Origin of the sequence: Pedobacter immunditicola, from assembly GCF_037482985.1 — a bacterium.
In the GTDB taxonomy this organism is placed as follows: domain Bacteria; phylum Bacteroidota; class Bacteroidia; order Sphingobacteriales; family Sphingobacteriaceae; genus Pedobacter; species Pedobacter immunditicola.
The window spans coordinates 114,446-172,116 of the sequence record NZ_JBBHKC010000005.1 but is presented as its reverse complement, the minus strand read 5'-3'; the positions used below and the strand labels follow the sequence as shown (position 1 = coordinate 172,116).

The following is a 57,671-nucleotide window of genomic DNA, read 5'->3' as shown; positions in this document are numbered from 1 at the left end:
AAGGTGCTTGTTGAGTGTTTTTCATTAAGTAACCAAAAAAATATAAGTGCCGGTGGAAAAAATGCTATAAAAAACACAAGTACAACTGCTATTAAACTAGGGAAAGAAATTAATATAGTTAGAACAATTTTCCATGCCAATAATCTTTTCGATTTCATAAATAGCAATGGAATACTTAAGACAACTGAGATTGCCAGTAATCCTACATAAAATATAAAGCCTATAAATAGAGGGAAGGTTGGTGGCATCTGTTTAAATGAAAAAGGTGTTTTTTGGCTGGTTAACCAAATATATAATTTTCAATTATATAACCACTTAATGAATTTCACAGCTATAAATTAGCACTTTAAGCAAGGAGAATAAGTAGTCTATAGGCGATATTTAAAGCAAAAGTGCATTATCCATCCTGGATCGCTCACCTACACCTGGTGGCCGCCAAATCCCCTTTTAACCAAAAAAAGCTCCAGATTTCTCTGAAGCTTTTTGAAGTGGTGTGGGTCGGGATCGAACCGACGACACAAGGATTTTCAGTCCTTTGCTCTACCGACTGAGCTACCGCACCAACATTTAAACAGTCATTTTGTTAACCATTTCCCCGTTGTTGGGAGTGCAAATGTAGTTTCTTTTTTTAATCTTCCAAACTTTATTTAAAAATAAATCAAAATAATTTTAAAACACCCTAAAAAACCCCCTTTATGCATGCATAGTAAATTGTTTACAGGAATAAGTTTTATCTTAGCACCACCATACAGATATTTTTGAAAAATGATAGCACAAATTCTTTTTATAGCGCTTACCCTTGCCGCTGTAGCTTTATTTAGCTTTAACGCGAAAAAAGTAATTCGCAATATTCGCCTGGGAAGAAAAGAAGATCGCTTCGACAGGCCTAAGGAAAGATTCATGACGATGATGAAAGTGGCATTCGGACAAACAAAGATGTTTTTCCGCCCTATCCCCGCCCTGCTGCACTTGTTTGTTTATGCAGGTTTTGTAATCATCAACCTGGAAGTTCTCGAAATCATGATCGATGGGGTTTTTGGCACACACCGCATTTTCGGCGGACTAGGTGCACTTTACAACGGACTCATCGGTGCATTTGAAATCCTGGCCTTAACCGTCTGGGTGGCATGTGTCATCTTTTTGATCCGCAGAAATATATTAAAATTGAAAAGGTTCAGTGGTGTCGAGATGACCAGCTGGCCGAGATCTGATGCCAATTATATCCTCATCGCAGAGATTCTGCTCATGTCTGCATTTTTATTAATGAATGCGGCTGATGCTAAATTGCAAGCCTTGGGCGTGGACCATTATACGCTTGCCGGTGCGTTTCCAGTGAGTCAGTTCCTGCAAAACATATTGCCTGATAGTGCTTCGGCGCTCATCGCAGTAGAAAGAGGCTCCTGGTGGTTCCATATCATCGGTATATTTGTTTTTTTAAACTACCTGCCTTATTCTAAACACTTCCACATCATGCTGGCCTTCCCTAATACCTGGTTTTCAAAGCTGAAACCTTTGGGAGAGTTTGATAATATGCAAAGCGTAACCAATGAGGTTAAAGCGATGATGGACCCTTCTTTTACTCCTGAACCTGCCGAAGCCAGCAGCTTTGGCGCAAAAGATGTCAATGATTTAACCTGGGTTAATTTGATGAATGCTTATACTTGCACAGAATGCGGAAGATGTACTTCAGTTTGTCCGGCCAATATCACCGGTAAATTATTGTCGCCACGCAAGATCATGATGGATACCCGCGACAGGGTAACCGAAGTGGGTATTAACATTGATAAAACGGGTAAAGGATTTGACGATGGAAAAACACTGTTGGATGATTATATCACAAGAGAAGAAATATGGGCCTGTACAAGTTGTAATGCATGTACACAGGCTTGCCCGGTTAACATTGATCCCTTAGCGATTATTATGGACCTGAGGCGTTATGTGGTGATGGAAGAGTCTCAAGCTCCTGCCAGCCTGAATGCCATGATGGGGAACGTGGAAAACAATGGCGCCCCATGGAAATATTCACCGTCCGACCGTTTGAATTGGGCTAACGAAAACTAACACAAAAATTTGAGCTGAAAGATGAGCGAGCAATTAAATTTTGAAGTGCCTACAATGGCACAAATGGTAGCTAAAGGCGAAGTTCCGGAAATTCTTTTCTGGGTAGGCTGTGCCGGGAGCTATGATGAGCGTGCCCAAAAAATTACCCGCGATATATGTAAGATCCTGCATCATGTTGGTTTAAAATATGCTGTATTGGGTACTGAAGAAAGTTGCACTGGTGATCCTGCAAAACGCGCAGGGAATGAATTCCTGTTCCAGATGCAGGCCATGACCAATATTGAGATATTAAATGGTTATGACATCAAGAAAATCGTAACTGGCTGCCCTCATTGCTTCAACACCATCAAAAATGAATATCCCGGACTGGGTGGTAATTACGAGGTGATCCACCATAGTCAATTGATCCAGCAACTGATTGATGAGGGTAAATTGAAAACTGAAGGTGGTGAGAGTTTTAAAGGTAAAAAAATAACGTTCCATGACCCTTGTTACCTGGGCCGTGCAAATGGTGTATACGAGGCTCCCCGCCGCGCTTTGGAAGTTTTAGATGCAGAGTTGGTGGAAATGAAACGCTGCAAGTCAAATGGCTTATGCTGTGGTGCCGGTGGTGCACAAATGTTTAAGGAACCTGAAAAAGGAGCTAAAGACATCAATATCGAAAGAATTGAGGAAGCCCTACAAATTAACCCACAGATTGTTGCTGCTGCCTGTCCTTTTTGCATGACCATGCTAAGTGATGGCGTTAAAATGAGCGACAAGTCTGACGAGGTAAAGGTATTGGATATTGCGGAAATTACTGCCAGAGCAAATGGATTGTAATACACTATTTATCACCTCTTTGAATTCCGGAAGCAACGGAAATTGCTACTATGTCGGCAACAACGAAGAAGCGATTCTCATTGATGCCGGAATTTCCTGTAAAGAGACGGAGATCAGGATGAAAAGGCTTGGCCTTTCGATGTCTAAAGTGAAAGCATTGTTCATTTCTCATGAGCATTCTGATCACATCAGGGGTGTTTGCGTGATGGCAAGAAAATACAATATTCCCGTTTACGTTACGCCGGGGACATTGTTAAACTGCAAGTTCAGCAAAATAAAAACAGAGCAGATCCATCACCTCCGCAGCTTTGAAACCATCACCATTGGAAGTTTAAACATCACAGGTTTCCCTAAAGTACATGATGCCGCCGAACCACATAGTTTTATCATTGCCTGCGGTGACACCAAAGTTGGTGTCTTTACAGACCTTGGCATTGTATGTGAAGAACTGATCAAGCACTTTAAACAATGTGATGCCGCTTTCCTCGAAGCAAATTATGATGAAGACATGCTGCACAACGGTCGTTATCCTTATTATTTAAAGAGACGTATCAGCGGCGGACAAGGGCACCTTTCCAATAAACAGGCCCTGGATTTGTTTATGGAGCATAAGCCAGCTCATATGACGCACCTGCTGCTGTCACACCTTTCTAAAGACAACAATTCTCCAGAACTGGTGCAAAACCTGTTTGAAACGCATGCTGGCGACATTAAAATTATTGTGGCTTCCCGGTATATTGAAACTCCGGTGTTTTCTATTGGGCCGACTGCAATTTCAAATGTAATTGCCGAAACTTCTCAGTTAAATCTGCTAGATCAGCTGATCTTATATCCTTCAGCGGGATAGATAAATAGGTGGCCATACTGTCGATATCACCTTTATTGTCGTTAAAGGTTTGTACGATCACATCATCTTTTATGGTGTACAAAAATAACCGCCCTCTTTTGTTTGTTCCACTGTAATCCATCCTTTTAAACTTAACGGTATTGAAGGAAAAATAGTCAGTTTTTCCATCGGCATAATGACGTTTATACCTACAGAAACCACTGTTGGTAACCTGAAGTTCGTAACTTAAAATACCAGGTCCCTCCTGGCTGATATCGTAATGTTCCGTCAGCTTTTTCTCCAGATATAAGGCTTCATCAGCTAATATGTTAAAAGTACAGAAGGAGCATAAAACCAGTCCAAAAGCACCTATGGCACAATACTTTAAGCTTTTTGTAAACTTTTCCATTGCTTTACCATTTACCTACTATAATTTAAATAAAATGTTAAATTTGTAACATGAGTTTTTCTCCACATTCCAGAGTTTGGGTATACCAAAGCGACCGTGAATTCACGGAAAAAGAGGTTGAAGCAATTCAACAGCGACTAAATGTTTTTACGGAACAATGGAAAGCCCATGGGCATCAGTTGGACGCTAAAGCAGAAGTTATATACAATTTTTTCATTGTTATTACTGTTGATGAAGGGGCTGCAAATGTGACCGGATGTTCAATTGATTCTTCTATCCGGATCATTAGGGAAATTGAACAAGCCTTTCATGTGGATCTGTTGAACAGGTTCAATATGGGCTACAAAATAGATGATAAAGTGGTGGTTACGAACAAGGAAGACTTTGAAACCTTAATTAACATCAAAAAGATTGGCCCTAAAACCATCGTCTTCAACAACATGGTTCAAACCTTGGAAGAGTTTGAAAATAAGTGGGAAGTACCTTTCGAAAAAAGCTGGCATAATTCGGTATTCGCGCACTTGTTATAATTCAATCAACATATTTTGAAATGACCAGCCGGGAAATGTATTTCCCGGCTGGTCTTCTTCAGGATAGCTTATTTATAGATCAATACCTCGATTTTTCCATTTTCAGTTACAGTTCCTCTGTACATACCTTCCGTGTTGAAAGGCATGGTCACATTGCCCTTTTTATCCAAAGCGATTAGTCCTCCATTACCACCCATATCACCCACCTTTTCTATAGCAGCTTTGGCAGCCGCCGCCACAGTCATGTTTTTATATTCCATCATGGCCGAAATATCATAAGCCACTACGTTCCTGATGTAATATTCTCCCCAGCCAGTGCATGATATCCCTGCAGTTGCATTGTTGGCATAAGTACCCGCACCGATGATGGGCGCATCACCTACCCTGCCATACTTTTTATTCGTCATACCACCCGTGGATGTTCCTGCAGCAAGGTTACCCGATTGATCCAGCGCCACCGCGCCCACAGTGCCAAATTTATCATCATGATTCGCTGATCCTGCCTTCACCCCTTTACTCGCTCGATCGATGACTGCCTTAATGGAATCTTGCTTAATAGCTTGTTTTAATCCTTCCCAGCGCTCTTTGGTGTAAAAATAGGAGGGATCAACGATCTTTAGCCCTACTCTTCTGGCAAACATCTCTGCACCACGGCTCACCATCATCACATGCTCAGATTTTTCCATCACCGCCCGGGCGGCAGATATAGGGTTTTTTATCGTATATACCCCGGCAACTGACCCCGCCATTTTTGTTCTGCCATCCATAATAGCAGCATCCATTTCGTTTTTCCCTTCGTGGGTAAAAACAGACCCTTTTCCAGCATTAAATAACGGAGAATCTTCCAGGATATGAATGGTAGCTTCTACGGCATCTATACTTGTCTTGCCTGATTTCAAAGCCTTATACCCGGTTTGTAAGGCCATGGTAAGCACCTCTATATAGGCTTTCTCCATCTCCGGGGACATATTCTTCTTTAAGATCGTCCCAGCCCCACCATGAACGACCATCACATATTTCTCCTGCGCCTGTAGGCTCAGGGAAACCGATAACAACAGTAAAATCAAACAGTGGTTCAATAAGCGTTTCATGTTTATGTGGTTAAAAGACAGGTATGATAATTAGTATAAGATAGTGAAAAATTAGAAATCTAATGGCCCCAATCGTCTCATATTCTTCATAATTAAAGATTGCTTGTGTCTGATATATTTAGTCGGCTTTTCAGGGCTCCAGCGCAATGGATTAGGGAAACAGGCAGCAATGAGTGCGGCCTGGGCTCTGGTCAGGGATTTACATGATTTCCCATAATATTCCTGTGCCGCAGCTTCGGCCCCGTAAATTCCGTCACCCATTTCAATGACATTAAGGTAAACTTCAAGGATGCGTTCTTTGCTCCATAAAATCTCTATCAGTAGGGTAAAATAGGCTTCAAAGCCCTTTCGTAACCAGGAACGTCCTGGCCAAAGAAATACGTTTTTTGCTGTTTGCTGCGAGATGGTGCTGCCGCCCTTGATTTTTTTACCCTTGTTGTTACTATCATAGGCTTTTTCAATTGCTTTCAAATCAAAACCCATGTGCGTTAGAAACAACTGGTCTTCGGCTGATACAGCTGCCCTTTTCATGTTATCTGATATATTTTCAAAATCTACCCATTCCTTGTTGGTTTTAAACGGCCTGCCATCAGCCTTCCGCTCTAGGTTTCGCACAATCATCAAAAGCGTTATCGGCGGGTTTACAAAGCGGTATACTAATACCCATAATACACTGACCAATAAAAACCATATTAGAATTTTACTTAACAGGGAGCTTATTCTTTTCAGGAGCGGCTTGGATGTTTTCTTAGCTGAGCGTCTTATTTGTGCCATTGTGCTCAAAGGTAGTAAAAAGCTTACGCTGAAGATGGTTTCATTGGTATGTAGTTTGCTTTAATTGGAATGAAGCTGTCATAGCTTATAAATTCATATTTGTAAGCTGTAAGCTGATGATAGTGTCACTATCAATCTATTAAAATATATTTGTATATGAAATTTACAGCGTCAAGACTATCAGAAGGTAATAAGACTTTTCCTATGGAAATCCATTTGGAGGAAAATAACATCGAAATCAAGAAACCAGGTGTTTTTAGCGGGGAATCAAAATACTTAAACTATGAAGATATCACTGCGATTGAAGTGGATTCTCCCATGATTGGCTTCTCAACGATCAGGTTATTTTTAACCGGCAATAAAGTAGAGGTGCATGGCTTCTCTAAAAGCGATATTGAGGAAATCAGAAAACTAATCGACGAAGCGAGAAACAAAAAGAAAAGATCATAAGAAGATATGAAAGGCACTTTATGATGAATGAAAGCGAAGGCTATTAACCATGTAAAAATCGAAGACATAAAAAAAGCGCTCTGAGTCTCAGAACGCTTTTTTTATGTTTAGTAAGAATAGCTTATTCAGCTACTACTTCAAAAGGAACTTTAACTTTCACTTCTTTGTGTAAGTTTAAGTTAGCGATATATTCACCAACAAATTTAGGTTCAGTTTCGAAAGTAATACGGCGACGGTCAACATCAAAACCTTGTTGTTTCAATGCATCAGCAATCATAATAGTGTTTACTGCACCAAAAATCTTACCTGTCTCACCAGCTTTAGCACCGATAGATAACTTAACGTCTGTTAAACGCTCAGCAATACCTTCAGCATCTTTCTTAATTTTATCTTGTTTAAAAGCAGCTTGTTTTAAGTTTTCTGCCAATACTTTTTTAGCTGAAGGGGTAGCCAAAGCACCAAATCCCTGAGGGATAAGGTAATTACGACCATATCCTGGCTTTACATTCACGATATCATCTTTTTCCCCTAGGGATTTGATATCTTGTTTCAAAATAATTTCCATCTCTCAGCTCCTATTTTAATTGGTCAGCAACAAAAGGTAACAAACCAATGTGGCGGGCACGCTTTACAGCCTGAGCCACTTTACGTTGAAACTTCAATGAAGTACCGGTTAAACGGCGAGGTAAAATTTTACCTTGATCATTGATGAATTTCAATAAAAAGTTTGCGTCTTTATAATCAATATATTTAATACCATTTTTTCTGAAACGGCAATATTTCTTTCTGTTATCGTCCACTTTTGGAGCGGTAACATATTGTATTTGATCTTTAGCCATTATACTGAAGCCTCCTGTTTAGGTTTTTTGTTAAAAGCACCACTACGTTTCTTTTCATTGTAAGCAACCGCATGACGGTCTAATCTTACAGTAAGGAAACGTAGAACACGCTCATCACGCTTTAGTTCTAACTCCAACTTGTTAATTAATTCCCCAGAAGATTTGTACTCTGTAAGGTGGAAAAATCCGCTTGCTTTTTTTTCAATCGGATACGCTAATTTTCTCAAACCCCAATTGTCCTCTTGAACAATTTCGGCTCCGCTATCAGAAATGATTTTGCTAAATTTTGCGATTGCTTCTTTAGCTACTTCGTCTGATAACAACGGGGTAAGAACGATAACAGTTTCGTACTGATTCATTGTTATTTATTTAATTAATAATTCATTCCCATCATTTACTATGGGGTTGCAAATGTAACAAATAATATTTATTACTAAAAGGGGTAATTTGATATTAATCTTTATTAATCAAGAAATTAACGCCAAAGGTTAGTCTTTGTATGACAATGTTATATGCTAAGTACTGTGTAACTGCAGAAGGTAAATGATAACCTGCAGACAATTCCAACCGGTTGTTAAGAACTAAGCCTGCATTTACACGTGCCGAATAATTAAAATTAATCAACTCTACATGATCGTCCCCATTAATAATTATTACGTCACCATGATCATTTACAGTAGGGATATTTTTGCCTGTATTTTTACCATAATTAGATAAGTTTAAAGATAAACCAGCAGAGGCAAAAAATTTCAACTTATTGGTGTTATACAGATTGAAGATCATTTGCGGCGTTAATTGCGCCGTGTATTGATTAAAAACATGTTCAGCTTTAATAACTTCGCCATTTTTGCTCGAACCTATATCAACGGCATTAAACATTTCATATTTGCCCATTAAAAATGAAAGCTCTGCTCGGTAAATTATTTTTTTAATAGCTGGATTGGCAAACAGATCAATGCCAACAGCTAAAAAAGGCAAATAAGAAGTTTTATTTACGGCGCCGTCGCCTGCAAGTGCATTTTCACCGCTGTACTTTGCTTTACTGATATTTAGGCCTGCTCCTATAAAAAACCTTGTCGCAGCAAATTTCGATTGCACAATTTCCTGTTTGTTGATTGCAGCGGCAACCTTAGTAAGATCACTTTCCAAATAACGAATATCCATCCATTTGCCCTCATCTATTGCTTTATCCGGATTATTTCTTCTCTTAATATCTTGTAATTGCCTCACAAATTGGTTATCAGTTACAACAACTGGTCTGTTTCCATCTCTGATATATATATTTCTTTTTAACTCCTCAGGTGTTTTATTATACTTATCCAGAATATAAAATCTCTTCTTTAGTAAATCCTGATAAGCATATAATATTACATTTTCACCACTTTGTAATACCTTTAAAAAGACAGTATCCCTTCTTAATGAGGTATCTAATCCATGGTATGGATTAGTGTTATTTTCTTTGCTCATGCTGATATCAACAACAAACCGCTGATACGTCTCTAGTCCATCAATCCCAAAACCAAGACTACTGGTTAAATCATACTTTTTTGTTTCACTATCACTGGTCGGCTTGAATTTAAAATCCGAAGGGTTTAAGCTGCGTTCTTTGTAATCTATATAACCCTTAATGGTATTTCCCTGGGCGTTGATCATATACCCTGGTTGAAAATTAGATTGTGCAAAAGAAAGAAAGGGAACAAAGAAAACAAATAATGAAAGAAATTTTTTCATGAGAGGGTTAAAAATTTAAAGGCCAAAGATATTTTTATTTTTAACATAAAAACCCCCTCACTATATAAATATTTTATAATTTCGTATCGAATGGAAAATTTTATAGTATCGGCCCGTAAGTACCGCCCATCAACGTTTGATACCGTTGTAGGGCAAAATCATATTACCGGAACCTTAAAAAATGCTATCAAAAACAACCAGCTGGCGCAGGCATTTCTTTTTTGCGGTCCGCGTGGTGTTGGCAAAACCACTTGTGCACGTATTCTGGCAAAAACAATTAACTGTTACAACATTACTCCAGAACAGGAAGCCTGCGGTGTTTGTGATTCCTGTGTTTCTTTTCAAACTGGCCACTCTTTTAACTTTCATGAACTTGATGCGGCTTCAAACAACTCGGTAGATGACATCAGAAGTCTGATAGACCAAGTACGTATACCGCCACAAGCCGGAAAATACAAGATCTATATCATTGATGAGGTGCATATGCTATCTGCAAATGCCTTCAATGCTTTCCTGAAGACTTTAGAAGAGCCGCCTTCCTATGCCATTTTTATCTTAGCTACTACAGAAAAACATAAAATCCTGCCAACCATTTTATCGCGTTGCCAGATCTTTGATTTCAACAGGATACAGGTGGAAGACATCGCCTCACACCTAAATACCATTGCCCAGCGTGAAAACATCGCTGTCGAAGAAGATGGACTCCACATCATTGCGCAGAAAGCAGATGGTGGTTTAAGAGATGCATTGTCCATGTTTGACCAGATCGTAAGTTATACCAATAAAAACCTGACTTACAAATCGGTGATCGACAACCTCAACATCCTGGATTACGATTATTATTTCAAGTTAACCACCTATTTAACCACTGCAGATGTAAGCCAGGCTTTAGTGCTGTTTGATGAAATATTGAACAATGGTTTTGATGGCAATAATTTCATCAATGGCTTGGCAAGTCACCTGCGTAATTTATTAGTAGGCAAAGACCCGCAAACCATCAAGCTTTTAGAGGTGAGTGAGAATATCAAGCAAAAGTACCTGGAACAAAGCCAACGCACCTCTGTATCTTTCATATTAACGGCACTTAACCTTGCCAATCAATGTGACCTGATTTATAAAAACAGCAAGAATCAACGTTTGCAGGTAGAACTGGCTTTGATAAAGATGTGTCACATCCCATCGGTATTGCAACTTGCCCAATTACCCCATGCAAATGCCTTAACTGATACAGATCAGATTAAAAAAAAAACTGACAGCAAACCTGAACCTGCCGCAATAGCAACAGAAATACCGGTTCAAAAAGCTGCACAACCCATCATGGCTGCTCCTCCTGTTGCTTCAGTACCGTCTGCACAAACAACTTCACTTTCAACCCCCGTATTACCTCCAATTCCATTAGCACCTGGCGCCGCCGCAGAAAAACAAGTCATAGCACAACAGGCCCCAGCTCAACAGCGCAGCGCCGCACCAACAGGTAAAATTGTTTTGACACCACAAGCAGCCAATAGTGGAACTTCAACGCTGATTCCTTCACTTACAGCTTTGGAAAGTATGGCCTCGGGTGAGGTTGAAAATAAGGAGCCAAAATATATTGATGGAAATGACAAAGAGCCCTTCAGTTTTGAACAACTGGTAGAATTGTGGAATTTATATGCACACAAAGCCAAAGACGAAGGCAAAATCAACGTCTTCACCTTGTTGACCAGCAATGACCCTATTTTAGAAAATGAAGAAATTACCATCCTGATAGAAAATAAAATCCAGGAAAGTATACTTCAGGATGAACAGGTTTACTTTTTAAACTTCCTGCGGACACAGCTGAAAAATTTCAATTTAAACCTTGTGACCAGGAAAGTGGAACGGCAGTTAAAAAACAGGTTATACACCAGTAACGAAAAATATCAATACCTGGTGCAAAAGAACCCGCAGCTTGAAGAAATGCGTAAACTATTCAACCTGGATATCAACTCCTAAGCTCAGGGCATTGGTGGAGCATCATTAATAGGGTAACCTTCCTCATCAAGATCGGTCCTTTCATCTTCAGGCGTTTGAGCCAAATATTCATCCTCCGGGTTAAGTTCTACGATGTCTCCATCATCCACATGCATTCCCAGTTCCCCTAATTCGTTTTCTGCCTGTTCGTCTTTCCTTGCATATTCGTCGCCTATATAAGGATTCGCTTCATCATAGTCTGAGTTATCATCGCCACCGTTAGCAGCGGTTGTGTCATATGGCAAAGGATGGTCGTAATCTTTATCATCACTCCTGACATCAATTTCAAAACTATTTTTCTCTTTATCAAAAGAAAGGTTTTTGATATTCTGTGTTTCTCCTAAATCAGAATCGTGTATCTTATCATTCGATCCTTTTTTAGCTTGGCGGTTTTTGTCATCGGTGTTCATATCCTATAAGTTTTATCATCATAACGTTATGATAACTTTAATTGTTTCAGAATTTCGCAGAAGTCAAGGCTATAAACTCAAATTTTCTATATTTGTATTCTTATCTAATCAATTTAAATTGAATCCATAATATGTCTGTACAAAAAATTAAAGTAAGCCAGCCCGTTGTAGAGTTAGATGGTGACGAAATGACTCGTATCATTTGGAAATTCATCAAAGATAAATTGATCCTTCCTTATTTGGATCTTGATATTAAATACTATGATCTTGGTGTTGAATACCGCGATGAAACAAATGATCAGGTAACGATTGATGCAGCTGAAGCTATAAAAAAATATGGCGTAGGTATTAAATGCGCAACTATAACTCCTGACGAGCAGCGCGTTACAGAATTTAATTTAAAACAAATGTGGAGATCACCTAACGGAACCATCCGTAATATTCTTGATGGTACTGTTTTCCGTGAACCAATTGTAATGAGCAATGTTCCACGCTTAGTTCCAAACTGGACTGCCCCTATTTGCATTGGCCGTCATGCTTTTGGAGATCAATATCGTGCGACTGATTTAGTGACCAAAGGCAAAGGTAAGTTAACCTTAACTTTCACACCTGAAGATGGCAGTGAAGTACAATCGTTTGATGTTTACAATTTCAAAGGTGACGGTGTTGCTTTAGCAATGTACAACACTGACGAAAGTATCATAGGTTTTGCTAACGCTTGTTTCAACCAGGCTTTAAGTAAAAAATGGCCTTTATACTTATCCACAAAAAATACCATCTTAAAAAAATACGATGGACGTTTTAAAGATATCTTCGAAGAAATCTATCAGAAAGACTTTAAAGCTAAGTTTGATGAAGCTGGAATTACTTATGAGCACCGTTTAATCGATGACATGGTTGCTTCCGCCTTAAAATGGAATGGTAACTTTGTGTGGGCTTGTAAAAACTACGATGGCGACGTTCAGTCTGATACCGTAGCTCAAGGTTTTGGTTCTTTAGGTTTAATGACTTCTGTATTAATTACACCAGATGGAAAAACGATGGAAGCTGAAGCTGCCCATGGTACCGTTACCCGTCACTACCGTGAACACCAAGCTGGAAAACCAACATCTACCAACCCAATCGCATCTATCTTTGCATGGACAAGAGGTTTGGAATTCCGTGGCACACTAGATAACAACCAGGAATTAATTGACTTCTGTCATGCTTTAGAGCAGGTATGTATCGAAACTGTAGAAAGTGGTAAAATGACAAAAGATTTAGCAGTTTGTATCCATGGCAATAAAGTTGAACATGGTAAACATTACTTATATACTGAAGAATTCTTAGCTGCTATAGATGAGAATTTACAAGCTAAACTAGCTAAATAAAACTGATTACCTTCTTAAGGTAACTCTTATTATATTTTAAAAGCCGTTTCTGTTTTCAGCAGAAGCGGCTTTTTTTTGACTAAACATCTTTTTAAATTAATTGTTAGCATGTAAATAAATGAAACCATCATGGGCAAACACTCACAAATAGAAATGAATATTGCTCATGATAGCTTCATCACCTTTAAAAAACAAATTATATACTGATGAAAAAAGCAGCCCTTTTGACCGCCATTTTACCATTAATGATAGCATGTGGCTCCAACGACCAGCAGTCTGCGGGAAATTCAGACTCAGTTCAAGCTTCTTCTGCGCAGGACCTCGTCCTCCCCGCTCCTGATACCAATGCTACTAAATCGAAATTCAGTAAAGTCATCGGCTGGCCTGCAGGGAAAACCCCGGTAGCCCCGGCAGGATTTACAGTAACTAGGTTTGCTGAAAAAATTAAAAATCCAAGAAATATATACATCGCCCCAAATGGCGATGTCCTCGTCGCGCTTTCCAGCGCCAATACCATCCATTTATTCAGAGACACCAATGACGACGGCAAACCAGATGTCCAATCGGCATTTCTTACAGATCTAAATCAGCCTTATGGTGTGCTGATCATCGGCAGTTCATTTTTTGTGGCCAATACGGATGGGGTTTGGAGATTCCCCTATAATACCGGAGATACGAAGATCACCGGCAAGGGCACAAAAATTATTGACTTGCCTGCAGGTGGTTACAATAACCATTGGACCCGGAATTTAATCGCTAATGAAGCTAATTCTAAAATATATATCTCGGTAGGTTCGGGAAGCAATGTAGCAGAAAACGGGATCGAGAACGAGAAAAGAAGAGCTAATATATTAGAAATAAACCCTGATGGCACTGGTGAGAACATTTTTGCAAGTGGCCTGAGAAACCCGGTGGGTATGGCCTGGGCGCCGGGAACAAAAGCCTTGTGGACCGCCGTGAACGAAAGGGACGGATTAGGTGACGACCTGGTTCCAGACTACATTACCAGTGTTAAAAAAGGCGCTTTCTATGGCTGGCCTTATTCTTATTTCGGTCAGCATGAAGACCCACGGCTCAAAGGCCAACAGCCGGATTTGGTTAAAAAAGCAGTAGTGCCTGATATTGCTGTCGGAGCACATACGGCTACCTTAGGACTTACTTTTTATACAGACGATAAGTTTCCTGCTAAATACCAGGGTGGTGCCTTTATCGGCCAGCATGGTTCATGGAACCGATCTGCGCTTGTAGGGTATAAAGTAGCCTTTATTCCTTTTAAAGCGGGCGTTAAATCAGGCGAAATGGAGGATTTCCTGACCGGTTTTATTGCAGACCTTGATAAAGGTGAAGTTTACGGCCGCCCAGTGGGTGTTGCTGTAGCTCAAGACGGTGCTTTGCTGGTCGCCGACGATGTAAGTAACATCATCTGGAGGGTTGCCTCTAAATAATGAATGAACAAGCTTATGATAGCTTCAAACCTTTAAAAAACAAATTATTTACTGACGAAATAAGCATATATTCGACAACCGATATGAACCGGGCTTGCGAGTTCTTGATTACAATTAAATAACAATAATAACGGAGAAAAATATTGCTCTTGATCGCTTCCTACATAAAAAAGACAAATATATCCTTAATGAAACTACTTCTGATCCCAGTACTCTCTCTTTTATCTTTTGCGGGCATTGCCCAGATTAATCCTGATTCAAGTAAAAAACTAAAAGAAGTCATTATTCGGCCTTACTTTTCAGCACAACCCTTACTAAGATCAACAGGGGCCTTCGGCCTGATTGACAGCCTAACCCTTCAACAACAGTCAGGCATAAGCCTGGTGCCGGCGATGAACACCATTGCAGGGGTAAGAATGGAAGAAAGATCACCGGGAAGTTACCGCCTTTCCATACGTGGCAGTTTGCTGCGTTCTCCCTTTGGGATCAGGAATGTAAAAATATACCTTGATGAGTTCCCGCTAACAGATGCCGGTGGCGGCAGTTACCTCAATGCCCTCGATGTAAACAGCATTCAAAGTGTGCAAGTGCTCAAAGGCCCTCAAAGCAGTATTTTCGGTGCCAACTCCGGCGGCGTGGTACTAATCAACCCCGCGTCACTACCTGCCAGCGACAGCACCTTAATTAGCTTTAAAGCCCAGGGTGGTTCTTATGGTCTTTTTCAGGAGAATATTCAGCTTGGCAAGAAATGGAAAAATTACGAACTGAGCATTAGCCAGGCTTACCAGCGAAGCGATGGTTACCGGGAGCACAGTGGTATGGACCGAAATTATATCCAGGTGTTGCAACGATACAAATATACCCCCTCAGCAAACTTAAAAGCATTGTTGTTTTATTCGGACCTGCATTACAATACACCCGGTGGTTTAAATGCCGCCCAGTTTGCCGCAAACCCACAATTATCGAGGCCAGCCACGGCAGCGACCCCCAGCGCTATGGAACAAATGGCCGGTATTTACAGCAAAACAGGTTATGCCGGGCTCTCTAACGAGTGGCAAATCAGTCCGCAGTTTAAACACGTTGCCTCCCTGTTTACTTCTTATACGGATTTTAAAAATCCCTTTACCACCAATTACGAGCACCGCAAAGAATTCACCCTGGGCTTACGCACTTACCTGGAATATGAACGAAGGGCAAATGCGTTGGATATGAAGTTCAACGTCGGATTGGAAAGCATGCAAACTAGCACTGACTTTGATAATTTCGATAATAATTTTGGCACCCGCGGTGCCATCCAAGCTTCAGATAAGTTATGGGCGAAGTCAAACTTTGCCTTTGTACACCTTAACTTTGATTACCTCGATAAATGGCTGCTGGAAATCTCCGGAAGCGCCAATTTGTATGGTTACCGCTACCAAAGTTTCGCACCGGTGCAGGTGGCAAAAAAGACGAACAACTTCGATGTACAGTTCATGCCCAGGGTGGCACTTTCCTATTTGGCCAGTCGGCAGTTTTCGTTACATGCTTCCATCAGCAAGGGCTATTCCCCACCTACCCTTTCGGAAGTAAGGGCTTCAGACAATGTGATCAATGTAGACTTGCAACCTGAATATGGCTGGAACTATGAAACCGGCTTTAAATATGAAGCCTTGCAAAACAGGATCTTCATCGATGTGACCGGCTTTTATTACAATTTAAAAAGCGCCATTGTGAGGCGTTTAAATGCAAATGACACGGAATACTTCATTAATGCAGGCGGAACCAAACAATGGGGATTGGAAACCGCAGTATCGGCATGGCTAATTCCTGCCCGATCTTCAGGATTCGTTAGAGGCTTGCAACTAAGGAACGCCTATACGTTAAGCCATTTTGAGTTCAGTGATTATTTTGACAGGGAGGTAAATTACAACGGAAATGGTTTAACCGGCGTACCCAAAAACATCCTACTCAGCAGCGCTGATCTACAGTTTAAAAATGGATGGTACCTATTTGCCCAGCATAATTACACCGCAGAAATTCCACTCAATGATGCCAACACCGTCATCGCAGATTCATACCATTTAGTACAGGCAAAAATTGGCTGGAAGAATTTGAAAATAGCGAACTTTCCTGTTGAAGTTTATGTTGGCGCAGATAACCTGTTAGACAAAACCTATAGCCTGGGTAATGATTTAAACGCTTTTGGAGGCAGGTATTATAATGCTGCAGCCGGAAGGAACTTCTATGCTGGCCTGGCGCTTAAAATCAGGTAACAAAGTGTAAATATCAGGCTGCAGTTATTTTAATGAAATAAGTATTCAACCATTTCAATTGAAGCTGCAGCCTGGTATTGATCTAACACACCGGCACCGGCGCCGCCGTCATCATCTCTACGGTGTTGACCACTATTTCAGTAGTGAAACGTGGCTCTCCTTTTTTATCTTTATAACTCTGGGTGGTTAACCTGCCCTCTACACTAAAGCCTGTTCCTTTCTTCACCAGCCCTTCAATCAACTCCACTTTTTTATTCCAAAACGCAAGGTTTACCCATTGCGTTTGGGTGACCAACTCACCTGAACTATTCCTGTAAGATTCATTGACAGCAAGACTTACCCTTGCCAGTCTTTTTTGATTAGCGAAATCTACTATTACAGGATCTGTGCCTGCGAATCCGGTTAAACGTACACTGTTTTTCACGTTGCTCATAAAATAAATTTTAAGTGAAGAAATAAAATCAGCGGTCTTTGCTAGCTGCTGACAGAACAAAGATGATCATGAAATCTAGCCTTACCGTATAGTAAACGTTTACATACGTATTTAAATGTTTATTACCACTTTATCATTTAAGTAACATAGCTTTAATTAAAGATAGACAAAAGCTATATTATGGAAAAGTTATGCAGGGAATGCAATACGCCTGTGAAAGGCAGGGCAGATAAAAAGTTTTGTGATGACCAATGTAGAAGCAGCTTTTATAACCGTACCAAAACACAGGAAATTAGTGTAACTAAGAATGTAAACCTGATTTTAAAGAAAAACCGGCAAATACTGGCTGATTTTAACCCGGATGGAAAAACAAGGATCAATAGAAACAAATTGATCGCTGCCGGTTTAAATTTACAGTTCCATACCCAGACTCACCTCACCAGGAAGGGCCATACCTATATATTCTGTTATGAATATGGTTACCTTGATTTAGGTGGTGATGAATTCCTGCTCGTCAAAAAGGGGATCGTTTAAATCGCTGTTTTTATCCCTAAAGTAAACCATGACCCAGGCATGGGCACTGCACCTGCTTCAATATATTGAACATCAAAAATATTGGCCGCATCTACATAAATACTGTATTTCGGTTGCTTAAAGGCAAGCCTGGCATCTAATACGGTATATGACTTATAATTAATCCTTTCCTGGTAACGTGCGGCTAACGTTAAGGCCAGTAATTCAGAAAATTCCGCATTGACGGTACCACTCAATTGATTCCTCAAACTTTCAAGCGCATAACGTGAAAGGATAGCTGAAGATAGTGTCGTTTTAAAGCTTGGGTCTAGATGGGTATAGGATGCACCTAACCTCAGGCTTGTAAAAAGGGTCGATGCCGTCTGTACCTTGTAGTCCGCGCTGATCGTAAATCCCTGGGTATTCACCTGGCTAAAGTTCTCCGGTTTCCAGGGTTCTGCCTGTATTGCCTTCACCCAGTCAATGAAATTGTTAATCCTTCTTGAAAAATAACTCGCATTGAACACCAGCCGCTCATTGTTAAATTTCAATCCACCTTCCGCATAAGTGGAGGTTTCCGGCCGCAGCCTGTCATTTCCAATATTGGTAGGGCCTTTATAATAGAGATCGGTGAAAGTCGGCAACCTTTGGCCTGTTCCCAGGTTGGCGAACACCCGCCAGTTTTCGTAAAAGTTATAGCCTACATCCATACCCGGGAAAGCATGCCAGCCATAATCAGAATTGTAATTGGCATAGGCCCCAAGGTTGATCAGTACCCGGTCAATGGGTGCAAATTTATATTCGCCGAAAACCCCCGCATTGCGGCGATCACGTTTACCCAGGTTGGTGCTGTTCATCTGTTCAGTCCTTCCTTCTAAGCCAATACCAAAGGTCCCTATCTTTGTCTGGATGGTATTGTTCAGTTCCACATCAAAAACATTGGTTTGATGGTGGTTGTGAAATTTATCCGGACTTTGTTTAATATACAGGTAATCGTCGACATTATGGCGGTAACTGATTCTCGGTTTAAAGGTCCAGTTCTCCCTTAGCTTCGTTGAATAAGTGGCCGCCGCCAATAGCGTTTTAACGGTTTCTTCACTATTGATATCACCCGGAGCAGAATAATAGGCATTCGCCCCAAAATTATTGTGCGTATAACCCGACATGATATCCAGCTGATCACGCTTCCCTACAGGCAATTGCCCCTGGTAAAAAATCTTCTGGTTGTTAAATGCGGTATTAAATCGATAGCCATTTCCCGCTTCCTGTGCTACCGACAAGGAATGATATCCCCCTTTATGTACTAAATTCCCCCTCGCCTGGATGCCATAGTTGGCATAGGTATTACCGGAAACTTCATCCTTGCTGAAACTGCTCCCCGCAAACAAATTAGCAGTAACACCTGTTTTCTGTGCAGTTTTGGTAACAATATTAATCGCTCCTGTTAAAGCATTGATACCATATATCCGGGAAGCGGAACCACGGATCACTTCAATGTGATCAATATCAGCTAGTGTCACCGGCAGGTTCATCATATTATGGCCCGTTTGCGGGTCTGAAACCTTCATCCCGTTGAGCAGTACCAAAGTCTGATCAAAAGTGCCACCATCGATACTGATGTCTGCCTGCGCGCCACCAGGCCCACGCTGACGAACGTCTATCCCCGATACATAACTTAACAACTCACTCACTGACCTCACAGGCAAAGTCTTGATCTTTTCCTGGTCGATGATCCAGATGTTACGGTTTTGCTGGGAAAAAGGAAGCTGTATCCTGTTTTCCTGTACCATAACCTCATTCAGGATATTAACTGTATCGCTTTTTGATGAAGGCATGGGTTGGTTTTGGGCAGAAGCAGCATTGAAAAAGCCCATGAATACGATACCAGAGATAACAAATTTATTGCAGACCATTGTTTTAATTTCTGGGAGCCAAATATAGGACCTTTACTAGAACCCACTATCAAAAAACTTTACCATCAGCTCGAAATAAGGCTCAAATTTCGTAAAAGGCAATGTTTCTGCCTTATCATAAATGTCATGATAGGCTTGTATACCACCTTGTGTATAGATAAAAAAGGAAGGCACTCCCTGTGCATAAAAAAGGCAGTGGTCGCTGTTACAAGCTTCTCCTCTGATATCCACCTTTGGAAGCAATTGATGTTGCTGGTTCAGCTGTTGCAACAGATCAAACTGAGCCTTAAACTTTGTACCATTCACCACTTTAATACCTTCATCCCCTGTACCTGCCAGGTCAAAATTGACCAGAAATCTGATCTTACTTAAATCGATCAACGGCTGTTGTATAAAGGCTTTTGAACCAAGCAGGCCAATTTCTTCGCCTGAAAATGCAAGGAAAACCATATTGCATTTTGGAGGATGTGCTGCATAATACTGCGCCAGGCTAAGCAACATGGCAACACCACTGGCATTATCATTTGCTCCAGGGAAATACGTTTTTGAACCTAATAACCCCAGGTGATCATAATGTGCCGTGAGCACTAACGTAGAATCTGAAGCAGCTGTTCCCTTAACCATAGCTGCTACATTCCTGGTGTGGTAAGCAGGATCAAATTTCACTTCTATATCCAGCGATATGCTTTTGATAGCGGCAGGATCGAGACCTTTTTTATTGATGGTGATCACCGGCCTGATACTTTGAAAAGGAAGGGTAGTCCAGGTTAGCTTTTCCTCAGAAAATAACAGGAGACCTTTGAAACTAAGTTCCACACTGTTCCTCAAAGCAGCGATATGTGCAGCAATGATCTCTTTTTCCGCCTTACCCTCATTTTCAGCCGGCCTGTTATCCAGTAGGATAAAAGATTCCCTGGCCAACTGTGCCAGCGACTTAAGTTTTTCAAGACTATTGATATCACGCCGCTTTACAGCGATCACTTTAAAATTGCCTTTAACTGCAGGACTCGCAGCATCAACCAGATAGTCAACCGCCGTTTGGAGTAATTGGCCATTTAGTTTAACTGTTACCTTACCTGGAAAGGTGTTAACCGGCAAATTAAAATCCTGATAGTAGGAGCCCTTATTGATAGGAAGCAAACCTGCCGTTTCAAATTCTTTAGCGATAAATGCAGCGGCAAGCTGATCACCGTTCTCTACATAACCCCGTCCCTTCAAAGCCGGGGAAGCCAATGTTTCCACCACTTTTTTGGCATAGTCCAGCTGCTGCGAAAAGGCAGCATTTGCCCATAACAACCAAAGAAACAAGAACCAACCTATTTTACCTGACTTCATTTCGGTTGTTTTTTATTCGGTCTGGCTGTCATCACAAACTGCAACTCGCCACCATTAGTAATCTCCTCGTGGGTAATGTATTTGCGGTCCAGTACCTTTCCATTCAGGATGACTTTATCCACATACACATTTTTATCACCCTGATTTTTAGCTTTCACCGAAAACTTTTTACCGTTATCGAGGTTAATGGTGGCACTCACCACCGCCGGACTACCCAATTCATAATGCAGAGAACCTGGGGCCATCGGATAAAAACCTAAAGAGCTGAATATATACCAGGCACTCATCTGTCCGCAGTCATCATTCCCACCCAATCCATCAGCCGTTGGACGGTACATTTTCTTTAAGATCATGCGCACCCTTTCCTGTGTTTTCCATGGGGTATTGGTATAATTATAGAGATACGCTGCATGGTGGGCTGGTTCATTGCCGTGAACATAATTCCCGATAATACCCTCACGGGTTATATCTTCTGTTTCTGCGAAGAATTCATCTGGCAGGTGCATGGTAAATAAAGAATCCAGGTGTTTAGAAAAACGGTCCTTACCACCCCTGGTCGCAATCATCTCTGTAGGATTATGAGGCACATATAAGCTGTAATTCCAGGTATTACCTTCAATAAAACCTTGTCCATGTGTGCTTAACAAATCAAAATCTTTCCTGAAGCTGCCATCTTTCAACCTTGGGCGCATAAAGCCTGACTGGGCATCATAAACATTTTTCCAGTTCTCTGCACGCTTTGAAAATTCTTCATAAACAGCTGTATTGCCCAGTTTTTTTGCCAATTGAGCAATGCACCAATCGTCGTAAGCATATTCAAGGGTATTTGAAACCGAAGTGCCATTAGATTCCGAAGAAATATAGCCTTTATCCATATATTCTCCTATGCCTTCATAATTCCGGTGTTTGGCCGTAGCCACACAAGCCTCCAGTGCAGCATTGGCATCACCCTTATAATTGCCTTTTATGATGGCATCAGCGATGACAGAAACACTGTGGTAACCACTCATGCACCAATTGTCATTGGCATAATGCGACCAGATAGGCAGCATTTTTAAAGCACTTTGGTCATAATGAGCCATCATAGAGGATACCATATCCGCATTCCGCTGCGGTTGTACGATATTAAATAGCGGATGCAAAGCACGGTAAGTGTCCCATAAAGAAAAAGTGGTGTAGTTCTCAAAACCTTCAGCTTTATGCGTATCCTGATCCAGGCCTTTATATTCCTTATTGACATCATTGTATAGTGTCGGGTTAATGAAGGTATGATACATGGCGGTGTAGAAATTCACTTTATCATCCTCATTCAAGGTATTCACCTCAATTTTCTTGAGTTCTTTATTCCAGGCCTGCTGTCCATCACGTTTCACCTTTTCAAAATCCCAGCCAGGGATCTCCGTCTGCAGGTTTTGCAATGCATTTCGCTGACTCACAGAAGATAGTGCAAACTTGACCTTCACTTGCTCCCCCTCTTTGGTGTTGAAGTCAAAATAAGCTTTTAACTTACGACCAGCCATATCAGGGAAGTTTTTGCTTTGATCAAACTTACGCCAGAAACCTTTGTAAACTTGCTGAGTATCGAAGTTCTTCTGCCCGTAATTGGTAAAGGGCTTGGAGAAGGTCATTGCAAAATAAACTGTCCGCGTACGGGCCCAGCCTGACGTCTGGCGGTAACCAGTGACCAAGGTGTCATTAACAACCCGGAGGAAAGTCCATACATTTTTATCATCATAATTATAAATGCCACTCATTAAGTCAAGGATAATATGCGACTCGTCTGATTTAGGAAAAGTGTATTGGTGGAAACCTACCCTCGGACTGGTGGTCAGTTCGGCAGTGATGTGATGATCATCTAGTTTTACCTTATAGTAATTGGCCTCAACCACTTCATTAGCATGTGAGAAAGCGGAACGAAAGCCATCCTCCGGCCGATCAGCTGTTCCCGGGTTGAGCTGTAGTTTACCGGTAGTCGGCATAATCAGGAAATCACCTAAATCAGAGTGACCTGTACCGCTAAAATGTGTATGACTAAAACCAACTATGGTCTTATCCGTGTATTGATAACCGGCACAATACTTATACATATCCTTGTTGTATTTGCCATTGACTTCATAAGATAAAGTATCCGTATCCGGGCTTAATTGTACAGCACCAAAAGGCACTGTTGCTCCCGGAAAAGTATGGCCCATTTTTTCCGTTCCTATAATGGGTTTTACGTATTGATAAGGTTGCTTTTGTGCCTGTGCCGAATAAGCAATGAAAAGGCCGAAAACACCTGTTATAAGTTTCTTCATTCGTATTTGTTTATATGCTATTCCATTCCTAACCTTCTGATCATTTCCGTGCTTTGTTGACGCCCATGTTCCAGCCTACCGTCAAAAAACAGCTTCACCTGTTCAAAATGTTGTTTATAACCTTCCATATCCCCGTAACCAATAATGGATGACCATTCCCTCACTGCAGAATGGAACTCCAAATCATCACCACGGATTTTTTTGTCGTACAAAGCCGTCTCAATGGATTCTTCCAATAGTTCTTCATTTCGGAAAAGATATTCAACGATACCAAGCCTTAATTTAAAAGGTGGTGTCTGACAAATCAAATTGTCATATGGATTTACGCCCAGTCTAAACCAGGAGTCTGCCATACTCAATAAACTGAGGTGGGAATTAGGTTTGCGGTCGGCGGCATGGCCTGAAAGAGAAAACTCCTTCATCACTTTATCATCCAGCAACAGTGGTTTTTGTTCTTCATGAAAGATAAAATCCCTGGCTTTATAAATCCTGGATTTGAAGGAAGCATCCTCTTCCATGATCATCAACTTAAACAATTCAGACTCCGACTGCGCGTAGCTTCTGATCTGCTGGCGTGCGTAGGGGTTTAAAATTGCCAGTCCGCCGTAAATATGTGCTTTATAACTAAAGATCCTGAGCGTGGTTAAGATCTTCACATTATCAATTCCACCAAGATAAGCGGCATTTTCCCATGGAAAAAAGCCCGCCTCTTTCCATGCGGTGCCCATGCTTTCAAAACCAACATGAGTAGCAGCCTGGGTGTCAGCAACAATTTTATCATGTTCATGATAATCAGACATTTCCACCATGTCAGAACCTAAGGTGGATAAAACATCAGTCATTCGCTGGTAGGCCTCCTTTGTGGTGCGATGTGGGATCACGATCAACTTTTGCCCCGCAGGATCAAATGCAGGGCCATGTAAAGAATGGCAGGTAATGATGTTCACATCTTTGGGCAGGTGCTTTTCAAAAGCAGCAATCTCAGGATGTTTGATAGAGGTTTGGCCAGCTACGATGGCGCCATACTTTGTGGAATGCCCATACATGGCCAGCACCTGGTCAATCTTTTCAGCTTCCACGGCGTAAAAAACAACATCACCACGGCGGGAAACGGCATTACCGTCCTCGAGTACCTCGATACCCAAAGGCGACAGTTCTTCAATTAATTTTTCTTTGAATTGTGGCAGGTCTGAACCGAAAACAGTATAGCCGGCTTTTGCAAAGCAGCGGGCATACATTTTCCCCATATCACCTAATCCAATAATTCCGATGTTCATATTTTAACTTATTTATCAATCATTTTATAGTAGCGCACATAATCAATCACAAATTGCTGCGGAAAGATAGTGTTATCTATTCCTTTTGCCCCACCCCAATTGCCGCCGACGGCTAAATTAAGTAATATGTGGAAACGTTTATCAAAAGGCCAGGTTTTATACCCGGTTCCTTCATTGATAAATTCAAAAACTTTTACGTCGTCGAAATAACCCCTTACGGCATAAGGTGTCCAGTCTACACGGTACTTATGAAATTCCGTACTCGCTGTAGGAATAATTTTGGTGCTTGTTTTCTGGGTGTTTATTTGATGGTAATAGGCCTCCGTATGGGTGCTGAAATGAACGTTGTTCTGATCAAAACCTACGTGTTCCATGATATCTATCTCGCCGGATTTCGGCCATCCGCCATAAAAAGAATCTGTCGGCAACATCCAGACGGCGGGCCAGGTACCCCTGCCTGTTGGCAGCTTGGCACTCACCTCAATTCTTCCGTAAAGTACGTCCAGCTTATTTTTAGTGACCAAACGGGCAGATGAATAACCCATGCCCTTAATGGGTTCCTTAACGGCTGTAATATACAGCTTACCATTGGCTACACTGGCGTTCCTGATAGAGTTGGTATAAAACTGCAATTCGTTATTCCCCCACCCCGAGCCACCGATATCATAACCCCATTTTTTTTCGGAAGGCAAACCCCTATAATCAAATTCATCACTCCAGGAGGGCTTGTTTTCAAATGCCCATTTTTTGTCGGCAGGCGATTGTGCGAAGGACTTGATGCTCAGCAGCAGCACCAGGACGAAGAAGTTGGCTTTTTGTATCATCGCTAAAAAAGATTAAACCCGGTTGTAAATAATAAAATTAAATGTAATATATTCAATCATAAGCTCCTATAGCAAACACAAAAACTAAATGAGTGTGTTATTAAATTATGGATACAACAATGAACAAATCCCTTATTGTAAATGAATTGAGCAAGCTGATTAATGAAGGCAATGCCCATGTTACTTTTGATGATGCCGTGATGGATATACCGCTTGAAAAGTTGGCTACGATTCCCGAAAACCTGCCCTATAACTTATGGCAATTAACGGAACATATTCGGATTGCTCAGTGGGATATCCTTGAATTTTGCATGAACCCGCGTCATAAATCACCCAAATGGCCTGATGAATACTGGCCGGGAGCTGACGATGTTCCGGATCGCATCAATTGGGCAACATGTTTAAAACAAATTAAAGCCGACCGGGAAAGATTTATTCAATTGCTCAATGACCCTGATGTAGACCTATATCAACCCTTTGCCCATGGAACCGGACAAAACATTTTCAGAGAGGCCTTGCTGATTGCAGATCATAACGCTTACCATGTTGGACAAATCGTTTTGATCAGGCGCCTGTTGAATATCTGGAAAGGATAATTCATTAAGTAATCGTCCTCCGCAAAAACATCCCTGCGGTTATAAATGTTGAAGTGGTTTAATGGCGTTCTCATCAAGATGTTAATAATTTTCTGAAAATTAATTTATCTTATCATGAAAACACTTAAGCAAACACTTGTTTTACTGTCTTTGACAGTATTTTTTCTGGCTTCATGCAAGAAGGATGATATTGACGACTTGCCAGAACCGGATATAGCGGCATTTAATGTTGTTAATGCTAGTCCCGGACAAACATCTTTCAATTTTGCGCTTGACAACCAAATTGTTAACGGGCCAGCGTTGACATTTACCGATCAAACAGGGTATATCTCTGCTTATACCGGAATAAGGAAATTTGATGTCACTTTGGGCGGCACCACACAATCAATTTTAACAGACACGCTCAATTTAGAAACGGACAAGTACTATTCTTTATTTATTACCGGGCAATCTCCTTTATCCTTACTGATAACCGAGGATGACCTTACTGCGCCAGCTACAGGTAAAGCAAAAATCAGATTTATACAACTTAGTCCGAACGCGGGAGAATTAGCCCTGGGCGTTAAGGGAGAAGAAGAACTTTTTCCGGAACAGGAATTTAAAGCAGTGTCTGCGTTCATTTCCATCGATCCTGCGCAATATATACTGGAAATAAAAGATGATGATGGTGATGCGCTCACAGAGAGTACTGTAACGATAGCAGCCGGAAAAATATATACAGTTTGGGCAGGAGGATTACTTGAAGGCACAGGAAACTCAGCAATGGTTATACAAGTAAGTGTTGACAATTAATTTTTAAGAATTCGAATATAAAAAGCAAAGAGCCTGATCATGGTTTATGATGCAGGCTCTTTGTATAAATGATAAATTATAGCTTATTTCTTTTCTGTTGAAAACGAATAAGGGAAGTCAGCTTCTGCTGTGCCCCTTTGTTTATTCGGCGTAGCTGACATTTTAAAGTTCAACACAGCACCTTTTTGTAAACCCGAATGACTGATCCAGTTTTTGCCATGCGTTTTACCATTGAGTTGCAGCGATTGTACATACTTGTTTTCAGCACTGTTCTCCGGCGCATTAATCACTATTTTTTTACCGTTCTCCAGGTTAAGCGTTACCTTTTTAAATAAAGGAGCACCCAATACGTACTGGTCAACAGCCGGTGTTACCGGGTAAAAACCCATGGCAGAGAAAATATACCAGGCAGAAGTCTGTCCGTTATCCTCATCACCGCAATAACCATCCGGAGCGGCACTGTACATCCTGTTCATAGTTTCCCTTACCCAATATTGGGTTTTCCATGGCGCACCACCATAGTTATAAAGGTAAATCATGTGTTGTATCGGTTGGTTACCATGCGCATACTGGCCCATATTAGCAATCTGCATTTCCCTGATTTCATGGATCACTCCACCATAAGCACTTTCGTCAAAAACCGGCGGCATGGAAAATACTGAATCCAGTTTCTTCACAAACTTCTCTTTACCACCCATTAATTTCGAGAGTCCGTCAATATCCTGGAAAACCGACCAGGTATAATGCCAGCTGTTACCTTCAGTAAAAGCACCGCCCCATTTAAACGGAGAAAAAGGAGATTGGAAAGTACCATCCTGATTTTTACCACGCATTAAACCTGATGCAGGATCAAAAAGGTTCTTGTAATTCATGCTGCGCTTGGCATATATCCCGATCTCACTTTCCGGTTTACCTAAAGCTCTGCCCAACTGATAAATCGCAAAATCATCATAGGCATACTCTAACGTCTTCGCGGCGTTTTCATTCACCTTTACATCAAAAGGCACATAACCCAGTTTATTGTAGTATTTAACACCATCACGGCCTACAGCTTCCATTGGGCCTTCATTATTAGCACCATGGGTTACGGCATCCCAAAGCACCTCAATATCATAACCTCGTAATCCTTTGATGTAAGCATCACTCACTACCGAGGCAGAGTTGTTACCCACCATAATATTGGCATAACCCGGACTGCTCCATTCTGGCAACCAGCCTCCTTCTTTAAAGTCGTTGATTAAACCTTCCTGCATCTCCTTGTTGATTGAAGGATACATCAGGTTCAGGAAGGGATATAATGCCCGGAAAGTGTCCCAGAAACCTGTTCCGGCAAACATATATCCGGGAAGGATTTTTCCATTATACGGACTCCAGTGAACAATTTTATTGTTGGCATCAATTTCATATAATTTGTTAGGGAAGAATAAAGTACGGTATAAAGATGAATAGAAAGTACGCATCTGATCAATGGTACCACCTTCCACACTTATGCGACCTAATTTGTCATTCCAGGCATCTTTAGCTTTCTTTTTAGTCACCTCAAAGGCATCATTGGCCAGTTCACGTTTTAAATTTAAATCGGCCTGTTCAAAGCTGATAAACGAAGAAGCTACTTTCGCAACAACTTTTTCACCTTTGGTCGTTTTAAAGCCAATGATCGCACCACTGTGATCGCTTTCCAGCTCCAACCCATCTTTCAAAGATTTGCCGCTCCAGGTCTTGGCGATGGCGAAATCTTTATCAAAATACATCACAAAATAATTCTTAAAATTCTTTGGCAATGGTCCGCGTGCATGTTTGGTAGTATACCCAATGATCTTCCTTTCAGCAGGAATAATTTTGATGTAAGAACCTTTATCCAAAGCGTCAACCACTACAAACGAACTATCCGTTTTAGGGAAAGTAAACCTGAACTGAGCAGCGCGCTCTGTAGGTGTAATCTCGGTGGTTACATCAGCATCTGCTAAATAAACACTGTAATAGTAAGGTTTCGAAGTTTCCGACTTGTGACTGAACCAGCTGGCGCGGTCATCTTCGTTAAATTTTAATTTACCGGTTACCGCCATAATGGCGAATTGGCCATAGTCATTCATCCATGGCGAAGGCTGGTGTGTTTGTTTAAAGCCCCTGATTTTGTCGGCATCATACGTATAGGCCCAGCCATCTCCCATTTTACCCGTCTGCGGTGTCCACATGTTCATACCCCATGGCACACCGATGGCAGGGTATGTATTTCCATTAGACAGAGATGGTTTCGACTGTGTCCCCATCAGTGGATTCACATATTCAACAGGATCTGTAATTTTGCCTCCCGTTTGAGCAAATGCATAACTGGTCGCAAATACCAGCAATGCACTAAAAATTCTCTTCATCATGTTTTTATTGGTTAGGTGTTTTCTTTTTGGCTTTTCCGTAGTTTATAGCCATTAAAGCTATAAATGCAGACAAATAAGTAAGTTTAGTCATAGCTTTTTATGTTATGAATGACGGTAAAATTCCCAGCAGCTTGCAGCACCTATTAATGCAGCGTTTTCCTGCAACGCTGCAATCTTTAAATTAACTACCACATCCTGTTCCTGAAACTTCTTCTGGAGGCAAGGCAAAAATGCAGCATGTGCATTTGAAATATTACCACCCAGCACCACGGTATCAGCCATTCTTTCCTTTACTAAAGGTATCAGAAAATCAGCCAGGTGATGACCAAATTCCTCAAAAATCTGCTGGTAAGAAGCCTCATTCCCTGCCACATTAATTTCTTTTACACCTGCAATCTTTCTTCCGGTTAATTGGAAATAGCGGGTGACAAACCAACGGGTAGACAAATAATCTTCGGCTATGCCATCTTTAAATGGAGATTGCCAAAGGGCAGCATCTTCGGCGACGCCGTTATCACAAAAGGCAGAACCAAGGCCCGTACCAAGTGTAAGTCCGATTACCCGATTTCCCTCACGGGCAGCACCACTGAAAACCTCACCCTGTAAAAAACCTGCCGCATCATTTACAAACCTGATGTTTTCTGCCTCGATGTTTAACCGAAGGGCTAGTTCATTTTTGATATTCATCTGGTAAAGGGACCTGAATTTATCCTGATCCTGAATCAGGGAGATACCGGCTTCATAATCAAAGGGCCCGGGCATGGCAATACCAATTTGTTTGGTTTTTACTTCAAAGGTTTGATAAGTGGCTTTGATCACCTCGCACCAGGACGCCAGGATCTCTTCAGCTGGGTTGTTGGAATTAACCCCACTACGCTGAAAAGATGCTGGAACGATAGATCGGGTTTTCATATTCACCAACGCGGCCGTAATATGTGAACCACCGATATCGATACCTAATACGTAATCATTCATTGTTTTATGTAACATTAGGCATTCAGAATTGCTGGCGTTGTCTGGTAAGTTTTCCATAACAGTTCACCAAATAAGGTGTTAGACCAGGCAAACCATGAACGGGTAAAGTTTTTAGGATCATCTTTGTGGAAAGATTCATGCATAAAACCCGTACCACCATGAGTTTTCTGAAGTGTTTGAATACACCATTTAATCTCGTCAATATTTTTGGAAGTAAAAGCCCGCATCGTAATACTCATTGGCCATACCATATCCTGACCAATATGTGGCCCGCCAATACCTTCTGCAGCACTTCCTTTATAGAAATATGGATTGTCTGTAGACAAAACAAACTTCCTGGTGTTGTTATAAACCTCATCCTTTTCATCAACAGCCCCTAAATAAGGTAGTGCTAACAAACTAGGAACATTGGCATCATCCATCAAATATGCACTGCCAAAGCCATCAACCTCGAAAGCATAAATTTGGCCATATTTGGGATGGGTAACGATCGCATGTTTTTGAATGGCGTCTTCAACTTCTTTAGCAAGCGCTAATAGATTTGCTGCTAAACTTTCATCTTTGTGAAGGGCTTTTACCATTTCTGCTGCTTGCTTCAGGGAAATAACCGCGAAAAAGTTAGAAGGAATCAGGAATTGGAAAATTGTGGCATCATCACTCGGGCGAAAGGCAGAACAGATCAGTCCCACTGGATTAACAGGAAAACCATTACCAGACATGGGTAAAGAGTCTGTCGGGTGATTGGTGAAACGCTGAAATTGGTAAGAGCCATTTCCGGTTTTACGTTGCTGATCTTTAAAAACCGCTAAAGTGCTTTCCACTGCCTTTTTCCAGTTTGCATCAAATGGCTGCTTGTCGCCGGTTTTTTTCCAGTAATGATAAGCAAGCCTGATTGGATAACATAGTGAATCTATTTCCCATTTTCTTTCATGTACACCCGGCTGCATTTTAGTGCGGTCAGTTTTCCATTCCCCTACTTTATTAGGGTCATTGTAAAACGCATTTGCAAAGGGATCTTTTAAGATACATTTGGTTTGATGAGAAATCACGCCGGATATCAAATTCTTAAGCGGCTTGTCCTCATTTACAAACTGCAGGTACGGCCACACCTGTGCAGAACTGTCGCGAAGCCACATGGCATCGATGTCTCCAGTAATTACATAAGTATCTGGTTTACCATTTTCTTCTTTATAAAAAACAGTCGTATCTAAAGTATTGGGAAAACAGTTTTCAAACAGCCACTGCAATTCTGGATTTTTAACTTTAGCCTGGAAAGTTTTAATTGCAGCATCTACTGCCTTACTTTTAAAATTTCGTTTGTTAGCAGCCACACGTACAACAGGATACTGAGGGGCAGCAGCAAATGACATTTCTGAGGCCAGTAAGCCTGCACCTAAAATGCCTGTATTTTTTAAAAAGACTCTTCTTTTCATAATTTAGGGTATTTACTATATTTAGTAAGTAAAACGTTTTAGTAACTCAATAATAGAAATATTTTTTGCTAAAAGCAATCTTAAGAGCTAAATTTAAGTGTAATTTTAAAGATACAAATGATTTTTTAGCGAAGAATCAATTTCGCAGGTACAATTACCTGTTGCACGGCAGCAGGCGCATTGGCAGTCAGCTGTTTAAACAGCAGTTTAATAATGTTTTCGGCAATCTCTTCCAAGGGCTGCTCCACAGCTGATATTTGAGGGGTATGTAACTTAAACACATCCCCATCGTCATAGGCAATCACCGAAAAATTATCGTTGACAGGTTTATTCATCATTTTCAACGCTGTTAATCCGCTGATTGCTAAATAATTGGTTGCAAACAGTACGGCGTCAATTTCCTCGTTTTCTTCAAACAGCTTCACCAGCTGATCGATGGTTGTTGTACGCGACTGGTTAAACGGAATTTTGAGTACTAAACTTTCCTGATATGGGATACGATGATCGGTTAAAGCTTGTTTATACCCTGCCTGGCGGTCTGTAATCTGCGCCACGCCGATATCTACAGTTACCAGTGCTATATTTTGTTTGCTGTTTTTAATGAAATGGCTGGTAGCGGCATGAGAGGCTTTAAAATGATCAACGCCTACATAATTTGCCTGTACCTCGGGCAGGGACCTATCAAAAAGTACCACAGGTTTACCTTCCTCCATAATGCCTAGGATATCTTTTTCTGTTCCTTGTGCAGGAGAAATGATATAGGCATCCACTTGTCTGGATCTGAATAAATTGATCAGTTCTGTAGTTTTGCCGGGAAAGTTTTCGGTGCTGGAGAAAATTATTTTGTAACCTTTTTTATAGGCTTTCTCTTCGATCAGCCTTGCAATTCCTGCAAAGAAGGAATTGGAAATATCCTCTACAATTAAAGCAATGATCTGCGAATTTCCGGTCCTTAAACTCCGGGCAACCTGATTAGGCTTATAACCCTCTGCAATGATGATGTCTTCTACCCGCTTAATTACTGCTGCACTAATGTTTTTCTCTACCCCTTTTCCATTGATGATAAAGGAAACAGTAGTAATGGAAACACTGGCTTTTTTGGCAATGTCTTTTATAGAGGGCGCTTTAGTTGACATAGTTAGGTGTACTTGTATGACAAATGTATAAATTATCACCATATAAAAAGGAAGAGGAGCAAATTTGCTCCTCTTCCTTTGATAATCACGAATCAATCGCCTTTTTAGCAATTAGTAACCCGGGTTTTGTTTCAGGTTATCATTAAGGTCAATTTGTCGTTGTGGTATGGGGTAGAGTTCACGCGTTGCGTTAGATGGGCTGTGGTCCCACCACGAAGCCGTAACAAATTTATCAAAACGAATCATGTCGTTACGACGGAAACCTTCAAAAATGAATTCTTTTCCACGTTCCGCTAATAACTCATCCAGGGTTAAAGTTGCCGGCGTATATGCATGTGCTGCCCAGTCTTCTGCACTAAATGCTCTTTTTTTACATGCATTGATCAGGTCAACAGCTTCTGCATTGGCTACACCACCGTTTTTACGCATGATGGCCTCCGCTTTGGCAAAGTAAACCCATGTTAACCTGTAGATGTTCCAGTCGGTATTGTTATAATTAGGATTAATATCCGGCGTACCTCCAGGACCAGCAACCTGGTTACCTAATTTGTATTTATTGAAACGAACACCACTATTCTCTTCGCCTTCACTCATATTGGAAACCGTAGATCCTGATTTGTTTTTTCGGATATTATCCACAAAAACAAGCTGTTCACCGTTGTATTCTTCTGAAGCCAAAATCGGTGTTTTACCGTCAGCAAACTTAACCATCGGGCCAACCAGTAACCAATCAGATTTACGTTTATCGGCATCCTTATAGGTGGTATAAACCCCCGGAATGACTACAATACCATCGTTACCATTGCGGCCGCCACCATAAATTTCCTGTTGTTTGAAGTGGAAAAATTCTGATGGCCATGAAGGCTGAAAGTTAGCAACTTTGTAATCGTAAGCGATAGAAAAAATAGCTTCTTTAGAAAGGTCGTTTCCAGTACCGAACTGGTCTGAAATATTTGGATCCAATGCCAGGGCGCCATTTAATCCGCCGGCCTGACCGGAGATCAGTTTATCCGCAGCAGCGATACAATCATCCCAGCGAGAAGTGCCTGTCCACATTTCTGCGTTCAAATATAATTCGACCAACATGGCATAAGCACCTGCCTGGCTCATACGGCCTAGCATCGCCTTAGATAATTGAGGAACCTTGTCAATATTTTCCTTGATTTCCTTTTCGATAAAATTGAAAACCTCAATTCTCGGTAAAGTTTCCGGTTTGGCAGGTTCGCCAACTTTAGTAACTACCGGAATATTCCCAAAAAGGTCCATGATTTTCAGGTAATGGAAAGCCCTCAACAGTTTAAGTTCCGCAATAAAAGCATCCTTTTCTTCTTGGGTAATGCCCATTGCAGCGACATCTCTTTTTTCCATATTCTCAATAGGGTCATTACAAAAACCTATACCGCCATACATAAGCGACCAGGCATTATTCAATCCGCCTTCATCTACAGTCCAGCTGTGGTAATGGAATCTTTTCCACTTACCGCCATCTTCACCATGACGGCCTTTGGTAGGCCAGGCCAGCTGATCGGCGGAAAGTTCAGCAGCACGCCACCAACCATCCTGACCAGAAGGCGTTGCCCAGGCATTTGCATGTGTATAAGGCCTTAAAACAGCGGATAAAACCTCTGTTTTATTGTTATAGAAGTCATCCGTTAATAATTCGTCGTAGGCATTTTCATCCAGCTTTGTGCAGGCATTTGTAAAGGTTAACGTGGCAGCCAGGCCTATATATAAAAGTGATTTATGTTTCATAAAAATTTACGTTTTTAAAAGGGTTATAAAAATCAGCTGATTAGAAACCAACGTTTAATCCAACAAGGAATGAACGGGTACTTGGGTAAGCGCCCCGGTTGTCAATACCAGCGCCGAAGCCTGTATCCTGCACAAAATCAGGATCATTACCCGAATAGCCGGTAATGGTTGCCAGGTTTTGCCCTGATGCATATAACCTGACGCTTCTTGCCCATTTTGATTTCAGATTGAAATTATAACCCAAGGTAACCTCATCAATTTTTATATTTGTTCCGTTTTCCAGGTAATAATCAGAGTACATGTAAGTATCATCGATTTGGTTGTATTTGGTAAACGTATCCTTTAGTAAATTACCACTCCAGGTTTTATTGCCATACGTTAAGGCTGTTGTATTTAAGATTTTGTAATCAAATTTTCCACGGATAAAAATGCGCAGGTCAAAATCTTTATAGTTAAAATTATGTGTCCATGAAGCGAAATACTTAGGAATTGCATTGCCCAGGTATTGCAAGTCAGTCAGGCTTTTATCTTTAGAATTGTTGATCTGGTCATTTCTAACAGCTTCACCATTCCTGTTGTAAAACAGCCAGTCACCTTCGTCGGTAAATCCAGCAAATTTCTTACCCCAGAATTCGCCCAAAGCACCAGCTTCATAAGTAGTAATCGCATCACCCAAGTCTCCCGCGCCTCCAATCCCACCAAAGGTTTTGTATAACACTTTAAACTGGTCGTTAGAATAAGAATCCAGCGTGTTCTTTAAGGCACTTGCTGTAAAGTCCATATTCCAGGAGAAATCGTTTGTTTTCACCGCAGCATAGCTTAAGGCTAGTTCGATACCTTTAGAAGAAATTGTGCCTACATTGGCATAAATACTTGACTGAACAAAAGGGGGTTGTGGTGAAGTATAGGTATCCAGCAAATCTTTGGTGGTTCTCTGGAATACATCAATGGCACCGGTTAACTTGTTATCAAACAACCTGTAATCCAAACCGATGTTCAACTCTCTTTTGGTTTCCCATTTCAAGTCCGGATTTGGATTTCGGCTAGGGCCATAGGTTTCGTAATATTTTCCATCAGGGAAAAGATACTTACCGCCACCACCAAGGGTAACCCTGGAAGCATTGTTACTGAAACCACTGTTTCCCGTTACCCCATAACCTACCCTTAACTTCAGGTAGTTCACGAATTTGATATTTTCCATGAAATCCTCTTCAGACACGTTCCACCCTGCGGAAACAGCCGGGAAATTTCCCCATTTATTATTGGCGCCAAACCTGGAACTTCCTTCGCGACGAAGGATAAACTGTGCCAGGTATTTGTTATTGAAAGCATAATTTACCCTTCCAAAAAATGCAATTAAGGTATTGTCATTTTTATAACTGTCCATGGATGCCTTACCAACCCCCAAAGCACTACCGTCAGACAAATTATCTTCATGCATCAGGTCATTGATAAAACCGCGGTTAGAAGCAGAAGAACCCTCTTCGATATGGTACCTGTAGCTATAACCGGCAACTGCCGTAACACTGTGTTTATCTAAAAATGTTTTTGCATACTGCAAAGTAGGCTCTACTGCAAAATCCTGCGTTAAGCCATCTGCTTTATAAGCATAACCACCTGCGGGAAAATCAGTATTCTCCATCGAGTCTTCACTTGCTTTAAACCTGTACTGCCCGTCAATATTATTATTGCGGGTAACGGATCCGAAAACCGAAGCCTTTAAGCCATCAACAATGTCGAGGTCAACTTTTACATCAGCAGAAGAGGTCTGCTGTTTTCTGTAATTGGTTTCCTGCTTTAGCCTGGCGAATTCGTTGAAGCTGGTTAAATCAAAACGGTAGCTGCCATCAGGATTGTAATTAGATAGCGTTGGATTTTTAGTCAGCTCACTCTCCCAGCCACCCCCACCCAACAAATTGGCGTTGTTAAAATTGGTCGCTAAATTGATCTGCGCATTTAAGCGGTCGTTGAGACCCTTTTGATTAATATTTAAACGTAAGGTATATTCTTCCCTTCCGTTTTCTAAAGTAATCCCCTCCAGGTTCCTGTAATTCAGACTGGCCCTGTAGCTCGTTTTATCTGTACCACCGGATAAGTTTAAATTGTGGTTTTGAGAAAGATTGTCATGATTGATCAGCTGATCATAAAAATCTGTGCTGCTGCCGAAATCCTTCTGGTTTAATTCACCGGTGCTGATTTTGTTGCGGTACTCATCAGGACTTAAAAAGTCAAGCCTGTTTTGCACATATTCTTTCCTGAAATAGGTAGAATAATTAAACTGCGGCGGACCAGCTTTTCCTTTTTTGGTGGTGATGATAATTACCCCGGCATTTGCACGGGTACCATAAATGGCAGCACCCGATCCGTCTTTTAAGACATCCACGGATTCGATATCGTCCTGTTGTAATAAATCAGGGTTGGCATCAGGAATCCCGTCAATCACAAATAAAGGACTGGAGCTTCCAGTAAGGGTGATTGCCCCCCTCAATTGTACTGAAACGCCACCGTTTGGATTAGACCCTCCGGTTCTTGTCAATTGCAAACCAGGAACTTTACCCTGAATTAGGTCCAGGGGATTTCTGGAACCACTTTGCCTGAATTTTTCAGCGCCAACATGGGTCACAGCGGATGTCACCTCTTTGGCAGAAAGACTTCCATAACCGATGGAAACTATTTCCACATTTTCCAGTGTCGTGTTGTTCGGTTCTAATTTAACGTTGATTGTTTTTTGATCGCCTACCGTTACCTCCTTTGGAAGATAACCTACATAGGAGAATACCAATACGGATGTTGCCGATGGTGCATCAATTTGAAACTTACCATTGGAATCTGTTGTGACCACAGTGTTACTTCCTTTCACGGTTACACTGACACCAGGGAGTGGCGAGCCACTCTCATCGTTGACCACACCTTGCACTAGCGCTGCAGCATTTGTAGCGTTCGAAAGCCTGTTTACGCTATTAGTCGTAATGGTAATGCTTTCTGCACGGAGGTCGATGGTACTTAAACCAAGTCCGAATAAAAGACTTCCTGCAAAGAAAGCTGGACCTGGTTTAACAAATTGGATAAATCTTTTTTTCATACAATTGTTTTGGTTGGTTAAATGTTAAGAATAGAATGAAAATTCAATCACCCTATTCAATTGGGTTTAATAATTAGTAAAACGTTTTATCAAAATGATCATGTCAGTGGGTTAGAATGACAATATCGCTTTAGGACATAGTGTTAAAACGTTTTACTAAACCTAAAGTATAAATATTATTGAAGCTATCATGCTCTTTCGTTATACTGCATTGTAACATTAATGATACACAACAGACAGGTCGACACAGATAAGGCACAAAAAAACCCGTCGCATTGGACAGGTCTTTTTCATTTTATCGGGTAATTACCTTTTAATGGCTGCGAGTTTAGGCGACAATGTTTGTGCTTCGGTTTTTGCTGCATTGAAGTTATGCATCTTTAAAGTGGCATACTCCGCTTTTTCTGATAAGTGAAGGTCTGATTTCCCGGTCAATTTTAAATCTGACTGATCTTTAATCACCGTGTACAAACTCTTGGTGTTTACATTAACATTTGCTTTTGCATTATCTTTTAAAAAGATCTGCATTGCATCGGGGTTAAAGGCGCCCTGGGTTTTTACCATTGCTGTATTAGAGGCATCAATTCTTTTCAGATCTTTCAGGTAGACATAAATGGTGGCACGGCCGGTTTCATCACTGTTGATGAATAATTTAGCTCCACGTTTTTTAAAGGATACGTTGCCTGCATTATCACCATGTGGAACAACCTTGATATCTTCCTTATCTGAATGGATCAGGTATACATCTACATCCCCGGTTACCACCACCATATTTACTTTCATGGCGCTTGCTTTAACGGTAGCCTTTTTAGGGCTTTCTGTAGCAAAGGTTGTAAATGCTGTTGTTGCTAATAATACCGCTGTTAATGCTGTTGCGAATGCTGTTTTGATTGAAGTTTTCATATCCTTATTTTTAATTTCTTTTTTAATTCTTTGGATATAAGACGACTCCGTTTCGAAAACGTTTCAGCAACAAACAGGGTTTTATACCAGGTTAAACAAAATATCGACCAACTGGCGATTTTGTTATACTACCGGAGTGTAGACGGATTGAGCTGAGCTTACAATGGATCTAGGGTGGATGTACCTTGGATCTACGTTGTATCTACCTTTTCCGGTAAAAAGGTAGATACAACGTAGATGCTTCGCTCATCCAATATAGTTCCATTTTTAAGGAGCTATCATCAGTGTTTATGATCCGTATTTGTTATCCGTAAAGAATGAGCCATAAAAAAAGGCCGTGTCAAATGTTGACACAGCCTTTAGTAATTAAGGAACTAGAAAATTTTTAGTCGATATTTGAAACCTCTTCTATACGGTATACTTTAATGCCTTCAGGCATTTCCCACTGCAATTCAGCACCTTCAGCATAACCCAACATGGCTACACCTATTGGTGATAATATGGAAATGGTATTGTGTTTTCTTCTTGCTTTATTAGGCGCAACCAGGTTATAGGTAAATTCATTGCCGGTTACCACTTCTTTGACACGCACGCGGGTGTCGACGTCAACAATTTTTTCAGGGATTTCACTCCTTAAAACCTGGCTGGCATATTTCAATTCCAGCTCTAATTTGGCTTCATTGTATTTACTTAATTTCCTTGTACGGATATGGCTTTTTAATAAGTCGAATATCCCTCTTGATAAGATGATTGGTGTGCTATCTAATTTTACTACCTCTGTACTCATGTTTTAAAATGTTTGAATATGATTGAAATTGATTATTGAAAATTAATGATTGGGATTTTTCGGCTCCGGTATTAACATTTTGCCGGAGCTTGATGCTCAAAAATCTTACTGCCTGATCTTTTCAATTTTACCATCCTATTTATTTTTTAGTTGATCACTATATAGCACAGTTTACACTGCATCTAAAAAGATTGATATGAAATCAATAAAGGTGGATTAACTACATGAAGCATGATACACAAGCCTGAAAAGACAGGGTGCATGTACAAGTTTCGTAAGAAAAAAGGTATTGATCAGGAAAGCAGGATTAAAACCCCAGGCGCTCGAAGAGGCTGGGGCCTACTTAATAAAGTCCTTGCTGCTCTTAAGAAAGGAATCCCTAAAGCGATATACTAATGAAAGAAAACGAGTATGTTTAGTTTCCATAGAAACAAAGATAGGCTAAATGCCTCGATATAACAAATTTACCTCGGCTTAGCCCTTAAACGAAACAAGGCTTCCCGGTTTTAAACAGGAAGCCTCGCTTTCATTGCAGCTAATATGATTTTGTGATTACTTTTCAGAGTAAGGCCTGTCGGCGGCACGAATACCCCAGGTGGCCGAAGGTAGTTTACCCATTTCTATCAGCAGGTTTCCGCCGGCAACAATAGTATCGTGGTTAATATAAGCCTTTGTATAAGGCTTTCCGTTCAGGCTGATCTTTTGGATGTACTTGTTAGCAGCCGAATTGTTTTTAACCTGCACCTTAAAGGTCTTTCCATCCTGAACTTTTAACTCGGCCTCATCCACTACCGGACTACCGAACACATAAACACCGTTTGCAGGATTTACCGGGTAAAAGCCAAGGGCAGAGAATATATACCAGGCAGACATCTGGCCCACATCTTCATTTCCACTTAAGCCATCGAATTTATCGGTATAAAGGTGGTCCATGATGTGGCGTACTTTGTCGGCAGTTTTAAACGGCTGACCAGCATAAGTATATAAATAAGCAACATGGTGACTAGGTTCATTGCCATGTGCATACTGGCCCACTAAACCACTGATATCCGGTGAGGCATCTGTCCCCAAATCACCTTCAACCGTAAATAAAGTATCCAATCTGTCGGTAAATGACTTGTCGCCCCCCAGTAGTTCAATTAAACCTTCAGGATCCTGTGGCACCATCCATAAATACTGCCAGGCGTTACCTTCCGTATAATCATTTTTACGGTGCACAGATTCAAAAGGGTTAAAAGGTGTTCTCCAGGCTGTTTCAGAAACCTTTGCACGCATGAATTTACTTGAGGGATCAAAATAATGTTTGTAAGCCTTGCCCCTTTTATCGAAATATGCATAGTCTTCGGTTTTACCCATCTTTTTGGCTACCTGGCCTAAACTCCAGTCGGCCACAGCATATTCCTGACCAATGGATACCGACTCTATTAAAGAATCTGCAGGGATATAGCCTAGTTTTTTAACGAAAGATAAGCCGCGCTCATCCAGCATGGCCGTATTTTTCATGGCCTCATAAGCCAGGTTTGCATCAAATCCTTTGAAACCTTTCAAGTAAGCATCGGCTACGACAATCATACCCGGATTACCCACCATGGTATTGGTTTCATTGCCCATCAGGTGCCATACAGGAAGTTTGCCCTGCTGCTGGTAAATAGCCAGCATGGTATTGATGACATCATCGACTTTATCAGGGTGCAATATGGTGAACAAAGGATGTGCAGCCCTGTAGGTATCCCACAGTGAAAAAGTGGTTAAATTAGTGAAAGGCGCTGCACGGTAAACTTTTTTATCCGTGCCCAGGTAGTCACCATTATGGTCGTTAAAAACAGAAGGTGCGATCATGGTATGATAAAGGGCCGTATAGAAAGTCCGCAGCCGATGTTGCTCAGGCGATTTGATCTTTACTTTCTGCAGTTCCTTGTTCCAGGCCTGGTCCGCATTTTTTACACTTTGTTTAAAATTCCAGCCTGGAATTTCTGCTTTGATGTTTGCAGCAGCATTCTCAATACTTACCGGTGATAAGCCCACTTTAACCAGGATTTGTTCTTTATTTTTGGTATTAAAATAAGCAACCCCTTTCAGCTGATCGCTCGTTGCATTTTTATCCTTTGTTGCGCCGCTACCATCAAAAACCCCGAATTTCTGAATAGGTTTTGAAAATAGGATGGTGAAATAAACTCTTTGGTCGTTGGCCCAGCCTTTTGAATAACGATAGCCGACCAGGGTGGTATCATTGAGCTGTTTGATCGTTGTTTCGGTACTCTTATCCCAGCCGATACCTTCTTTAAGGTCGATGATAATTTTAGCATCTGCAGCTTGGGGGAAAGTATATAGATGAAAACCGACACGCGCTGAAGCCGTAAGCTCCGCTTTAATTCCATAGCGCTTTAAGTTAACTTTGTAATAACCGGGTTTTGCCACCTCCTCATCATGAGAAAAAAGTGAATAATAACCACTCTCCTGGTTTTCAACGTTTCCTTTGGTGATTTTAACATCACCTACAGCAGGCATTACTAGAATATCCCCCAAATCACCAATCCCTGTTCCACTGAGGTGTGTATGGGCAAAACCAACAATGGTAGAATCAGAATAATGATACCCTGAGCACCAGTCCCAGCCTTGGGATAAGTTAGTGGGACCTAATTGCACGGCACCAAAAGGCACGTTGGCCCCCATGAAGACGTGGCCGTGGGCGCCGGTTCCAATATACGGATCCACATATTTAGTGAGCTTAGCATTTTTACTTTGTGCAAACGTTGTTTCCAGTTGCACCGGAATACAAAAGCTATAACAAAGAAGTGTTTTGAATAGAAAGTTTCGGTTAAACATTAGATTGATGGTCTTTAAATATATTGGATGTAAAGATAAAATTTTAGAATTTTCCTGGATCTATTATACCTTATTTAAGGTCTTAATTAATCAGCTTAACAAAAAATTACCAATGAAAATGCTCATTTGAACATCCTCATTGGTAATTTTCATTGGTATATATTTATTTTGATAGGTTATGAAGCATCATAAGCTTATGATGGTTTTAGCATTTTTTTTAAAAAGATCCCGGAACGGAGCCCGGGATGACGAAGCCTTGTTACAGCCCCTTAATGCTTATTTCTGCGCCCACCACAATGGCGTCAATACCACATCGGCACCGCCAAGGGCAGCAACTGCCTGTTGGTAACCGGCAGCATTTGTATTTTTCAAACTTGATGGATATTTGATCCGCTGAGGAAAAAACTTCACACTGCTGGTCATGTAAGTTCCCGTGGTTAAAGCAGGCAACTCTATCAATGGGTTTTCTATAGCAGGGGTTTCAAAGAATGGCAAACCTAAACGTCTGTGGTCACTCCATGCTTCAAGCGGCTGCCAAGGGTTTTGTGCAATGAACTTTTGGGTAATGATTTTTGTTAAAAGGTCATTCCTCACCGCACCATTTTTGTATAGGCCATTTTTAGGGTAGGCAATGTTTGCCACTCCTTCTGCACCGGTATAACCATTAACAAATTTCATGGCATGCGTTGCCGGAGGTTCTGCAATATGATCCCAGCTTACGGAAGTACCCATTCTGTTGAAGTCCTGTGAACTTAAATAAGAACCTGGTGTAACACCCCAGTATTCAAAGTTTTTAGCAATGCCCGTTTCATAAGCAGTTTTGCCAGCTACAGGCGTGTTCCAGCCACGCACTGAAGCCTCCGCTAATAAGAAATAAGTTTCCCAGTTGGCGAAGAAAATCCTTTTATTGGTGCTTTTTCTAAATTGTGCCGAAAGACGAGGAAGTGTACCGGGATGGTTTGCCATTACTTTATTCATAGATCCTTTAACACCCCAATCGCCATTCATACCCGGGTTCCAGGTACCTTTAGCTTCAATCTCTTTCACAACAGCACCGTTGCTATCTTCCAGGTTTCTTTTGGTCGTTTTAGCAGTCTGGTTCCAGGAAGGGAAAGTAGAAAAATCCGGATTTTCAAAATCTCCTGGAATGATGAAACTTTTGTAAGCTCTCGGATCAATGATCTCCGGTAAACCATCTAACCAGTAGCCAGCAGAAGGATCATTAGTTTTAGTGGTAAAATGATTTTCAAACTTCATACCGATATAATCTGCAGGCTTTACGAATGATTTAAAACCTTCGCTCACCAAAGTTTCAGATTTAACACCACCTAAACCGATGAAGAGGTTATTTAAAGTAGCTGATAAATATTGCGGGTTCCATTCACGGCTCATCACGCCGGTTAGGGCATCCCATCCTGGTTTTTCCTGTACCTGGAACATTTCATCCGCAGCAATAATAAAGTTATTGGTTGCCGCAGCTGCTTCAAACTCTGTTTTTGCTTTTGCCGGATCTACTTCCGATAAACGCATCGCTAACCTCATGCGCATTGAATTGGCGTATTTTACCCATTTTTTATAATTGTAGGCATAAGCCGGGTCAAGTTTTTTAATCGCATCAGTAGGGATCACTGCTACATCGATCTTTGAACCTGCATCAGTTAATTCACTTAGCGCGTAATCATAAACAGTTTTTACGTCATTGAACTCAGGGCTTTTTCCCTGGAATGCCGCAATTGGAACTGGTCCGAACACATCCGACATTTCGGTTAGTAGATAAGCTCTCCATATTCTTGAAACCTGGATCGTATTATTGGTATAAGGTTTGGCAAGACCTTTTTCGATATGCTCCTCACCAATTTGTATAGCCGTATTGGCCTGGTTTAACCATTCTGAAGCCTGGTTATAATAAGCGCCACTCCAGCCATCATCGTATTCACCGGACGACAAGCCGTTATCTTCCTGCTGGTGTGCTGCTGTTTTCCAATAAAGGACAAAAGAACGTTCAGCTACATCAGGGTTTTGTTGTGCACCAATGATAGATCCGTTCAGGAAATATTCTGCTTGCACCTGATCTTCGTTGGCTGCTATTGGATTTTCATTTATGGACTCGAACTTTTTGCATGATACCAGTACCAGGCTTGCGGCAAAAAGTAAACAGGTTGTTTTAAATATTTTTTTCATTGGTGTATAATTTGTTTTTTAACGGCGATGAAGCTATCATAAGCGAAAGCTTCATGACTAGAATGATTAAAACCCTACAGTTAAGTTAAATAGGTAAGAACGATTAGTTGGCGCACCGCCATTTTCGAAACCTGTAGCATTACTTCCTGTCGCAAAAACCGATTCAGGATCAATTCCATGCAGGTGGCTTGATATTAACCATACATTATTAACAGAGAAGCCAATTTTAGCTCTTTGTACAGGCGTTTTTGCAAGAAGTTTACTTGGTAAATTATAACTCAGCGTCACGTTTCTTAAACGGATATTGGATGCATCGTAAAGGTTAGCCTCTGTAATACCCATGTTACCCACACCAGCTACAGCGTTCCAGTACAATTGCTGTGTAACAGGCGTTGCATTCGGCACGTATTGATTGGTAGCCTCATCTAAAATAACACCGTTAACCACAAGGTTGTCTCTTGTGCCATTTGGCGTAGTTAAAGTCGAAGTTCCATTCTGCTGCATGTCTGCAAGGGTACCAGAGAAGATCTTACCACCAAAACGGGCATCCACTAAAAATGACAGGCCAAGGTTTTTATACCTGAAAGTATTGGTGATCCCTAATAGAGAACTTGCCTGCTGGTTACCTAACCTTACATTTTGCTCACCCCTTAAAGGCAGGCCATTTTCATTTAATAAAAGCTGACCGAAATATGGGCTGCTTTGATCTGTAACCCTGGCAAAAGTACTACCATAAATTTCACCGTAATCTGCACCTGCAACAGCTAACACCTGCAAGTCATCATAACCGCCTAATTTATATTGTGTAATATCATCTGCTAAAGCTTTTACTTTATTTTTATTGTTAGAGAAGTTTACCGAAAGGTTCCAGTTGAGTGAATTTTCGTTTTGCAGCACATTCGCGTCCACCATGGCTTCGATACCACTGTTCTGAATGTCACCGGCATTGATTTTACGGAAAGAGTAACCACTCAAAGGATCCATCGGAAGGTCTATCAACTGACGGGTAGCATTAGTTTTGTACCAGGCCACATCAAAACCAAAACGACCATTGAAGAAGCGCATTTCTGTACCTACCTCAAAAGATTTAATGAACTCGTTTTGAATACCAGGGTTGAATAAAATTCTGTTTCTGGATGCTGTGGTATTTCCGTTAGGGTCTTTATTAACGTTAAAAGTATTGTATAATTGGTATGGCACCAGGTCATTACCTACCTGCGCATAAGAAGCCCTGAATTTACCATAGCTTAACCATGCAGGCAAGGTGCCACCTGTTTTATCAATCATTTCTGTAAATACAAGGGAAGCACTTAAAGAAGGGTAAAAATAAGAACGGTTATCAGGATGTAAGGTAGAAGTCCAGTCGTTTCTTACCGTTGCATCTAAATATAAGTAGCCATCCCAGTTGATCTGGAACATTCCATACAGAGAGTTGATTCTTTTCTCGTTAAAAATCTGTTCCACGGTAGGATTAGATACACCGTTGTTTAAAGAAAACAAATCTGGCACTACCAATTCACCTGAATTGCTGTTCAATCCTGTTCCTTTTTGCTGCATGATGTTACCACCGATGGAAGCAGATCCACCTAATTTGCCGAAAAGATTATCTTTTGCAGCAACCACTAAGAAACTGTAATTGGTTTCTGTAAAGGTTTGTTTACCCAGACTGTAACGACCAGTAGACGTTAAAGGACTACCACCGTACACCTTAGTTTCTGTATTGGTGTAATAGGTATCTGCACCTGCTTTAACTTCGGCATTTAACCAATCATTGAACTGGTATTTCACGGATCCGTTCATGATGAAACGGTCTCTCACGTCTTGGTTTAAGTTATTCTGACTGCCCCAGTATGGGTTGATCTGACTACCACCACCATACCAGATCATGTTATTCTGACCATTAACGAATTGTGATCCTTCGCTAAACTGTCTGATATCCAAAGATCTTGGCAACATATACATGGTGTAGAATGAATTGTTGACATTCGCTCCACCTAAAGGCCTGTTCCTTGCATTTGAATTACTGTACTGCACTTTAGTGTCAACCGTCCACCGGTCATCTTTACCGAATTTACTTACGGCCCTTGCCATTAAGTTTGTTCTGCTCAGTTTGGTACCCGGGATCATACTTTTATCATCAAGCCTGTTGAAGGAAGAGTAAACGGAAGTATTTTTATATTGCTGCTGGAAGGAAATACTCTGATTAGAGCTGATGCCCTGATCGAAATAATTTCCAATGTTATCATATGTAGACATTGGAACCTGTGCTCCGTCCCAGTTGTCAATCATCTGGCCTTCGGCTTTCGGGCCCCAACTCAGGTTGGAGTTATTGGCGAACTGACCATTGGTACCTTGTCCGAAACTGTTCTGCATTTCCGGCCCGCTAAAAACACTTTCAATACCTAAAGAAGAAGACACGGTGATACCTAGTCCTTTTTGCATTTTACCGCTTTTAGTGGTAATCAGGATGGCACCGTTACCGGCCCTTGATCCGTAAAGGGCTGCTGAAGCAGGGCCTTTTAACACAGAAACGCTTTCAATATCTTCAGCGTTAATGTCAGACATTCCGTTACCCATATCAAGGGAAGGGTTCCAGTAATCGTTATTTGCAGCTCCTGTAAAGTTATTCAAAGGCACACCATCCACTACAATGAGCGGCTGGTTGTCGCCGGTTAAGGAGTTATTACCCCTTAACGTAATTTTTGAAGAACCTGCCGGACCGTTACTCCCGCGGGTAACTTGTAAGCCTGCTACTTTTCCGGAAAGGGTATTCACCAGGTTTGGCTCACGGGCCTGTACCAATGATTCTCCTTTAACCTCTTGCACGGCATAACCTAAAGATTTCTTTTCTCTTTTGATGCCTAATGCCGTCACCACGACTTCATTTAAACTGTTGTTTTCTTCCTGAAGAACAACATCTATGGTAGCGGCAGCGCCAACTATAGCCTCATGAGCCTTGTAACCAAGGTACCTAAAGACAAGGGTATTTCCGTCGGCAGCAGTGATGGAATATTTACCATTTGCATCTGTGCTTATACCCTTTTGTGTACCCTTGATGAGGATACTGACTGCAGGAATGGGTGAACCGGTATTATCTTTTACCGTTCCTGAAATGATTTTTTGCGCGTAGGCAGATACTGTTAATAAACTTAACAGTAGAACACCTAAGCAGCGCGAGTAAATCTTATTCATATTGAATCTGTTTATGGGTTAACGTTTATTTATATTTCGAATTTATTGTGTTCTATGACTAAACTTGCGGCTGCCATGAGTTGTCCCTCGCCAGCAATGGCTGAGATGACGATGCTGGTTTGATTGGCAATCCGCGGGATACAAAACTCATTAACGGCCTGCTGTATGGGCGGCAATAATATTTTACCTGCCACAGCACCCCTCCCACTCAGGATAATGCATTCAGGGTTCATGATGTGTATCAAAGTGGCAAGCCCTTTACCGATAAGGAAGGCAGCTTCAGAAAGAATGGAAACAGCCAAAGGATCGTGGTTACTTGCCGCTTCTAAAAACAAATCGCCAATATTGCGGCTTTTGTCGTTAAAAAGCTCGCGCATACTGGAAGCGGCACCCGCAGCAATTTCTGCCGTCGCTCTTTGGGTCATCACCAATAAGGAGGTTTCTACTTCCAGACATCCGGTTTTACCACAAGAACAGAGCTTTTTGGTATTGGATAATGGAATGTGACTGAATTCACCGGCATAACCGCTGCTGCCCCTATAGAGCTTTCCGTTGACAATCATTCCTAAACCTGTTCCCCATCCTATATTGGCTACCATCACATCGCGCTTACCTGCCGCAGCGCCAAATTGTAATTCGGCAAGGGCAATTAAACTGGAATCATTTTCTATGTGTACGGGTAAGCCGAATTTTTTGAAGAGGTAATCACTAAAGGTAGAACCGTCGGCAGGTTTTAAATAGGAATGGTTGAGACCATCTTTGGTATCAATAAAACCAGGCATGCCAATACCTATCCCCAGGAAATCTTCTTTATTGATTCCCGTACCTTTGATATTTTCAGCAATAAACTCACAAAGCTGATTAACGGCATCAGGCTCAAGTAGTGAAAGATCTAAAGATTTTATGGGTTGAACCTTAATGCCTGAAAGGTCATAAATAACCATGGATGTAACCAACTGATCGATGGCCAGGGCAATGATGTGCTTATTTTTATTGGGATTTAAAAGGAACATGGATGCCCTTCGTCCGCCGGTAGACTGACCTAAACCTTGTTCAACGATATAGCCTTCATCAATTAGATAATTGACCATTTTGGTAACCAGGGGTAAACTCTTGTTGGTGAGTTTACTTAATTCTGTAAGCGATAGCGGATGCTTGTAATAAAGCTGCTTTATGATTTCGTCTCTTAACTGCTGCCCTTTGTCAATAACTTCTGCCATTTATCCAGATTTAGTGGAGGCCAAACTTAGATATTTTTACCAATAAAAAACCTATACTTATTAAATTAATTAGTAAGTATTGTTAAGTTTTAAATTATTTCAACAAGATTGTAGCGAAACATATACAAAGTGTGGAGTTTCTCCCCAACAATTTTTAGGTAAGGCGCTAAGAAGAAATGGTTATATTAATTATTTGGTTTAAATTCATAATTGAATCATCAGAATCGAAGGAAGGTTCCCATCACCTATTTAGCTGTAATTTGATAAAATGACCTGGAGCAAAAAGATCAATCTCTTGTTTAGCTTTTACCTTAATTTCTTAGCTCCAAGCCTGATCCTGACCCTCCTTTGTGGCTATATATTTTACAATTCCGGCATGAAACTATTGCCGGCGCTGTTTTGGTTTAAAATCATTACCACAGCTATTTTTTTCTTTTATATTCAAAGTGCTAAAAAGAAGACCTTTTTCTATTATTACAATTTAGGCCTTTCAAAAAGGTGGTTGTGGACTTGTACCCTTTCATTTGATTTTATTTTATTCTGCATGCTGTTCATCTTTATTGGGAATTAAGATGAAGCACAAACTTGAAGCAGACAGTATTCATTTGAAATATGGGACAAGAGAAATATTATCTTCGGTATACCTCAAGTTAGAAACTGGTCGGATTACGGGATTATTGGGAAGAAACGGCACAGGGAAAACCAGTTTAATACATATTCTTTATGGCTGCCTAAAGGGAAGTCATCAGTCGATTCGGTTTGATGATCAATATGTTGCGTATCCTTTTAAGGTACAGGACTTGATTTCGTATTTGCCGCAGCATCATTTCATCCCGGCATCTTTTAAGCTAAAAAGGGTGTTCATTGATTTTGATGTGGATTACGAATTGTTTGAGAAACAGTTTCCGGGATTTAAAGGGAAATATCATGCTAAAAGCATATCGCTGTCTGGTGGTGAGCGCCGCCTGGTTGAGCTTTTCCTTTTATTGAAATGCAATTCAAAATTTATCTTATTAGATGAACCCTTTTCTCATCTGACGCCTATTCAAGCAGAACAGATTAAAACGTTGATTAAAGAAACAGCTTTAACCAAGGGGGTTTTAGTAACAGACCATATGTATGGGCACATTATAGATGTTGCTGATGAGATTTACCTGTTAACGGATGGGCATATGCGTTTAATAAAGGATCTACAAGAACTGCAGTTTTTTGGTTATCTGAAACAAGTTTCTCCGAATTCGCTTTAAAGATTTGATCAGTCATGTTAGGCGTTACAAACCATTACCTTCTTCATGGAATAATCATGCGGGCGAATTATGCATTGATGGTCTCATTATTCAATGATGATCTCAAACCTGGTTAGTAAACCGGCCAGACTAGCTGAAGAGAATTTAGTTTTCTTGACTTGGTTGAGCTGGGGATCGATTATAAAATTCAGGTTAGTGGTAAAATCAATTCCACTCAGATTGGTATAATCAAATATGGCATCTAACAGATCACAGTCGGCCATGGTAATTTTTGAAAGGTCTGATTGGGTAAAATTAGTGCCATGAAGTTTACAGTTCTTAAATGCACTTTTGTTCATTTTCTTTTGTGCAAAGCTCGCATAATCCAAGAGGCAATTTTCAAACTCAATAGCGAAACCAAAGTCCAGTGTCTGGAAGAAGTTAATACCAATCAACTTACAGTCCTTAAATTTAATATCCTGCATTTTGCATTTAGTCACTTCTGCATTGCTAAGGTTGCAGGAAGTAAAAAGACAGTCGGTGAAATTAATACCGGAGATATCTGTAAAGGTGCAGGAACGAAATTCAACTGATTCATACGTTTTAAATAATCTTTCACTTGAAAAATCAGTTTTTTCTACGAGGCTTTCGTAAACTTTTACAACTGGCTTATTCTTCTTTTTTAATTCCATGCAATTTCAATTGTAAATATTTGTAGAGAGATAGATTTGACTATGCTTGCAATTTTAGAAAAAAAAACACGATCAATTGCATTGAATAATAATAAAGACAAATTTAGGACAGTGACTTAACGAAAAGTCTAGTTTCCGGAATTAATTCATATAAAGAAAAATCCCCGCTGAAAATGCTCATTTGGAACATTATCAGCGGGGATTTGTGGAGAACAGTTATGCTGTGATAATGATGGTCATGCCATTTTTATTTCAGCACAACATCTGCAAGAATTGGGAAATGGTCTGAAACAAATTTACCACGGTACGTATCCGTTAAAATACCCCAACGTTTGGTGTTAAAATGTTTGGTCACAAATATATGGTCAATAACTCCGGTGGCGTTTACTTGTTTACCCCAGCCATTGAAAGATGCATTGTTTACATAAGGATGCTTCACCTGTGTATAGGTATCAAATAACAACCCTGAATTCTGCAGGGATTTATACCATTCACTGCCATGGTCACCGTTTAAGTCACCGGTGAAAACAGCCGGTTGGTTTCCAGCAATTTCTTTAATCTTTTTCATTACCAGTTTGCTGCTTTCCATCCTGGCAATTTTACCCTGGTGATCAAAGTGTGCATTGAAGAAGTAGAACTTTTTACCACTCTTCACATCCTGAAGATATACCCAGCTGGCGATACGGTTACAGCAGGTTGCATCCCAACCTAAACCAGGTTTATCAGGGGTTTCCGACAACCAAAAGTCTCCTTTGTCTAATAACTTAAACCTCTCTTTTAGGTAAAAGATGCTCGAGTGCTCACCGCCTTCTTTACCGTCATCACGGCCCTTGCCATAATTTGCATATTCTGGAAGATATCCACTTAAGTCGTTTATCTGATTTTTCTTGGCTTCCTGGACACCAAAAACATCAAACTGGTGGAAGCGCAGCAGGTTTGCGGCCACTTCTTTTCTGTCTTCCCAAAGGTTTCCGGTGTCGGTAGTATTGGAAAAACGGACGTTAAAAGAACCAAAGGTGAAATCCTGTGCGAAGGCTGTACAGCTGAGGATCAGGAAAAATGCTGATAATACGAGGTGCTTAATTTTCATAGTGTATAATTTGTTTGTTTATTAAGTTACCATCCAGGATTCTGCCCTAATTCAGGATTGAACAGGCGATCGGCTTCCGGGATAGGATAAAGATAGTTTTTATCTGTGAATTCTCTTGTGGTTGTTGTAAGCCATGTCAACTCTCCTGAAGTATTATTGGATAAGCGCTGTGGGTTAACAACCCCATTAATTGTTTCGGCGACATTGATGTACTTAACACCAGGAACCGGGTTTGCAGGCATGACCTGGAAAAAAGCTACATCCATTAAACCATCCTCATTTAAATCCATCGGCACATTCAATGCAGGAACGTAAAATCCATTCCAAGCTTTGGTCATGAGATCTCCTTTTTTCCAACGCACGATATCATCAAAACGCAAACCTTCGAAAGTAAGCTCGATTCCACGTTCTCTTCTGATTTCCAGCAAGGAAGGATCAGTGATTCCAGGGAAGTAATTGGTTAACAAATAAGGGTCTGCCTGTGTTGGTTTGGCAGATAAACCACCGGTAATACCTGCACGCTGGCGCAATGCACCAATGGTTTTACTCCAGTCAGCATCAGTAAAGGTACCCTGTTCGGCTTTTGCTTCCGCAAAATTCAATAGTATTTCGGCATAGCGCATTAAAGAAATTGAATTGATGTTTTGTCCGCCGCCATCATACCTTACATCATCAAGCACCCATTTGATAGGCTGATATCCGGTGTAGGTATAAGAAAATATTGGAGGTGCTGCTTCCGGCGTTCCACCATTGATGCGTTTGTAATCGCCTACCCTGATGGTTTGCTTTAATCTTTTATCTCTGCCCTTCATTTCATCCATGAAAGGCATGGTTTGATAACCACTTTTGCTGGTAAAAGGGGTACCGTCGATATTAAGATAGGTGTTAACAAAGGTTCTTGTTAAACTGATTCTTGAACCATAAGTGGCACTGGTCCACCACCAGTTGGCATCGTTATATACGGATAGATTCGCGTCTGTAACTGACGACAACATTACTTCATTAGCAACCGGCGCTGTACTGATAAATAAATTACGATATGAAAGATCTGTTCCGCCAACAGTATTGAGGGAGAAGCCACCTTCGGCCATCACTTTTTCTGCTGCAGCTACCGATTCCTGTAACCATTTATCGACGCCAGGTTGACCATGGTATTTTCTGTAAGTACCTTCATACAAGGCTACCCTGGATTTGAAACCAAGGGCTACATATTTAGTAATCAGCGAGCGACTATTATCATTTGTTCTGGTGATATTTTCGCAGGCATAGTTGAGGTCGGCCAATACCGAATCCATCACCAGGCTACGAGAATCACGCCCCTTGAAAAGTTCAGGATCATCCACTTTAAAAGTTTTGTTGATCCATGGCACATCACCGAATCGCTTTACTTTTTCATAGTAAAAATGAGCCCTGAAAAACCTGGCCAAGGCGTTATATTGCTGTCTGATGGAAGCAGGCACATTGGGGTCATTGTTATTTTCAATAAAGTAATTGATGTTTCTTAATTCATCCCAGTTCCAGCCGTTACTCTGACGAGGGCCAAAGGCACCCTTGATCAAAAAATCTGGTGCCTGGCTGCGTGCAGCATAGTCGGCCATGGCATCACCCTTATGCGCATCTGAAGGCGTGGGCAATAGTTTATAAAATGAATTAGCGTAGAGTTCCAGCCCTTTTTCGGTACTGAAAACAGCCTCTTTCGTGGCTGTATCCTGCGGCACCTGATCTAACTTTTTACACCCGGCAAAAATCAATGCCACGGGTAAAAACCATATAAAGAATCTTTTCATGATGAATATTTTTATAATCACTTTTGTCTATTAGTTTGTTTATTAAAAAGTAGCCGAAAGTCCTAAACTGAAACTTCTCAACATAGGATAATTGTTTCCGTTTCCACTGGTTCCATTAGTAACCACCTCGTCTGATTTTCCGATATTTTCTATATCCAGATCTTTCGTGATTTTATACAATGGTGAATATGACCACAGGTTTTCTCCTGATAGAAAGATTCTGATGTTACTCAGGCCTGCCTTTTTAATAAATGTTTGTGGCACATTATAGCCAATCTGTAAATTTTTCAGCCTGATAAAAGCGACATCCTGCAAATACTTGGTTTGTGTCTGTCTTAAAGTCCCAGAACCATTTTGTGCGATATAACCTCTGTATCTAGGGAAATAGGCATCCGTATTTTCCGGCGTCCAGATATTACCAATATGTGATTGAGGTACTTTATTGTACGGACGGTTGTATTGCCCCCAGAAAGTTCCATTTTCAGGGCCCGGATACCAATCCATTTTAGCTACGCCCTGGAAGAACGTGTTAAAGAAAAACCCTTTCCAATCGGCGCCTAAAGAGATGCCATAAGTATACCTTGGAGTGGAATTACCGATGACTTGTAAATCGCCGGGATTGCCAACCGTATTGTCACCATTGTTGATCACGCCATCGCCATTGGTATCTGCAAACTTGATATCTCCAGGCAAGCTTTTTCCAGTATTTGAAGATTTATATAAGGTTTGTACAGGTGAGTTTGCGACATCGGCTGCTGAGGTGTAATAACCATCAGTTACAAAGCCCCAGATTTCACCAACGGTTTGTCCGGCGTAATAATCAGACAGCCTTTGTTCAGGATTGTTGTATTTAAGAATTTTGGCGGTGTAATCTGCCATTGATAACCTTACGCTATAGTTGAATGGCGATGCACCCAGGTCAAACTTATCATTCCAGGTGATGTTGGCTTCCCAACCTTTGGTTTCTAGATCAGCATAATTTCCTTTTGGAACCCCAATACCAAATACCGCTGGCAAGGTCATCCCTACGGTAAACATGTCAGTAGTTTTACGGATGTACGCATCACCGCTAAAATTTAAACGGTTATTTAAGAAGGCGATATCCAAACCCAAGTTACTGGTGGTGGAAGTTTCCCAGGTAAGACCATCAGGGATGACTCCCGGCTGACTGGTTTGCTGTGGACGGACGCCATTTAAGATCCGGGCAGTTTGTGAGATCCCGAATTTCTCCATAAATGCATAAGAATTGATGTTACCGTTACCTAAGGATCCGTAAGAAGCACGGATCTTTACATCGGTTATGACGTCGGGATTCACTTTCCAGAAAGGCTCTTTACTTAACCTCCATCCTGCAGAAACTGAAGGGAAGAAGGCGTAGCGCTGGTCATCCGGGAATTTAGAGGACCCATCATAACGGCCATTAACTTCTACCAGGTAACGGTCTTTGAAAGCATAGTTCAGGCGATAGAAACCACCAAGGACAGCCCATTGTTCGTAACCGCCACTGGTATTGATCGACTGGCCAAGGGCAAGGTTAATGTCTGTTGCATCTTCAAAAATCAAATCGTTACGCAAGGCTTCCAGACGTTTGTAAGTTGATTGTTCGTAGTTGTACCCTGCAAGGATTTTTACGTAATGATCTTCGCTGAATCTTGGTTCATATTCACCATAGATATTGGTGACCATGTATTGTGTATTGCGGTTCAGCTGCTGCAGATCATTATAGTTTGAGCCTACATACTCTATAACTCCCGGTTTCCTGCTGTAAGGCACAGGCACACGTCTTCTGCTTTCATCATTATCCGTATTCTGGAAAGTAAAATCACCTTTAATTCTCAACTTATCGTCAAAGAAATTAGTGGTAAAACCAGTGGTATTTCGGAATACTTTGTTATCCATATCAATGCCATTCTTGCCAAGGTAAAAATCGCCTACTGTATAGGCAGCAGAATAAGATAAGGTGCCATCAGGATTGAACATCGGCGCATTATTATGTCCCTCATCAGCGATATTCCTCCAGATACCTCCACCCTCACCCACATTAATAGGGTTATGGTATTTGGAGGCGGAATAATCTGCATTGTTATAGATCTTTAACCATGGATACAATTGTATGGAGCCTTTTGCACGCAAGTTATACATCTGGTAATCGTCAGAATTATAACGGAATAAACCAGATTGACGGTAAGACCTTCCAGACACATAAAAGTCTGTTTTACCGCTTGCGCCGGATAGCGATACATTTTGTTCGGTGGCGCTTGTATTATCCTTATACAATTCGTTATACCAATCTGTACTGTCATAATACACGTATTCACCATTTGAATTTACATCAACTTTCGGCAGGCTCGGATCCAGAGATCTCCGTCTTAATTCTTCCAGGTAGGCAGGAGAAAATTTCACGGTTTTGTTAATGTTCTGTGGAGTTTGTGCATAATCATTCCATGCAGACCAGCCATCATTGAACATATTAGCGAAAGTATAACCATCGGTAACATAATCAGGAACCGTTGTAGGCGCCTTCACAGATTGTGTAATGCTGTAATTAATGGAGGTTTTTTCTTTTGCCGGATTTTTAGTCGTAATTAATACCACGCCAAATGCAGCTCTTGCCCCATATATGGAAGCGGATGCAGCATCTTTTAACACTGTTACACTGGCAATGTCATTAGGGTTTATCCTTGAGGGGTCACCTTCAATACCATCGACTAATACTAATGCATTACCACCCTGACCAATGGAGGTTGTTCCCCTGAGGTTAAAAGCAGGCGACTGGTTGGGTTTACCATCAGCGATACTCAGGTTTAAATTGGGGATCACACCTTGTAATCCCTGGGCAAGATTAGAAACAGAACGGTTTTCCAGTACTTTAGAAGTCACCTGATCGACAGCTCCCGTTAAGTTCTCCCTTTTTTGTGTACCATACCCCACAACGAGCACTTCATTTAAAGTACCTGATTCTGCAGTAAGGGTAACATTTAATGTGGTTGTCTCACCAGATTTTACATTTACCTTAGTTTGCGTATTTGTGGAATAGGAGATAAAACTAACGGCCAGGGTGTAGACTCCGGGAGCAACATTGATACGATAAGTGCCGTCTGGGCTACTTTGGACACCGGTATTTAGTTCCAGGATCTTGATACTGGCCCCAGGTAAGGGATCGCCTTTTTCATCAACAATTTTCCCGCTAATGGTGCCGGTATTCTGGATTTGAAATGGTGGAATTAATTTTGGAGTTAATTCAACATGGGCGTTGGCACCATAAGACACCAACAGGCCCGCTAAAAGGAAAATAACCTTCCTTTTGCGACAGGGTACAGTTTTAAACATAAATTGATTGGATAGATTTAAGCAACTTTCATGTTCATTTCTAAAGGAATTAAACATGCCCAAAACTAAGTTACATATGTAAATCCGATGTTAATTTTACAATATAAAACCAGTAAATTTATGTTGTAAAATCAGCTAAGGAGGCTCAAAGAAATGAAGGTAAAAATAGATTTTGATGGTGTTAACGTACATCTTTCTATTGAAGCGGAAACTTCGAAGTTTATCAGGGCCACGATGGTCTTCTTAAATTTCATGGGAGTGATTTTGATCCTGATCGGCTTTTATGAATGGCTGCTCATTCTTGTTATCCTGGGTGGCTTATGGCTGATATTTTTTGGCTGGTTAACTTTATGGAACTTCTTTGGTAAGGAATTGATTACCATCAATACCAAGCTCCTCACCTATCAGCATCAATACGGCTTTTATAAAAACAAAGCTGAAATCAGGAATATCAGTAAAGCATTGAATATCTCCCTGATACCTGCAGACGAACACCATCAGGAGAATTATTTCCACCTGATCTTCGAGTCCTACAACGAATTCAATCTTCCGGAGGAAATTTATCGCAGCGCCTTTCCTATCTCTCAATCTGACCTTAATTTGTTAAAGATCTCGATCAGAAAGTTGTACTTTAAAAAGGTACATCCTGATTACATTAATCAGCCTTACCTCTTGAATTGAATGGATAATTTGCTGAAACCG

The 57,671-nt window shown here is 41.0% G+C and carries 45 protein-coding genes and 1 tRNA gene (1 of these 46 cut by a window edge); 14 read left to right on the top strand and 32 right to left on the bottom strand.

Going from position 1 to position 57,671, the window contains the following annotated elements:
* Together WG905_RS10240 and WG905_RS10235 are read right to left on the bottom strand one after the other, a co-directional pair.
* Window positions 1-248, bottom strand: the 5' portion of a protein-coding gene (locus tag WG905_RS10240; protein WP_339591621.1) for an ATP synthase subunit B family protein. It extends 199 nt beyond the left edge of the window; 248 of the gene's 447 nt are visible here — the first part of the coding sequence; it begins with the start codon at window positions 246-248; its stop codon lies beyond the left edge, outside the window.
* A gap of 241 nt (window positions 249-489) precedes the next feature.
* A tRNA-Phe gene (locus WG905_RS10235) sits at window positions 490-562 on the bottom strand.
* Between the two features lie 203 nt (window positions 563-765).
* On the opposite strand from WG905_RS10235, the gene WG905_RS10230 reads away from it, so the two are divergent.
* The 3 genes from WG905_RS10230 to WG905_RS10220 are packed head-to-tail and all read left to right on the top strand — an operon-like array spanning window position 766 to window position 3,730.
* The gene (locus tag WG905_RS10230; RefSeq protein WP_339591620.1) at window positions 766-2,061 is read left to right on the top strand and encodes a 4Fe-4S dicluster domain-containing protein; all 1,296 of its coding nucleotides are present in this window, start codon (window positions 766-768) and stop codon (window positions 2,059-2,061) included.
* A 21-nt stretch (window positions 2,062-2,082) separates the two neighbouring features.
* Window positions 2,083-2,883, top strand: a complete 801-nt coding sequence (locus WG905_RS10225) for a (Fe-S)-binding protein (protein ID WP_339591619.1) — start codon at window positions 2,083-2,085, stop codon at window positions 2,881-2,883.
* Window positions 2,873-3,730, top strand: a complete 858-nt coding sequence (locus WG905_RS10220) for an MBL fold metallo-hydrolase (RefSeq protein ID WP_339591618.1) — start codon at window positions 2,873-2,875, stop codon at window positions 3,728-3,730. The genes WG905_RS10225 and WG905_RS10220 overlap by 11 nt, the downstream gene beginning before the upstream one ends.
* Here the strand turns inward: WG905_RS10220 and WG905_RS10215 are convergent.
* Window positions 3,639-4,118, bottom strand: a complete 480-nt coding sequence (locus tag WG905_RS10215) for a hypothetical protein (protein WP_339591617.1) — start codon at window positions 4,116-4,118, stop codon at window positions 3,639-3,641. The two genes, WG905_RS10220 and WG905_RS10215, sit on opposite strands and share 92 nt — an antisense overlap.
* A gap of 50 nt (window positions 4,119-4,168) precedes the next feature.
* On the opposite strand from WG905_RS10215, the gene WG905_RS10210 reads away from it, so the two are divergent.
* Window positions 4,169-4,648 carry an ABC transporter ATPase gene (locus tag WG905_RS10210; RefSeq protein ID WP_339591616.1) on the top strand — a complete coding sequence of 160 codons (480 nt, stop codon included), beginning with the start codon at window positions 4,169-4,171 and terminating at the stop codon, window positions 4,646-4,648.
* Window positions 4,649-4,716: 68 nt separating this feature from the next.
* On the opposite strand, the gene WG905_RS10205 is transcribed toward WG905_RS10210, so the two are convergent.
* Together WG905_RS10205 and mtgA are read right to left on the bottom strand one after the other, a co-directional pair.
* Window positions 4,717-5,739: an isoaspartyl peptidase/L-asparaginase family protein gene (locus WG905_RS10205; protein WP_339591615.1), complete on the bottom strand. Its 1,023-nt coding sequence runs from the start codon at window positions 5,737-5,739 to the stop codon at window positions 4,717-4,719.
* A 51-nt stretch (window positions 5,740-5,790) separates the two neighbouring features.
* Window positions 5,791-6,513 (bottom strand): monofunctional biosynthetic peptidoglycan transglycosylase, encoded by a 723-nt coding sequence (mtgA, locus tag WG905_RS10200; RefSeq protein WP_339591614.1) that lies wholly within the window; start codon window positions 6,511-6,513, stop codon window positions 5,791-5,793.
* A 156-nt stretch (window positions 6,514-6,669) separates the two neighbouring features.
* Between mtgA and WG905_RS10195 the strand changes: the two genes are divergently transcribed.
* Window positions 6,670-6,963: a PH domain-containing protein gene (locus tag WG905_RS10195; protein WP_339591613.1), complete on the top strand. Its 294-nt coding sequence runs from the start codon at window positions 6,670-6,672 to the stop codon at window positions 6,961-6,963.
* Between the two features lie 121 nt (window positions 6,964-7,084).
* On the opposite strand, the gene rplI is transcribed toward WG905_RS10195, so the two are convergent.
* From rplI to WG905_RS10175, 4 genes are all read right to left on the bottom strand, one after another.
* On the bottom strand, window positions 7,085-7,528 hold the full coding sequence (gene rplI / locus WG905_RS10190; RefSeq protein ID WP_339591612.1) for a 50S ribosomal protein L9: 444 nt from the start codon (window positions 7,526-7,528) through the stop codon (window positions 7,085-7,087).
* Window positions 7,529-7,538: 10 nt separating this feature from the next.
* Window positions 7,539-7,802 carry a 30S ribosomal protein S18 gene (gene rpsR / locus WG905_RS10185; protein WP_012780908.1) on the bottom strand — a complete coding sequence of 88 codons (264 nt, stop codon included), beginning with the start codon at window positions 7,800-7,802 and terminating at the stop codon, window positions 7,539-7,541.
* Window positions 7,802-8,161, bottom strand: a complete 360-nt coding sequence (rpsF, locus tag WG905_RS10180) for a 30S ribosomal protein S6 (RefSeq protein WP_339591611.1) — start codon at window positions 8,159-8,161, stop codon at window positions 7,802-7,804. The genes rpsR and rpsF overlap by 1 nt, the downstream gene beginning before the upstream one ends.
* Before the next feature lie 94 nt (window positions 8,162-8,255).
* Window positions 8,256-9,269: a hypothetical protein gene (locus WG905_RS10175; protein WP_339591610.1), complete on the bottom strand. Its 1,014-nt coding sequence runs from the start codon at window positions 9,267-9,269 to the stop codon at window positions 8,256-8,258.
* A gap of 354 nt (window positions 9,270-9,623) precedes the next feature.
* On the opposite strand from WG905_RS10175, the gene WG905_RS10170 reads away from it, so the two are divergent.
* A complete protein-coding gene (locus tag WG905_RS10170) occupies window positions 9,624-11,507 on the top strand; it encodes a DNA polymerase III subunit gamma/tau (RefSeq protein WP_339591609.1) in 1,884 nt (627 codons plus the stop codon).
* 2 nt (window positions 11,508-11,509) lie between these two features.
* On the opposite strand, the gene WG905_RS10165 is transcribed toward WG905_RS10170, so the two are convergent.
* The gene (locus tag WG905_RS10165) at window positions 11,510-11,935 is read right to left on the bottom strand and encodes a hypothetical protein (protein ID WP_339591608.1); all 426 of its coding nucleotides are present in this window, start codon (window positions 11,933-11,935) and stop codon (window positions 11,510-11,512) included.
* 131 nt (window positions 11,936-12,066) lie between these two features.
* Here WG905_RS10165 and WG905_RS10160 point away from each other — a divergent pair, with 131 nt between their 5' ends.
* The 3 genes from WG905_RS10160 to WG905_RS10150 all read left to right on the top strand — a co-directional run bounded on the left by WG905_RS10160 (window position 12,067) and on the right by WG905_RS10150 (window position 17,002).
* Window positions 12,067-13,305, top strand: a complete 1,239-nt coding sequence (locus WG905_RS10160) for an isocitrate dehydrogenase (NADP(+)) (protein ID WP_339591607.1) — start codon at window positions 12,067-12,069, stop codon at window positions 13,303-13,305.
* A gap of 206 nt (window positions 13,306-13,511) precedes the next feature.
* Complete coding sequence (locus WG905_RS10155) at window positions 13,512-14,750, top strand: PQQ-dependent sugar dehydrogenase (RefSeq protein WP_339591606.1); 1,239 nt, start codon at window positions 13,512-13,514, stop codon at window positions 14,748-14,750.
* A gap of 188 nt (window positions 14,751-14,938) precedes the next feature.
* Window positions 14,939-17,002 carry a TonB-dependent receptor gene (locus WG905_RS10150; protein WP_339591605.1) on the top strand — a complete coding sequence of 688 codons (2,064 nt, stop codon included), beginning with the start codon at window positions 14,939-14,941 and terminating at the stop codon, window positions 17,000-17,002.
* A gap of 82 nt (window positions 17,003-17,084) precedes the next feature.
* Here WG905_RS10150 and WG905_RS10145 read toward each other — a convergent pair whose 3' ends face one another.
* Window positions 17,085-17,435, bottom strand: coding sequence for a single-stranded DNA-binding protein (locus WG905_RS10145; RefSeq protein WP_339591604.1), 351 nt, complete (start codon window positions 17,433-17,435; stop codon window positions 17,085-17,087).
* Window positions 17,436-17,615: 180 nt separating this feature from the next.
* Here WG905_RS10145 and WG905_RS10140 point away from each other — a divergent pair, with 180 nt between their 5' ends.
* Window positions 17,616-17,969: a hypothetical protein gene (locus tag WG905_RS10140; RefSeq protein WP_339591603.1), complete on the top strand. Its 354-nt coding sequence runs from the start codon at window positions 17,616-17,618 to the stop codon at window positions 17,967-17,969.
* Here the strand turns inward: WG905_RS10140 and WG905_RS10135 are convergent.
* From WG905_RS10135 to WG905_RS10115, 5 genes are read right to left on the bottom strand one after another with little or no spacing between them, the layout of a single operon-like run.
* Window positions 17,966-19,861, bottom strand: a complete 1,896-nt coding sequence (locus tag WG905_RS10135; protein ID WP_339591602.1) for a TonB-dependent receptor plug domain-containing protein — start codon at window positions 19,859-19,861, stop codon at window positions 17,966-17,968. The two genes, WG905_RS10140 and WG905_RS10135, sit on opposite strands and share 4 nt — an antisense overlap.
* 36 nt (window positions 19,862-19,897) lie before the next feature.
* The gene (locus tag WG905_RS10130; protein WP_339591601.1) at window positions 19,898-21,196 is read right to left on the bottom strand and encodes a M28 family metallopeptidase; all 1,299 of its coding nucleotides are present in this window, start codon (window positions 21,194-21,196) and stop codon (window positions 19,898-19,900) included.
* Window positions 21,193-23,493, bottom strand: coding sequence for a GH92 family glycosyl hydrolase (locus WG905_RS10125; protein ID WP_339591600.1), 2,301 nt, complete (start codon window positions 23,491-23,493; stop codon window positions 21,193-21,195). Before WG905_RS10125 ends, WG905_RS10130 begins: the two co-directional genes overlap by 4 nt.
* Window positions 23,494-23,510: 17 nt before the next feature.
* A complete protein-coding gene (locus tag WG905_RS10120) occupies window positions 23,511-24,770 on the bottom strand; it encodes an NAD(P)-binding domain-containing protein (protein WP_339591599.1) in 1,260 nt (419 codons plus the stop codon).
* Window positions 24,771-24,778: 8 nt separating this feature from the next.
* Window positions 24,779-25,594, bottom strand: coding sequence for a glycoside hydrolase family 16 protein (locus WG905_RS10115; protein ID WP_339591598.1), 816 nt, complete (start codon window positions 25,592-25,594; stop codon window positions 24,779-24,781).
* Window positions 25,595-25,713: 119 nt separating this feature from the next.
* On the opposite strand from WG905_RS10115, the gene WG905_RS10110 reads away from it, so the two are divergent.
* Together WG905_RS10110 and WG905_RS10105 are read left to right on the top strand one after the other, a co-directional pair.
* Window positions 25,714-26,190 (top strand): DinB family protein, encoded by a 477-nt coding sequence (locus WG905_RS10110; RefSeq protein ID WP_339591597.1) that lies wholly within the window; start codon window positions 25,714-25,716, stop codon window positions 26,188-26,190.
* A gap of 114 nt (window positions 26,191-26,304) precedes the next feature.
* Complete coding sequence (locus tag WG905_RS10105) at window positions 26,305-26,982, top strand: DUF4397 domain-containing protein (protein WP_339591596.1); 678 nt, start codon at window positions 26,305-26,307, stop codon at window positions 26,980-26,982.
* Window positions 26,983-27,065: 83 nt separating this feature from the next.
* Here the strand turns inward: WG905_RS10105 and WG905_RS10100 are convergent, their stop codons facing one another.
* The 12 genes from WG905_RS10100 to WG905_RS10045 all read right to left on the bottom strand — a co-directional run bounded on the left by WG905_RS10100 (window position 27,066) and on the right by WG905_RS10045 (window position 48,844).
* Complete coding sequence (locus WG905_RS10100; protein WP_339591835.1) at window positions 27,066-29,354, bottom strand: GH92 family glycosyl hydrolase; 2,289 nt, start codon at window positions 29,352-29,354, stop codon at window positions 27,066-27,068.
* A gap of 105 nt (window positions 29,355-29,459) precedes the next feature.
* Entirely contained in the window at window positions 29,460-30,332 is an 873-nt protein-coding gene (locus WG905_RS10095; protein WP_339591595.1) for an ROK family protein, read from the bottom strand.
* A gap of 14 nt (window positions 30,333-30,346) precedes the next feature.
* Window positions 30,347-31,765 (bottom strand): glycoside hydrolase family 125 protein, encoded by a 1,419-nt coding sequence (locus tag WG905_RS10090; protein ID WP_339591594.1) that lies wholly within the window; start codon window positions 31,763-31,765, stop codon window positions 30,347-30,349.
* Window positions 31,766-31,890: 125 nt separating this feature from the next.
* Window positions 31,891-32,901, bottom strand: a complete 1,011-nt coding sequence (locus WG905_RS10085) for a LacI family DNA-binding transcriptional regulator (RefSeq protein WP_339591593.1) — start codon at window positions 32,899-32,901, stop codon at window positions 31,891-31,893.
* A 111-nt stretch (window positions 32,902-33,012) separates the two neighbouring features.
* Complete coding sequence (locus WG905_RS10080; RefSeq protein ID WP_339591592.1) at window positions 33,013-34,653, bottom strand: RagB/SusD family nutrient uptake outer membrane protein; 1,641 nt, start codon at window positions 34,651-34,653, stop codon at window positions 33,013-33,015.
* A 40-nt stretch (window positions 34,654-34,693) separates the two neighbouring features.
* Window positions 34,694-37,735, bottom strand: coding sequence for a SusC/RagA family TonB-linked outer membrane protein (locus WG905_RS10075; RefSeq protein WP_339591591.1), 3,042 nt, complete (start codon window positions 37,733-37,735; stop codon window positions 34,694-34,696).
* A gap of 306 nt (window positions 37,736-38,041) precedes the next feature.
* The gene (locus WG905_RS10070; protein WP_339591590.1) at window positions 38,042-38,638 is read right to left on the bottom strand and encodes a GIN domain-containing protein; all 597 of its coding nucleotides are present in this window, start codon (window positions 38,636-38,638) and stop codon (window positions 38,042-38,044) included.
* A gap of 385 nt (window positions 38,639-39,023) precedes the next feature.
* The gene (locus WG905_RS10065) at window positions 39,024-39,425 is read right to left on the bottom strand and encodes a GreA/GreB family elongation factor (protein WP_339591589.1); all 402 of its coding nucleotides are present in this window, start codon (window positions 39,423-39,425) and stop codon (window positions 39,024-39,026) included.
* A gap of 552 nt (window positions 39,426-39,977) precedes the next feature.
* A complete protein-coding gene (locus WG905_RS10060) occupies window positions 39,978-42,251 on the bottom strand; it encodes a GH92 family glycosyl hydrolase (protein ID WP_339591588.1) in 2,274 nt (757 codons plus the stop codon).
* Window positions 42,252-42,527: 276 nt separating this feature from the next.
* Window positions 42,528-44,432 (bottom strand): SusD/RagB family nutrient-binding outer membrane lipoprotein, encoded by a 1,905-nt coding sequence (locus WG905_RS10055; RefSeq protein WP_339591587.1) that lies wholly within the window; start codon window positions 44,430-44,432, stop codon window positions 42,528-42,530.
* Window positions 44,433-44,498: 66 nt separating this feature from the next.
* Window positions 44,499-47,624: a SusC/RagA family TonB-linked outer membrane protein gene (locus WG905_RS10050; protein WP_339591586.1), complete on the bottom strand. Its 3,126-nt coding sequence runs from the start codon at window positions 47,622-47,624 to the stop codon at window positions 44,499-44,501.
* Between the two features lie 29 nt (window positions 47,625-47,653).
* Entirely contained in the window at window positions 47,654-48,844 is a 1,191-nt protein-coding gene (locus WG905_RS10045; RefSeq protein ID WP_339591585.1) for an ROK family protein, read from the bottom strand.
* Window positions 48,845-49,416: 572 nt separating this feature from the next.
* Here WG905_RS10045 and WG905_RS10040 point away from each other — a divergent pair.
* A complete protein-coding gene (locus WG905_RS10040; RefSeq protein WP_339591584.1) occupies window positions 49,417-50,091 on the top strand; it encodes an ATP-binding cassette domain-containing protein in 675 nt (224 codons plus the stop codon).
* Window positions 50,092-50,177: 86 nt separating this feature from the next.
* On the opposite strand, the gene WG905_RS10035 is transcribed toward WG905_RS10040, so the two are convergent.
* From WG905_RS10035 to WG905_RS10020, 4 genes are all read right to left on the bottom strand, one after another.
* Window positions 50,178-50,762: a pentapeptide repeat-containing protein gene (locus WG905_RS10035; RefSeq protein WP_339591583.1), complete on the bottom strand. Its 585-nt coding sequence runs from the start codon at window positions 50,760-50,762 to the stop codon at window positions 50,178-50,180.
* 247 nt (window positions 50,763-51,009) lie between these two features.
* Window positions 51,010-51,852 (bottom strand): endonuclease/exonuclease/phosphatase family protein, encoded by an 843-nt coding sequence (locus WG905_RS10030; RefSeq protein WP_339591582.1) that lies wholly within the window; start codon window positions 51,850-51,852, stop codon window positions 51,010-51,012.
* A gap of 26 nt (window positions 51,853-51,878) precedes the next feature.
* Entirely contained in the window at window positions 51,879-53,639 is a 1,761-nt protein-coding gene (locus tag WG905_RS10025; RefSeq protein ID WP_339591581.1) for a RagB/SusD family nutrient uptake outer membrane protein, read from the bottom strand.
* Window positions 53,640-53,681: 42 nt separating this feature from the next.
* The gene (locus tag WG905_RS10020) at window positions 53,682-56,969 is read right to left on the bottom strand and encodes a SusC/RagA family TonB-linked outer membrane protein (RefSeq protein ID WP_339591580.1); all 3,288 of its coding nucleotides are present in this window, start codon (window positions 56,967-56,969) and stop codon (window positions 53,682-53,684) included.
* A 153-nt stretch (window positions 56,970-57,122) separates the two neighbouring features.
* Between WG905_RS10020 and WG905_RS10015 the strand changes: the two genes are divergently transcribed.
* Complete coding sequence (locus WG905_RS10015; RefSeq protein WP_339591579.1) at window positions 57,123-57,650, top strand: hypothetical protein; 528 nt, start codon at window positions 57,123-57,125, stop codon at window positions 57,648-57,650.
* Window positions 57,651-57,671: the final 21 nt, after the last annotated feature.

What these genes read in the sequence shown, in the direction of transcription:
- WG905_RS10230 (WP_339591620.1), top strand. Translation starts at nt 766, where the DNA reads ATGATAGCACAAATTCTTTTTATAGCGCTTACCCTTGCCGCTGTAGCT.
- WG905_RS10225 (WP_339591619.1), top strand. Translation starts at nt 2,083, where the DNA reads ATGAGCGAGCAATTAAATTTTGAAGTGCCTACAATGGCACAAATGGTA.
- WG905_RS10220 (WP_339591618.1), top strand. Translation starts at nt 2,873, where the DNA reads ATGGATTGTAATACACTATTTATCACCTCTTTGAATTCCGGAAGCAAC.
- WG905_RS10215 (WP_339591617.1), bottom strand. Translation starts at nt 4,118, where the DNA reads ATGGAAAAGTTTACAAAAAGCTTAAAGTATTGTGCCATAGGTGCTTTT.
- WG905_RS10210 (WP_339591616.1), top strand. Translation starts at nt 4,169, where the DNA reads ATGAGTTTTTCTCCACATTCCAGAGTTTGGGTATACCAAAGCGACCGT.
- WG905_RS10205 (WP_339591615.1), bottom strand. Translation starts at nt 5,739, where the DNA reads ATGAAACGCTTATTGAACCACTGTTTGATTTTACTGTTGTTATCGGTT.
- mtgA (WP_339591614.1), bottom strand. Translation starts at nt 6,513, where the DNA reads ATGGCACAAATAAGACGCTCAGCTAAGAAAACATCCAAGCCGCTCCTG.
- WG905_RS10195 (WP_339591613.1), top strand. Translation starts at nt 6,670, where the DNA reads ATGAAATTTACAGCGTCAAGACTATCAGAAGGTAATAAGACTTTTCCT.
- rplI (WP_339591612.1), bottom strand. Translation starts at nt 7,528, where the DNA reads ATGGAAATTATTTTGAAACAAGATATCAAATCCCTAGGGGAAAAAGAT.
- rpsR (WP_012780908.1), bottom strand. Translation starts at nt 7,802, where the DNA reads ATGGCTAAAGATCAAATACAATATGTTACCGCTCCAAAAGTGGACGAT.
- rpsF (WP_339591611.1), bottom strand. Translation starts at nt 8,161, where the DNA reads ATGAATCAGTACGAAACTGTTATCGTTCTTACCCCGTTGTTATCAGAC.
- WG905_RS10175 (WP_339591610.1), bottom strand. Translation starts at nt 9,269, where the DNA reads ATGAGCAAAGAAAATAACACTAATCCATACCATGGATTAGATACCTCA.
- WG905_RS10170 (WP_339591609.1), top strand. Translation starts at nt 9,624, where the DNA reads ATGGAAAATTTTATAGTATCGGCCCGTAAGTACCGCCCATCAACGTTT.
- WG905_RS10165 (WP_339591608.1), bottom strand. Translation starts at nt 11,935, where the DNA reads ATGAACACCGATGACAAAAACCGCCAAGCTAAAAAAGGATCGAATGAT.
- WG905_RS10160 (WP_339591607.1), top strand. Translation starts at nt 12,067, where the DNA reads ATGTCTGTACAAAAAATTAAAGTAAGCCAGCCCGTTGTAGAGTTAGAT.
- WG905_RS10155 (WP_339591606.1), top strand. Translation starts at nt 13,512, where the DNA reads ATGAAAAAAGCAGCCCTTTTGACCGCCATTTTACCATTAATGATAGCA.
- WG905_RS10150 (WP_339591605.1), top strand. Translation starts at nt 14,939, where the DNA reads ATGAAACTACTTCTGATCCCAGTACTCTCTCTTTTATCTTTTGCGGGC.
- WG905_RS10145 (WP_339591604.1), bottom strand. Translation starts at nt 17,435, where the DNA reads ATGAGCAACGTGAAAAACAGTGTACGTTTAACCGGATTCGCAGGCACA.
- WG905_RS10140 (WP_339591603.1), top strand. Translation starts at nt 17,616, where the DNA reads ATGGAAAAGTTATGCAGGGAATGCAATACGCCTGTGAAAGGCAGGGCA.
- WG905_RS10135 (WP_339591602.1), bottom strand. Translation starts at nt 19,861, where the DNA reads ATGGTCTGCAATAAATTTGTTATCTCTGGTATCGTATTCATGGGCTTT.
- WG905_RS10130 (WP_339591601.1), bottom strand. Translation starts at nt 21,196, where the DNA reads ATGAAGTCAGGTAAAATAGGTTGGTTCTTGTTTCTTTGGTTGTTATGG.
- WG905_RS10125 (WP_339591600.1), bottom strand. Translation starts at nt 23,493, where the DNA reads ATGAAGAAACTTATAACAGGTGTTTTCGGCCTTTTCATTGCTTATTCG.
- WG905_RS10120 (WP_339591599.1), bottom strand. Translation starts at nt 24,770, where the DNA reads ATGAACATCGGAATTATTGGATTAGGTGATATGGGGAAAATGTATGCC.
- WG905_RS10115 (WP_339591598.1), bottom strand. Translation starts at nt 25,594, where the DNA reads ATGATACAAAAAGCCAACTTCTTCGTCCTGGTGCTGCTGCTGAGCATC.
- WG905_RS10110 (WP_339591597.1), top strand. Translation starts at nt 25,714, where the DNA reads ATGAACAAATCCCTTATTGTAAATGAATTGAGCAAGCTGATTAATGAA.
- WG905_RS10105 (WP_339591596.1), top strand. Translation starts at nt 26,305, where the DNA reads ATGAAAACACTTAAGCAAACACTTGTTTTACTGTCTTTGACAGTATTT.
- WG905_RS10100 (WP_339591835.1), bottom strand. Translation starts at nt 29,354, where the DNA reads ATGAAGAGAATTTTTAGTGCATTGCTGGTATTTGCGACCAGTTATGCA.
- WG905_RS10095 (WP_339591595.1), bottom strand. Translation starts at nt 30,332, where the DNA reads ATGAATGATTACGTATTAGGTATCGATATCGGTGGTTCACATATTACG.
- WG905_RS10090 (WP_339591594.1), bottom strand. Translation starts at nt 31,765, where the DNA reads ATGAAAAGAAGAGTCTTTTTAAAAAATACAGGCATTTTAGGTGCAGGC.
- WG905_RS10085 (WP_339591593.1), bottom strand. Translation starts at nt 32,901, where the DNA reads ATGTCAACTAAAGCGCCCTCTATAAAAGACATTGCCAAAAAAGCCAGT.
- WG905_RS10080 (WP_339591592.1), bottom strand. Translation starts at nt 34,653, where the DNA reads ATGAAACATAAATCACTTTTATATATAGGCCTGGCTGCCACGTTAACC.
- WG905_RS10075 (WP_339591591.1), bottom strand. Translation starts at nt 37,735, where the DNA reads ATGAAAAAAAGATTTATCCAATTTGTTAAACCAGGTCCAGCTTTCTTT.
- WG905_RS10070 (WP_339591590.1), bottom strand. Translation starts at nt 38,638, where the DNA reads ATGAAAACTTCAATCAAAACAGCATTCGCAACAGCATTAACAGCGGTA.
- WG905_RS10065 (WP_339591589.1), bottom strand. Translation starts at nt 39,425, where the DNA reads ATGAGTACAGAGGTAGTAAAATTAGATAGCACACCAATCATCTTATCA.
- WG905_RS10060 (WP_339591588.1), bottom strand. Translation starts at nt 42,251, where the DNA reads ATGTTTAACCGAAACTTTCTATTCAAAACACTTCTTTGTTATAGCTTT.
- WG905_RS10055 (WP_339591587.1), bottom strand. Translation starts at nt 44,432, where the DNA reads ATGAAAAAAATATTTAAAACAACCTGTTTACTTTTTGCCGCAAGCCTG.
- WG905_RS10050 (WP_339591586.1), bottom strand. Translation starts at nt 47,624, where the DNA reads ATGAATAAGATTTACTCGCGCTGCTTAGGTGTTCTACTGTTAAGTTTA.
- WG905_RS10045 (WP_339591585.1), bottom strand. Translation starts at nt 48,844, where the DNA reads ATGGCAGAAGTTATTGACAAAGGGCAGCAGTTAAGAGACGAAATCATA.
- WG905_RS10040 (WP_339591584.1), top strand. Translation starts at nt 49,417, where the DNA reads ATGAAGCACAAACTTGAAGCAGACAGTATTCATTTGAAATATGGGACA.
- WG905_RS10035 (WP_339591583.1), bottom strand. Translation starts at nt 50,762, where the DNA reads ATGGAATTAAAAAAGAAGAATAAGCCAGTTGTAAAAGTTTACGAAAGC.
- WG905_RS10030 (WP_339591582.1), bottom strand. Translation starts at nt 51,852, where the DNA reads ATGAAAATTAAGCACCTCGTATTATCAGCATTTTTCCTGATCCTCAGC.
- WG905_RS10025 (WP_339591581.1), bottom strand. Translation starts at nt 53,639, where the DNA reads ATGAAAAGATTCTTTATATGGTTTTTACCCGTGGCATTGATTTTTGCC.
- WG905_RS10020 (WP_339591580.1), bottom strand. Translation starts at nt 56,969, where the DNA reads ATGTTTAAAACTGTACCCTGTCGCAAAAGGAAGGTTATTTTCCTTTTA.
- WG905_RS10015 (WP_339591579.1), top strand. Translation starts at nt 57,123, where the DNA reads ATGAAGGTAAAAATAGATTTTGATGGTGTTAACGTACATCTTTCTATT.